The organism is Streptomyces sp. NPDC088785, assembly GCF_044750685.1.
In the GTDB taxonomy this organism is placed as follows: domain Bacteria; phylum Actinomycetota; class Actinomycetes; order Streptomycetales; family Streptomycetaceae; genus Streptomyces.
In genome coordinates this window covers 1-57,325 of the sequence record NZ_JBIVKH010000004.1, presented here as the reverse complement: position 1 = coordinate 57,325, position 57,325 = coordinate 1, and the positions used below count along the sequence as shown (strand labels likewise).

The following is a 57,325-nucleotide window of genomic DNA, read 5'->3' as shown; positions in this document are numbered from 1 at the left end:
GTCGCAGACCGCCTACCAGGGCGGGCTCGGCGCCCCGCTGGCGATGGTGACCCTGGCCAATCCGGTCGCCGCCGCCGTGATCGGGCTCTCGCTGCTGGGCGAGCGGCTCCAGGGCGGTGTCGCGGGGTTCGTCCTCGCCGGGGCGGGGGCCGTGCTCGCGGCGCGCGGGGTGGTGCTCCTGACCCGGGGAGCGGCGCGGGACTCCCTGGTCGTCGCGGGCGGGCAGGTCCCGGCGCCGGTCGACGAGCACGGGCCGGTGGCGTTCGCGCCGTAGTCGCCCCCCCCGGCGGGGCAGGTGGCGCCCGGGGTCCTCACGGGGTCCGGTGGATGCCGTTCAGGGCGTAGGTCAGGACCCGGTCGCGCTGGGCGTCGTCCACGTAGGACGCGCCGGCCACGCCCGACACCATGCGCAGGAGGTCGTCGAAGGTCACCTCGGGGCGCACCGCGCCGGAGCGCTGGGCGCGCAGCAGCAGGGGCTCGCCCGCGTCGAGCATGGCGCGGCGGCAGGAGACGAAGATCTCGGACTCGCCGCTCATCGCCTCGCGGACGGCGCGCTTGGTGACGGTGTACTCCACGAAGCGGTGCAGCCACGTCGTGAGCGCCTGCCAGGGATCGGCCGCCCCGGCGACCTCCTCCGCGAGCCGGCACAGGGCGTCGACCTCGTCCGCGTAGACCGTCTCGAAGAGCACCTGGCGCGTGGGGAAGTTCCGGTACAGCGTGCCGATGCCGACCCCCGCGCGGCGCGCGACGTCCTCCAGCGACGCCTCCCCGCCCTTCTCCGCGAACGCCTCCCGGGCGGCGGCGAGCAGCGCGTCGAAGTTGCGCCGGGCGTCCGCGCGGCGCGGGCGCTGCGCGGCGACCACGCCGCCGACGCGCTCCCTGTCCGTGGTCATGCTGCCTCCACACGAGGTTGAACCGGAGGTACCCCTCCGCTACCATTCATTAAGTCGAGGGGTGCCTCCACTTTAGCAGGGGCGCTCCCTTTTCCCCCGTACCCCCGTGCTCCCCCTTGCTCTTTTCAGCCCGCGCACCGCGCCGGGCCACTCCCTCCTGTTCTGAGAGAAGCCGTCTTGAACCGGAACGCCTCCCCTGCCCGCACCAACCGCCTCACCTTCGCGGTCCTCGCCACCGGCGCCGGCGTGTTCTCGATGATGCAGTCGCTGGTCGCGCCCGCGCTGCCCACGATCCAGCACGCCCTGGACACCTCCCAGGCCACCTCGACCTGGGTGATGACCGCCTACCTGCTGTCCGCGTCCGTCTTCACCCCGATCCTCGGCCGGGTCGGCGACCTCGTCGGCAAGAAGCGGACCATGGTCGCCGCACTCGTCGCCCTCACCGTGGGCTGTCTGCTCGCGGCGCTGGCCCCGAGCATCGGCCTCCTCATCGTCGCCCGGGTCGTCCAGGGCATCGGCGGCGCCCTCTTCCCGCTGTCGTTCGGCATCATCCGCGACGAGTTCCCGGCCGCCCGGGTCAGCCCCAGCATCAGCAACCTGTCCGCGGTGATCGCGGCGGGCGGCGGCGTCGGCATCGTCGCGGCCGGTCCGATCGTCGGCGCACTCGACTACCGGTGGCTGTTCTGGCTGCCCGCGGCGGTGGTGGCCGCCACCGCGCTGATCGCCCTGCGGTACGTGCCGGAGTCGCCCGAGCGCGGCGCGGGCCGCGTGAACTGGGCGGGGGCCGTCCTCCTGTCGGCCTGGCTCGTCGCCCTGCTGCTCCCCCTCAGCCAGGCCACCTCGTGGGGCTGGGGCTCGGCGAAGGTCATAGCCCTGCTGGCCGCCGCCGTCGTGCTGTTCGCGGCGTGGCTGGCCGGCGAGGCGCGGTCGGCGAGCCCGCTCATCGACCTGCGGGTGATGCGGCTGCGCGCGGTGTGGACCACGAACACGGCAGCCCTGCTCTTCGGCGCGGGCATGTACGCCGTGTGGTCGTTCCTGCCGGGCTTCGCGCAGACCCCCTCCTCGGCCGGATACGGCTTCGGGTCGAGCGTGACCGGTGCGGGGCTGCTGATGCTGCCGATGCTCGTGGCGATGTTCCTCGCGGGCGTCGTCAGCGGCCGGCTGGAGCCCGTCGTGGGCGCCAAGGCGCTGCTCGCGGCCGGCGCCGCGCTCGGCGCGGTGTCCTGCGCGATCCTCGCCCTGTGGCACGACCGGCAGGGGCAGATCGCCGTCGCGGCCGGGGTGTTCGGGCTCGGCATCGGACTCGCCTTCGCCTCGATGGCGAACCTGATCGTGCAGAACGTGCCGCCCGCCACCACCGGCGCCGCCACCGGCATGAACGCCAACATCCGCACCATCGGCGGATCCCTCGGCGCCGCCCTGATGACCAGCCTGGTCACCGGGGACCTCCAGCCCTCGGGGCTGCCCCACGAGTCGGGCTACACGCACGGATTCACGCTGCTGGCCTTCCTGTGCCTGGCGGCGGCGCTGGCCGCGCTGCTCGTGCCGGCCGCCCGCCGGGCCGGGCCGACCCGGGTCGCGTCGTCGGCCACCACCCCGGGATCCGCGCCGGAGCCGGAGCCGGAGCGGCAGTCGGCGTCCCGGTGAGCCGCGCGGCGGGGCGGGCCGCCGCGCGGTCCGCCCCGCCCGGTCAGCCGAGGCCGCGCGAGTCCTGCTTGAGGGCGGTGTCCACCGTGAGCGCGGTCGCGACGACGAGGCTGAGCAGCGGGTCGGGCAGCTGGAAGTGGATCTGGAGGACGTAGTTGTCCGCGGTCGTGAACATCGTCTTGGCCAGGCCCTCCCACGTCTTGGTGATGCGGGCGACCTCCTGCCCGGCGTGGTCGACGATGGCGAAGTTCCAGGCCCGCCAGTTCTCCGCCTTGATCGCGCCGACCTGCCGGCCGTCCACGTTCATCGCGAAGCTGATCTTCCCGATGGCGTTCTGCTGGACGATCTCGCCGACCGGCGAACCGTCCGGACGCTCCACGAGGACCCGGGACTTGATGAACTTCGCGGGCCGGGTCAGCACCAGCTGCGGCTGCCCGTACGCGTCGCGGATCTCCAGCTTGTGCGTCATGAACTGGTCGACGGACGACACGAACCGCAGGGCCTTCTTCAGCCCGCTCTGACCGATTTCGGTGACGGAGCCGAGCTGGTTCCCGTGCTGGTCCATGACGCTGTACTCGTTGGTCAGCTCGATCAGCTTCGCCTTCTGGTTCACCACCAGGACCGGCTCGGTGAACAGCGATCCGCCGCCCTGTCCGGCCTGGGCGACCCCGGCCTGCTGCTGCACCTGGCGCTGCACACGGGCGGCGTCCGGATGCTGCGGGGCCGGGGGCTGCTGCGGCGGAACCTGGGCGGCGGGCGCGGGCTGCTCCGCGGGGGCCGCGTGCGTGTGGTCGGTCCACTGGGAACCGTCCCACCACCGCAGCGTCTGAGGCACTCCGTGAGGGTCCGGATACCAACCCGCAGGGGTGTTCGAAGGCGAGGTCACCGGGGCACACTACCGCGCCGACCTGGGAGAGCGACCAGGCCGGCGGGTGTGATGTGCACCCCGGCGCGCGCCCGTCGGCCGGGGGCGCGCGGGGCGCGGGGCTAGGCGGTCGCGAGGCCCGGGTCGCTCACGCCGGCCGTGCCGTTCTCGACGTGCCCGGCCAGCCGGCGCAGGTATCCGGCGTTCCCCTCGACCACGACCGTCAGGTCGTACCAGCGCTTGGTGGTGCGCAGGTCGACGGTCTGCGTGACCGTGGCGCCCGCGCGCACGGTGTACGTCTGGCGTGCGCCGCCGTAGGCGTTGGTGACGGTGAGCCGGGCGTCGCCGGTGCCGGGGTTGCGCAGGGTCAGCTTCAGCCGGCCGGTGCCGTCGTCGTGGCGGGCGGTCACCTCCGGCTCCGCCACCTTGTTGTTGCCCTTGAAGGCGCGCAGGAAGCCGTTCGGGCCGTGCGCCGTGAGGTCGTACCTGCCCGCCGAGTACGCCGAGTTCCAGCTGTCGGAGACCGGCTTGCCCGGGGCGGCCGTGTACGTCCACGGGCCGTCGCCGCGGCTCTGCGAGCGGACCTGGAAGAAGGCGCCCTTGCGGTCGCCGCCGCTGAACGTCAGCTTGTACTTGCCCGTCGCGAGGTCCGCCGCGCCGTCGACGTAGGGCGCGTAGGCGATCGGACGGCTGGGCCGGGAGCCCTTCTCCTGCTTGGGCAGCACGCCCTGCGCGGGCGGCTTGGGCACATAGCTGGAGTGCCGGTCGCGGTCCGGCGGCGCGTAGCCCGCGGTGTCGGGCAGGTCGGCGGGGTCGGTGACCGTGAGGGAGAAGTCGAAGGCCGAGGTCAGGTCGCCGCAGATGGCGCGCCGCCACGGGGAGATGTTGGTCTCCTTGACGCCGAACCGCTTCTCCATGAACTGGAGGATCGAGGTGTGGTCGAACGTCTCCGAGCAGACGTAACCACCCGTGGACCAGGGCGAGACGACGACCATCGGGACGCGGATGCCGAGCCCGTAGGGGCCCGCGGCGCGGCTGCCGCCCGGGTAGTAGTCGAGGGTGGTGTCGACGGTGGACAGGCCCTGGGCGGCGGAGGCCGGCGGGTACGGCGGCACGACGTGGTCGAAGTAGCCGTCGTTCTCGTCGTACGTGACGAACAGCGCCGTCCTGCTCCACACCTCCGGGTTCGAGGTGAGCGCGTCGAGCACCTGGGAGATGTACCAGGCGCCGTAGTTCGCGGGCCAGTTGGGGTGCTCGGAGAAGGCCTCGGGAGCGGCGATCCAGGAGATCTTCGGCAGCTTCCCCGCCTTCACGTCGGCCTTCAGGACGTCGAAGTACCCGTCCCCGGCCTTGGCGTTCGTGCCGGTGCGCGCCTTCTCGTAGAGCGCGTCACCGGGCTTGGCGTTGCGGTAGTTGTTGAAGTACAGCAGCGAGTTGTCGCCGTAGTTGCCGCGGTACGCGTCGTCGATCCAGCCCCAGCCGCCCGCCGCGTCGAGGCCGTCGCCGACGTCCTGGTACACCTTCCAGGACACGCCCGCCTTCTCCAGGCGCTCGGCGTACGTCGTCCAGCCGTACCCCGCCTCCTCGTTGCCCAGCACCGGGCCGCCGCCCGTGCCGTCGTTGCCGACGCAGCCGCTCAGCATGTAGTAGCGGTTGGGGTCGGTGGCCCCGATGAACGAACAGTGGTAGTCGTCGCAGACGGTGAACTTGTCGGCGAGGGCGTAGTGGAACGGGATGTCGTCCCGGGTCAGGTACGCCATGGTGCCGGTCCCCTTGGCCGGGACCCAGTTGTCGTACTTGCCGCTGTTGAAGGCGCTGTGGCCGCCCGCCCAGTCGTGGTCGAGGCCCGCGATGAACTGCATGCCGAGGTCGTCCGCGTCCGGATGGTAGGGCAGGACCTCCTTGCCCGCGCTCACCTGGCTCCACACGGGTTTTCCGCTGGGCAGCGTCACCGGGCGCGGGTCGCCGAACCCGCGCACCCCCTTCATCGAACCGAAGTAGTGGTCGAAGGAGCGGTTCTCCTGCATGAGCACGACGATGTGCTCGATGTCCTGCACGGTGCCGCTGCGCCGGGCGGCCGGGATGGCCGCGGCCCGGTCGATGGAGCCGGACAGGGCGGTGAAGCCCGCGGTGGCTCCCGCGATCTGGAGGAAACGACGCCGATTGAGTTCGGTCATGAGTGGGGGACTCTCCTGTTACGTCATCGGACAGGGCAACGGGAGTTTCCTAGGGGACCAGACGGAAGGGAAGGGATGGTGACGATCATGTGAAGCATGTCGGACGGATGTCCGAAAATCGCCCGCGCGCGCAGGTCAGCGCACCCCGTCCCACAGCACCCGCTCCGCCGCCCGCGGATCCGCCTCGGGGCGGCAGCCGTCCGCGTCGAAGACCATGGTCGTCCGCTCCCCCGCCGGGTCGTACGCGGCCCAGCCGGGATCGCCGGTCGCGGCGAACGCCACCCACACGGCGTGCATGGTGCGGGCCAGCTCCTGCGGCGGCTTCTCCCCCACCATCGCCCGGTAGTCCGGGTCGTCGAGCAGGTCGAAGACGAAGCCGAGTTCCAGGGCGTGGCAGGCGCCGAGTTCCCCGTCGAACCGCGGGGAGCGCCAGGCGAACTCGTAGACGTGGGTGCCGGGGACGGACTCGGCGAGCCGGACGGCCGGGACGCGGTAGAACCAGTCGGTGCCGATCGCTTCGAGCAGCTCGCCGGGACCGGCGCCGGGCCGCTGCCCGCGGTAGGCGCCGTAGTCCACTCCGTACGCCGCCGCGCCGCGCCGCGCCCGCTCCTCGGTGATGCCGTGGAACCGGCCGGTCGGCACCATGAACAGTCGGTTCTCCTCGCGGTTGGAGCCCACGAGCAGATCCACGCCGAGGTCGGGCCCGGGGAGGGCGAGGCCGTCGGCGACCGGTTCGAAGGCCATGGCGTTGAGCGCCGCCTCGCCCCACACCGCCGGGTCGGGCCGGGTGGCCAGGTCCATCCGCAGCGCGGCCTGCTCGGTGAGCAGCCGGGGCAGGGGGACGGCCGCGAACGCCTCGGCGGTGTGGGCGACGCCGAGCCGGTCCGCCAGCCGGGCGCCGATCCGGCGGGCCGACTCCGGGCGGACGAAGTGGTGGCAGGCGCCGCTCTGCAACACGGCGCGCCGCACCAGCCCGCGGGCGCGCGGGTGGGCGAGGAGCTGCCCGATGGCCATGCCGCCGGCGGACTCGCCGAAGACGGTGACGCGGTCGGGGTCGCCGCCGAACGCGGCGATGTTGTCGCGGACCCACTCCAGGGCGGCGAGCTGGTCGAGCAGGCCGCGGTTGTCGGGCGCGTCGGGCAGGTGCAGGAAGCCGTCGGTGCCGAGCCGGTAGTTGACGCCGACGAAGACGACGCCGTCCCGGGCGAAGGTGTCGCCGCGGTAGCCGGTGGAGTTGGCGGACCCGTTGGAGAACGCGCCGCCGTGCAGCCACACCAGGACGGGCAACCGGGCGCCGGGGCCCGGCTGCGGGGTCCAGACGTTGAGGTTCAGGCAGTCCTCGCCCGCCACGGTGGTCTCGGGGATGAGCGCGTCGAAGGGCGGGGTGTACGGGGCCTTGGGCGCGGTCGGGCCGTAGCCGGTCGCGTCCCGTTCGCCGGTCCAGGGTTCGACGGGGGCGGGCGCGCGGAAGCGCCGGGGGCCGAAGGGCGGGGCGGCGTAGGGCACGCCGAGGAAGGCGGCGACGCCCTGGGCGGTGGTGCGGCCGCGCAGGGCGCCCTGGGCGGTGGTGACGACCGGTGTCATGCGGTGCGGGCTCCCTCGGTCGGGCGGGCGGTGCGGCGGCGGGCCGGGCCGGGCCGGGCGCACCGGGTGCCCGGTCGGCGGGCCCCACCGTCTCTCGTACCCCGTCGGACACCCCCGCGTAAAGATCACGGACCGGTCGGGTCCGTCGCGTCGGCGGCCAGCCACTGGGCGACGGCCCTGCCGATGGGCTGTCCGGTCTCGATCTCGATGAAGCCGAACTGGCCCGACTGGTTGCACTCCAGGAACCACCAGATGCCGTCCGCGTCCTCGGCGAAGTCGAAGGCGCCGTAGGCGAGTCGGGCCCGGGAGAGGTAGGCCGTGACGCCCTCGGCGACGCGGGCCGGGACGGGCACCGGACGCCAGGTGACGCCGGAGGCGCTGAAGCGGACGTCCACCACGGCGTCGTCGTCGGTGTCGGGTCCGGCGGCGGCCCGCGCGGCGAACATCCGCTCGCCGACCACGGTGAGCCGGATGTCGGCGGTCTTGCGGATCCGGCGCTGGAGCAGCGTCGGTCCGTGCGCCACGGCCCGGAAGTCCTCGCCGGGGCGGATCCGCGTGGTCGGCACGGCGAGCCCGTCGTCGCCGGGGTGGGCTCCGGAGACCGGCTTCACGACGAGGTCGGGGTGGCGTACGGCGAACTCGCGTGCCACGCGCGGGAAGGTGGTGATGAGGGTGGGGGGCACCGGCAGGCCGCACTCCCGCGCGAGCCAGAGCTGCCAGGGCTTGTGCCGGGCCTGCCGGGCGGCGTCGGGGTGGTTCATCCAGCGGGCGCCGGTGCAGCGCAGCATCCCGTACAGCGCCTGCCCGGACTCCTCGGACAGCCAGGTGGAGGCGGCGGCGGAGCGGGTCGCGGGGGTGCCCGGTCTGCGCACCCAGATGGAGCGCAGACCCCGCATAGCGACGACCCGTCCCCCGACGGACAGATGGCCGTCGAACGCGCCGTGCGCGTATTCCCCGGACACATCGACGGCGCCGGGCAGTTCGGCCGGATCCAGTCGCAGGACGGGGATTCCATTGGCGTTCAATTCGACGACGGCGAGGTCGGCGGTCACGTCCTGTTCACAGGTGAGGATCAGTACGGTCATTTCCGCGCGGCCGCTCAGTCGTCGAAATGCGTTTTGGATCCGGCCGTGGAGGTCGTCGACGCGCACGCTCGCAACACTGCGTAGTCACGCGCAGCCACCGCGCCATCGGGCAGCAGGTTCAATTGCAGTGCGGAGTCGTATGTGTACGACGCGCTGACCTCCACCTCTCTCACAGGGCGAGCATAGTTCAGAGCGAACGGTCGCATGGGCTCTCCTAGTTGGGGGGTGCACCAAGTCAAGCGCATGGTGACTCTCCGACGTCACAGTCCTGGCGAATATCTCGGATTCTCTCTGTAGGACGCGTCACACCTGCGGACGAGTTCATTCCGCCACGCAGAGTGATGACGCTACGTCAGGCAGGAAAAAGGGGCGGCTCTATGGAGCCGCCCCTTCCCAATACCGCCTTTACACGCCTTTACACGTCCTCAAGTGGCCCTCCACACGCGAATGCCCAGGACCTTCCGCATGCTGTCGGGTCCTGTCACCGGGTGAGGTAGCCGAGGCCCGGGTGGGCCGCGGTGTAGCCGTCGACGAGGCGGCGCGCGACGGTGACGGAGTCGACGAGCGGGTGCAGCGCGAAGGCGCGGACGGCGGTGGCGCGCGAGCCGGACTCGGCGGCGTCGAGGACGTCCCGCTCGACGGCCTTGACCGCGGTGACCAGACCGGTGGCGTGCAGCGGCAGCGGGTCCACGGAGACCGGGTGCGCGCCGCCCGCGTCGACCAGGCAGGGCACCTCGATGACGGCGTCGGCGTCGAGCGCCGCGAGGGTGTGGCCGTTGCGGACGTTGAGGATGAGGGTGGTGCGTTCGTCGCGGGCGATGGCGCGCATGAGCGCGAGGGCGACCCGCTCGTAGCCGCCGGACTCCAGGTCCTCGGCCGCGCGCTCGCCCGCGCCCGCCGCCTCCCGGTTCTCCGCCATGTAGGTGGCCTCGCGCTCGGCGCGGGTGCGGTCCCAGGTGGTGAGGGCCGGGGCGGCGGGGTCGGCGAGGTCGGCGTAGAACCGGGCCTGCTGGTCGCGCAGGAACGCGCCGCGCGTCTGCTCGGCCTGCTGGTAGGCGCGGACCGTCTCGCGGTTGAAGTAGTAGTAGTGCAGGTACTCGTTGGGGATCGCGCCGAGCGACTGGAGCCAGTCCGCGCCGAAGAGCCGGCCCTCCTCGAAGGAGCCGAGCAGCGCGGGGTCGGCGAGCAGCCGGGGCAGTTCGTCGCGGCCGTCGACCTTCAGCCCGCGCACCCAGCCGAGGTGGTTGAGGCCGACGTAGTCGATCCAGGCGCGGTCGGGTTCGGCGCCGAGCAGCCGGGCGATGCGGCGGCCGAGGCCGACGGGCGAGTCGCAGATGCCGATGACGCGGTCGCCGAGGTGGCGGGACATGGCCTCGGTGACCAGGCCGGCCGGGTTGGTGAAGTTGATGACCCAGGCGTCGGGGGCGAGGCGCCGGACGCGCCGGGCGATGTCGACGGCGACCGGCACGGTGCGCAGCCCGTAGGCGATGCCGCCGGCGCCGACCGTCTCCTGGCCGAGCACGCCCTCGGCGAGGGCCACCCGCTCGTCGGCGGCGCGGCCGTCGAGGCCGCCGACACGGATCGCGGAGAAGACGAAGTCGGCGCCGGCGAGTGCCTCGTCGAGGTCGGTGGTGGCGGTGACCTCGGGCGCGTCGGCGACGCCCGCGGCCTGGTCGGCGAGGACCCGCACGACCGCGTCCAGGCGGGCCCGGTCGACGTCGTGGAGGGTGACGTGGGTGACGCGGCCCGCGGCGTGGTCGCCGAGCAGGGCGGAGTACACCAGCGGCACGCGGAAGCCGCCGCCGCCGAGGATCGTCAGTCTCGTAGAAGTCATGCCACAACCACCTTTGCGCCTGCCTCCGTCTGCGAGGGTGCCGCGATCACGGTTCGCCGCACGCGGCGCACCCTACTCGTCCGATCGCCTGCGATCGCGCGGGCCAATGGTGCAGGCTACGGGCATGTCGAGACCCTTACAGCACCGACGATCCGTCCGCGCGGCCGCGGTCTGCGCGACGGCCGCCCTCACCTTCTGCGCGGGCGCCGCGAGCGCGGGTGCGGCCGAACCCACGTGGACCGAGACCGGCACGTCGTACGTGAACTCGCTGACCGGCGGCCAGGGCGTGGCGAGCCGCGCCGACGGCACGCTCCTGTACCGGGGGCCGGCCTCGGTGCCGCTCGCGCTGCGCGTCGCGGGCTGGTCGCACGTCGGCGACCCGGACATCGCGCGCGGCTACACCTTCGACGCCTACCAGGGCGGTGACACGGCGACGCGGAAGATGTACGCGGTGACGGCCCCCGACGGAACCCGGACGACCTACGAACACGGGCTGGACCAGGGCGAGTTGCTGAACAACTCGTTCGCGTCCGTGTCGCCCGACGGGCAGTGGCTGGTCTCCGGCGAGTGGGGCACGGAGAGCCGGCTCCAGGTCTTCCCCGCCCCCGTCCTGAACCCCGCCGCGCCCGCGCCCGGCACGGACCTGCCGCAGGCCGGGCAGATCAGTCTCGACCGGCCGGTGGAGAACATCCAGGGCTGCGACTTCGTGACGGACACCCGTCTGCTGTGCGCGTCGGACGACGCCGCCAAGGAGGTCCTCCAGGTCGACCTGGCCCGTCCCCTCGACGGGAGTCCGGTCGCCGGCCGGGTCTCGACGGCCTTCACGATCCCGCGGCGCAGCATCTGCGGTGGCTCGTTCGAGGCCGAGGGTATCGACTACGACAGCGCGCGTGGCACCCTGCGCGTGGAGATCGTGCCGCCGTCGCCGTGCCTGGTGGCGACGGCCGTGGTCTCGTACCGGCTGCGCTAGGGCCCGTCTCCGCGCTCCCGTCGTCGCCCGGAGGGCGGCCGCTCCGGGCGCCTCGGGGCAGGCGGGAGCGTGCGGACGGGAGTGTGCGGACGGGAGTTCGACGACAGGCACGACAGGCCCTCGGTCCCCACGGCCGGGGTGGTCCCCCCACGACACAGGAGGTTCCCCGGATGTCAGGTACGCGAGACGGCGGCACGGGACGCCGGGGATTCCTGGGGGCGGCCGCGGCCGTCGGCGCGCTGGCGCTGTTCCCGTCGCCGGCGCAGAAGGCCACCGCGGGACCGCGGCCGGAGCCGGCCGGGACCGGCGCGCCGCGGGCGGACGCCGGGCAGCCCCTGTTCCTCGGCACGTACACCTCGCAGCAGGGCGGCGGCACCGGCGTCGGCATCGCCTCCTACGACCCGGGGAGCGGCGCGATCACCGGGGTGGGGACGGTCGAGGGGGTGGCCGATCCCTCGTACCTGGCGGTGCGGCCGGACGGCGGGACCCTGTACGCGGTGGACGAGCGGCAGGACGGTGCGGTGACGGCCGTGCGGACGGCCGACCGCGTCGTGCTCGGCACCCGCTCGACCGGCGGGGCGGGCCCCTGCCATCTCTCGGTGCACCCGTCCGGGCGCTGGCTCCTGAGCGCCAACTACGGGTCGGGCAGTGTCGCCGTGCACCCGATCGACGCCTCCGGCGCGCTCGGCGAGCGCACCGCGCTGGTCGCGCACGACGTGCCCGCGCCCGGCCCGGGACAGGACGGGCCGCACGCGCACCAGATCGTCACCGCTCCGGACGGCGGCCACGTCCTCGCCGTCGACCTCGGCAACGACACCGTGTACACCTACCGCCTGGACACCACGGCGGGCACGCTCACGCAGGTCTCGTACGCGGCCCTGCGTCCGGGCGCGGGCCCGCGCCATCTCACCTTCCACCCCGGCGGCCGGTACGCGTACCTCGCCAACGAGGTCGACAACACGGCGGTCGTCTGCGCGTACGACCCGGACAGCGGCCGGCTCACCCCGGGCGAGCCGCAGTCCACCGGTACGGGGACGGGCACCAGTTACCCGGCGCAGTTCCTCGTGACGCGGGAGGGCGGGTACGCGTATCTCGCCAACCGGGGCCACAACAGCCTCACCCGGTACGCGGTCGAGGCGGACGGGGCGCGGCTGCGGCTGCTCGACACCGTGCCGGTCGGCGGCGACTTCCCGCGCCAGATCGCGTTCTCGCCGGACGAGGCGCTGCTTTTCGCGGCGAACCAGAAGTCGGGGTCCGTGAGCGTCTTCCGCGTGGACCACGCCTCGGGCGGCCTCACGCCCGCGGGGACGCCGTTCGAGGCGCCGGTCGCGGTGTGCGCGCTGCCGCTGTAGCCGGGAGCGGCACCGGACGGGCCGGTCGGGCCGGTCGGGCGCCGCTCAGGTGTCGGCGGGGGTGCGGGCGGTGCTCGCGCGCACCGTCAGCTGCGGTGCGAGCAGCACGGCCTCCGGGTCCGCGCCGCGCCCCTCGACGAGTGCGACGGCCCGCTCGACGGCGCGCCGCCCCATCTCCCGCGCGGGCACCGCGACCGAGGTGAGCGGCACCGAGGCCCGCGCGGCCACCTGCTCGTGGCAGACCGCGACGACCGAGACGTCCTCGGGGACGGCGCGGCCGGACTGCCGCAGGAGGGCGAGCAGCGGGTCGGTCGCCGCCTCGTTCTGGACGACGAAGGCGGTGGTGCCGGGGCGTTCGTCGACGATCCGGGACAACGTCGCCGCGACCGCGGCGTACGAGCCCTCGCACGGGCGGTGCAGCAGCCGCAGGCCCAGCTCGGCGGCGCGCCCGCGCAGCCCGGCCAGGGTCCGTTCGGCGAAGCCGGTGCGCCGCTCGTAGACGGCGGCGGCCTCGCCGACGACGGCGATCTCGCGGTGACCGAGGCCGGCGAGGTGCTCGACGCAGGCGGCGCCCGCGGCGGCGAAGTCGAGGTCCACGCAGTGGAGTCCGTCCGGGTCGGACGGCAGGCCGATCAGCACGGCGGGGCGGGTGGCGGCGCGCAGCAGGGGCAGTCGCCCGTCGTCCAGCTCCACGTCCATCAGGATCATCGCGTCGGCGAGCGCGCTGCCCTCGATGCGGCGCACGGCCTCGGGGCCCTCGTCGCCGGTGAGCAGCAGGATGTCGTAGCCGTGGGCCCGGGCGGCGGTGGCGACGGCCGTCGCGATCTCCGTCATCACCGGCAGGTACATGTCGGTGCGCAGCGGCACCATCAGGGCGATGATGTTCGACCTGCTGCTGGCCAGGGCCCTGGCCCCGGCGTTCGGGTGGTAGCCGAGGGTGCGGACGCTGCTCTCGACGCGTTCGCGGGTGGCGGCGGAGATGGGCCGCTTGCCGCTGAGGACGTAGCTCACGGTGCTGGCGGAGACTCCCGCGTGCCGGGCGACCTCTGCCAGCGTGACCATGTCGTTCTCCTGAGCCGGTGGGAAGGGGCGGACCGCGGGGCGGGTCCGGGGTGAGGCGCGTCGACGCCGCCGGTGCCGCCCCGGTCCGCCGACCTTATGGGGCCCGGTGGCCGGCTGTCGAAGAGGGCTCCGGAGCGCTCCGGGCGGCGGGTGGCGCGGCGCGCAGGGGGTCCCTGAACAGGGGGTGGAGCAGCACCGTGCCGGCCGCGACGGGCAGCACGCCCGGTCCGGCGCGGGGTCCGACGATCCGCTCGGGGTCGTCGCACACGTGCGAGTGGCCGACGGCCGCGGTCCTGATCTCCGTCAGGTACGTGTCGTGGAGGAGGCTCGACTGCTCGGTGACGACCACGAGGTCGGGGTTGAGCACGTCGAGGAGGAGGGCGACGGCCCGGCCGACCGCGCGGGCCCGGGCGCGCAGCAGCCGGTCGGCGCGCGGGTCGCCCGCGGCGGCCGCGTCGAGCACCAGCGCTGGCCGGGGCTCCGGGACGATGCCGTGCCGGACCGCCGTGGCCGCGAGCACCGTGTCGGACGCGGTCGCCTCCAGGCAGCCGGTGCGTCCGCAGGCGCAGGGCGCGGTGGAGTCGGGCACCGGCAGGTGGGCCACATCGCCGGCGCCCGCGCGCGGGCCGCGGTGGACGACGCCCGCGATGCCGAGCGCCGCGTCCACGACGTTGCCGACGAACAGGTGGACCAGGCTGCGCCGGGCGGCGGGCCGGCCGAAGAGGATCTCCGACTGGGCGATGGCGCGGGCGTGGTTGTCCAGGCGCACCGGCAGGCCCAGCGCGCGGGACAGCTCCGCCGCGAGCGGCCGGTGGCGCAGGGCGAGGGCGTCGTGCCGGACGACGACGCCCGCGCCGGGCTCGACCCAGCCGCCGAGGACGGCGCCGACGCCGAGCAGCGGCCGTCCGGCGGGGGCCGTGGCGAGGAACTCCCCCAGCGCGGAGGCGACCTGGCCGATCAGCCGGTCGGGTCCGGTGTGCCGGTGCGGGAAGGTGTGCCGGGCCACGACGCGGCCGCGCAGGTCGACCAGGCCGAAGGTGGAGGAGGGCACGCCGATGTGCAGTCCGGCCGCGAGCGGGCCGCCGACCTCGCCGGTGTGCAGGTCGACGGGGATCCGGGGGCGGCCCACCGCCTTGGGGGCGGCCGGTCCGGGCAGGTCGCGCAGGAGGCCGCGGCGGGCCAGGTCGGTGCACTGCCGGGAGACCGCGGCCGGGCTCAGGCCGCTCAGCCGGGCGACCTCGGCGCGGGCGACGGGGCCGTGGTCGAGCACGGTCCGCAGCACTCCGGCGGCATTGGTGTCCCGGCGGCCGTCGCCGGTCATCCGCGCGGGGCGGCGCTCGCTCCCGCCGGGGTCCGTGCGTGGCATCGTCGGTCCCTCCTCGCGTGCGGCACGGCCCGCAGCCTATGCGGCCGGGGCGGCTCCGCGGGGCGCGGGGAACATTGCGGGTCCGTGAAATCGCGGGGCGCCGCCGGGTGGGCGGGGCGGGCCTCAACTGGCCTGTTCAGGGCGGTATTCGGCGCCGCGGCGGTGGGGGGCCGCGGTGCGGGCGGGCCGGTTGACGCCGCTCGGCCCCGGTTGCGACGCTCCGGGACATGACCGCGATGACGTGTCCCTGTAGCTGAGCACCCGGCCCGCCCCCGGGGGTGACCGCACCCCCTGCCGCCGTGCCGGCCGTCGGATCGCGCCGCGGACGTGAGCCCGCGGCGCCCCGCGCCCGAATTGCTTCCGCACCGAGCCGAACCCCCGCCCCGCGCGTTCCGCGCGCCGAAAGGACACCCCGCCATGACCACGACCGCCCCCGAACCCACCTCCACCACCGGCACCGGCACCGGCACCGGCACCGGCACCGGCACCGGCACCGAACTCGCCGTGACCCGGCTGAACGGCCGTCTCGGCGCGGTCGTCGAGGGCGTGCGCCTCTCCGGTGACCTCGCGCCCGCGACGGTCGCGGCGATCCGCGCGACGCTGCTCGCCCACAAGGTCGTCTTCTTCCGCGGCCAGGACCATCTGGACGCGGCGTCGCACGAGGCGTTCGGGAGGCTGCTCGGCACCCCGGTCGCGCATCCCACCGTGCCGTCCGCCGACGGCCGTTACGCGTTCCCGGTCAACTCGGACCACGGCGGCCGCGCCAACCAGTGGCACAGCGACGTCACGTTCGTGCCCGCCTACCCGGCGTTCTCCATCCTCCGCGCGATCACCGTCCCGCCCTACGGCGGCAACACGCTGTGGGCCAACACCGCGACGGCGTACGCGCATTTGCCCGCCCCGCTGAAGGAGCTGGCCGAGCGGCTGCGGGCGGTGCACTCCAACGACTACGACTACGCGGCCCTGCGCCCCGACGTGGTCCCGGAGCAACTGCGGCGGTTCCGCGACGTGTTCGCGAAGATCAAGTTCCTGACGGAGCACCCGGTGGTCCGGGTCCACCCGGAGACCGGTGAGCGCACGCTGCTGCTCGGCAACTTCGTGCAGCGGATCGCCGGGCTCACCGGCCGGGACTCGCGGGACCTCCTCGACCTGTTCCAGCGGCACGTCGAGCGCCCGGAGAACACCGTCCGCTGGGCGTGGCGGGCCGGTGACGTGGCCATCTGGGACAACCGCGCCACGCAGCACTACGGCGTCGACGACTCCGACGACCACGAGCGCGAGCTGGCCCGCGTGACGATCGACGGCGACGTCCCGGTCGGCGTCGACGGCCGCACGTCGACGCTGCTGTCGCCCGAGTCGGTGCCCGAGCCGGCGCACGGCATCGCGTCGGGCGCGTCCACGGCGGCGACGGGGACGCCCACCGCGCTCCCGGAGGCCTCCGGGGTCCCGCCGGTCACCGGCTGAGCGGGGCGCCGGTCAGCCGGTGCCCGCGAGCCAGCGCACGGCCTCCGCGGCGTCGCCGTCCACCACGTCCAGGGCGGCGGCGACCCGCTCGGGCCGGGCGAGCAGCCGGCGTGCGCGGGGGTCGAGCAGGCTGTGCGCGAGGAGCAGCCCGGACAGGGCGTGCGCGTCGCCCGGGGCGCGCCGCAGCCGGGCCGCGTACAGGTCGCGGGCCCGGACCGGGTCGCCTGAGGTGAGCCGGGCGTCGGCGCCGGGGCCCGGGCGCGGGGTCAGGTACCCGGCGGCCCGGGTGTCCTCCCAGTGGGCGGCGGACCCGCCCGGCACGGGTTCGGGGGCGGGTCCGCGCGGGGGCGGTGCGCCGTCGGCGCGGGCGCGGGCGAGCGCGGCGCGTTCGGCGGGGCCGCAGCGCAGGTTCCGCAGCCGCCACTCGACGCGGTGGCTGACGGCCGCGGCGCGGGCCCGGGCGGCCACGGCGGGGTCGACGGGCTCGCGCAGCCAGCGGTCGAGGGTCGCGGCGAGCCCGGCGACCAGGCGGCGGCCCGCCGGGGTGAGGTCGGCGCGGGTGGCGAGGGTGCGCACCACGAGGCGGGTCTGGAGGCGGCGCAGCGCGAAGTGGAAGGCGGCGGCGCTGCCGGGCCCCCCGGTGCGTTCCGCCATGCGGGCCCGCCAGAAGCCGGCGACGCCGGTGAACGCGTAGGCGCCGTGCAGCAGTCCGGGCAGATGGCGGGGGTCGGCCCGCCAGGGCGCGTAGAAGCGTTCGGCGCGGTCGTCGGCGAGGAGCGGGAAGAGGTGGAGGAGCGCGCCGAGTTTGCTGTGCTGGAACTCGTGGACGAGGGTCTCGGCGAGGTCGGTGGCGTCGTCCGGGCGGGAGACCATCATCGAGCCGAAGGCGTCCCCGGTGGACGCGCTCAGCCGGACCCCGGAGCCCTCCTCGGTGAGCCAGGGGACGAGACGGGTGATGTCGCCGGGGCGGAGGGTGCCGACGGCGTCGGGGTCCGGGGTGCGGGCGAGGAGGGCGTGCGCCTCGTCGAGCGTCTTCTCCCAGTGGGCGAACTCCTCGGCGGGCAGCCGGGCGGGGGGCACCGGTTCGTCGAGGTCGCGGTAGGGGTCGAGGTCGTCGAGGACCGCGCCGCTGGGCCGCAGGGTGCGCAGGGGCAGCCAGCCGGGGACGTCGGGCCGGGTGCCGGGGGCGTCGAGCGGGCGCACGCGGACCGCTCCCGCGGTCACCGCCCCGGCCCGCACGGACACCCGTACGGTGTCGAACGCCCGGTCGCGCGGGCCGAGTTGCAGGAGGCCCAGGGTCGGCAGGGTCAGGCCGCCGGCGCGTACGGGCGCGGTCAGGTCGGCGTCCGTACCGGCGAGGAGGCTGGCGGTGGCGGCGAGGCAGGCGAGGTGCGCGGCGTCGGCCCACAGCGGCGGGCCGGACGCGGAACCGTGCAGGCGGCGCAGCATGTGGGCGATCCAGGCGCCGCACTGCGGGCTCATGAGCAGCCCGTCGACGGCGGCCGGGGCGTGCCGGGCGGCCGTCTCCAGCACGCTCCACACGGGCGCGGTCCCGCCCGCGGGGCCGAGGGCGGGACGGGGCAGCGCGTCGAGTCCGTCGAGGAGTTCGCGCAGCAGGAGCAGCCGGCGGGTGCGCTCGCCCCTGCGCAGGAACGCGACGGCCCGCTCGGAGCCGCCGCCCGCGGCCAGTTCGTCGAAGAGGTGCCCCGGCATGCGCAGGGCCGGGGTGTGCGGGGTGTCCGACGCCGGCGCCGACGCGGTCACCCGCTACTCGGCCCGGCCGGGATTGCTGCCGCCCGAGATGGCGCCGGGGCGGGGGCGGCGGGTCTCGTCGAGGAGTCTGCGGCTGGGTCCGAGGCCGTGGATCCGGCGCAGCTCCGCCAGGCCGACCTCGGCGAGGTCCGCGAGGTCCGACTCCACGTGGTCCGCCGGACGGTCGGCGCGCACCGGCTCGCTCAAGGTGTTCTCCCCCTTCACCCACGACGGCACGCGATGCCGCCTTGGTCCTGTGTCCATCATGACGAAGCCTGCCCGGTCCCGGAACCCGTAGGCCCGCCGGATGATCGGGAAGCGTCTGTTGGCCGATTCCCGTCGGGTGCGCCCACCTCATCCGGACGCCAACGCGGTGATCGCGGCGGCGAGTTCGGCGGCCCGGTCGGGGTCGTCGTCGAGGGAGGTCACCGCCTCGTACAGGGTCCACAGGGCATCGGCGGCGCGGCCGTGGGCGCTCACGATGGCGACGAGGTCGGGGCGGGGGGCGGGGTTGCGGCGCATCCGGGCGGTGAGCCGCGGGTCGAGCAGCAGCACCAGGCTCTGGCGCTCGTCGGAGCTGTGCGTGAACGGGTAGGCGAGGAGGGCCTCGGCGACGCGCGTGAGGGCGGTGAGGGCGCCGGGCCCCTGCCGCCGTCCGGCCGGCGGGCCCAGCGTCCGCTCGTGACCGGGCCGTCTGACGATCAGGGTGGGCAGCTGGGCGGAGCGGCCGGACGCCCAGATCTCCCGCTCCACGCGCTCCCGCACGGCCGTGAACAGCCGCTCGGGGTCGGGATCGACGGTGGCCGCCGACCGGTCGAGTTCGTCCTGGACGAGGCGGGAGAAGACGCCGCCGCGCAGCACCGGGTCGTTGGCGGCGCGCTCGCCCCGGGAGGCGGCCAGCAGCAGGACCTGTTCGTGGCCGGTGGTGCGGGCGCCCGCTCCCAGCCGCTCGGTGTCCAGGGAGCGCGGGAAGCCGTGCCGTTCGTCGAAGGTCTGGCAGGCGTCGACGACCCAGGTCTGCCGCGCGAACCCGGCGACGGCGTCGCTGGCCAGCAGCCGGCAGGCGGACTCCAGGTCGAGGTTGCGGCGCCCCTGTCCGGTGGCGTCGGCGTAGTAGAGGCGGATCCGCTCGTCCTGGTCGAGGACGCCGTGGCCGCCCCACCACACCCACAGGACGTCGCCGTCCAGGGCGGGGAGTTCGTCGGTGAGGGTGCGGTGCAGGGTGCTCTGGTCGGCGGGCCGGTACGGGAGCGCGGGCCGGTGGCCCCCGGTGGGGGCGAGGTGCAGCAGGATGTTCGCCTCGGGCACGCCGCGCCCGCGCAGCCAGGCGTGGAAGCGGACGGCGTCGTCGGCGGGTCCCGGCAGCCGCCAGCCCTCCCCGGCCGCGTACTCCTCGATGCCGACGACGAGCGCGGTGACCCGGCGCGGGTCGGTCCGTGCGGGGGTCACGGCAGGCGGGCCGCGATGGCCCGGTAGACGGCGGGGTCGTCCCAGTAGGCGCTGTGCGCGGCGGGGAAGGGCTGGCGGCTGTCGGTGGCCACGTCGGTGACCCGGCCGGGGAAGAGCCCGGCGCCGACGTAGCCCAGCAGGTCGCGGCGGTCGTACAGGTTCAGCCAGTCGGGCACGTGCGGGGGCAGCGGCTGCGGGTGGGTGAGGGAGGGCAGGGCGCCCGTCTCGTACAGGAACGGTCCCTGCGAGCCGACGGTGACGAGGAGCGCGACGGACGGCTGGGGGTCGAGGACCAGGGTGTCGAGGGCGATGATGCCGCCGAGGCTGTGTCCGAGGAGGACCACCGGCGGTTCCTGGCGGGCCGTCAGGTCGCGCAGGCCGCGGCGGACGTCCGCCCCGCGCGCGAGATAGCGCAGGATGTCGCCCGCGGCGGGATGGACGGCCTCGGTGAGGGCGCGGCGGCGGCGCACGGCGGTCCGTGAACCGGCGCTCAGCAGGGGCCTCTTGAGGGTGCGCAGCAGCAGTCCGCGTTCCGTGCCCCCGGGGGTGGCACCCAGTGCTCCGGCGAGCCGCGCGACGGCCGCGTCCCGGACGTCGCCGGTGCACAGTACGGGTGCGTCGGAGTCGAGGGCGGCGCCGATGGCGGCGGCGGCGAGCGCGCGGGCGAGCAGCCGGGCCAGTGCGTCCGGGTCGAGGGCGGCGGCCGCGGGCGCCAGCAGCGGGGAGCGGGCGAGTGCGGCGGCGTGCGCCGGCAGGTCCGGGCCCAGCTCGGGCGCGAGGTCGCCGACGCGGCGCAGCAGCCGGGCCGCGCGCTCGTCGGGGAACTCCGCGCCGGGCGCCGTCACGGTGGTGCCCGCGCCGGCCGCGGCGAGCGCGAGTTCGGCCTGGGGATCCTCGTACAGCAGGGCCCAGACGTCCGTCCCGTATGTCCCGTCCGTCTCGTCCGCCCCGGCGGGGCCGCGGCTCGTGCCGCCGGGGCCGTCCGGGATGCTGGCGCCCCGGGCGGCGAGGACGGCGCCGTGCTCCTCGCCCCAGTAGTAGGGGACGACGCGGGCGTGCGGCGCCGTCGCGGCCAGCCCCGCGGCCGCCCGGGCGTGCAGCGCGCCGAAGCGGGGTTCTCTGACCCCCGTACCGTGGATGAAGACGACCGTGGTCATACGTCCAGCCCCCGTGCCGGTCCGATGTACTGATCCCTGCGTCGCTCAGGGTCATCCTAGGGGCAGACATGGAGAGTTGGGACAGATGTGCGATACGGGAACAGGCCCGCGCCGCACATCTGCCGGGGGCTTCGCTCAGCGCGCGGTCACAGCGGCATCGGGGCGATGTCGCATTCGACGCGCTGGTGCAGCTGGACCGCCGCGCGCCAGGGGTGGTCCGCGCCCAGGGCCCGGGTGAGGCCCTCGACCGCCTGCGCGTTCAGCCGGTCGGCCGCGGCGGACTCGCCGAGGCCGCGCAGGTCGAGCGCCAGGTGCGCGGTGCCGACCAGCGCCACCGGGTGATCGGGGCCGAGGACGTCGTCGAGCAAGGGCAGCAGGGCCTCGTCCTCCGCGCGGGCCGCCGCGAAGTCCAGGCGCGCGTAGTGGTCGTTGGCCCGGCTCAGGCGGGCGGTGAGGGTGTTCGGGTGGCGCTCGCCCAGGGTGGCGGTGAACTGCTCGACGGCCTCGGCGTCGCAGCGCTCCGCGGCGTCGACGTCACCGCTCGCGCGGAGCGTCGCGGCCAGGTTGACCAGTGCGCTCAGCGTCGCGGAGTGGCGGTCGCCCAGGGCGTTGCGGTAGCGGAGCACGACCTTCTCGCCGAGCTCGCGCGAGCGCGGCACGTCGCCGGTGATACGGCGGTCCACCACCGCGTTCATCGCCGCGGCCAGGGTGTCCGTGTACTCGGTGCCGTAGCGCTCGGTGAACCGGACGAACGTGTCCTCGATCAGCTCGCGCGCCTCGGCGGTGGCGCCGACCCGGCGGCGGCAGACGGCCAGTTCCCGTGCGGCCATGATCGTGGAGGCGTTGTCCACGCCGAAGTTGCTGAGGTACGCCTCGTAGGTGGACTCCATCAGGAGGTGCGCGGAGCGGTAGTCGCCGGTCTCACGGATGTCGACGGCGAGGCCGCCCAGCGAGTTGAGGGTGAAGCCGTTCGAGGGGCCGTAGAGCACGTCGAACTGGCGGGCGGTCTCCTCGTCGAGGGAGCGGGCCTCGGCGAACGCGCCGTACCAGCGCAGCGACACCCCGAGGCTGTGCGCGGCCTGGAGGGTGACCGGGTCGTCGGGGCCGAAGAGGCGGCGCGCCATGGTGAGCGCCTCGTCGTCGAGCGTCCGGGCCGCGTCGAAGTCGCCCTGGTAGCGCAGGGCGAAGGACATCTGCGACATCGAGTGGACGAGTTCCTCGTCGGGCACCTGGCCGCTCCTGGACTGCTCCAGGGCCTTCTCGTTGAGCCGCAGCGCCTCGTCCCGGCTGCCGAACTTGCCGAGCATGAACGCCAGGATCTTGGTCATCCGGATGACCATGATGTCGTCGTCGCCGGACTGCGACTGCCAGATCGTCCAGGCCTGGCGGGCCATGTTCATCGCGGTGTCGTGCGCGCCCCAGTAGTAGAGGAAGAACACGACGTCGTAGACGAGGTCGCGCACCCACGGGTCGGAGCTGCGCACCGCGCCCGACGCCTGCACGTGCGGCAGCAGCGCCTGATAGGCGGGCCACAGCTCCGGCGAGGCGCCCTCGCCGGGCTTGGCGGTGGCGAGGAGCTGGTGGACGGCGTGCCGCAGCTGGGCCTCGGCGGTCTTGTCCAGGCCGGTCGCCAGCACGCTCTGCATCAGACGGTGCATCTGGAGGGTGCCGCGTTTGTGGTCGAGGCGGATCAGCGAGAACTTGCTGAGTTCGCGGGTGGCCCGCGCCAGCAGCACCGGGTCGCGCAGCACCGGGTCGAGTTCGGGGCTGACCTCGACGTTCCGCCCGCCGCGCAGCAGGCTGAGCGGGATCGGCTCCGGCGCCATCAGCGCGCAGGCCTCCAGGAGCTGACGGGCGGCCGGGTGCTCCTGCGCCAGCCGGTCGAGCGAGAGGTTCCAGGCCGCGGCGACCGGCACCGGGTAGTCCGGGTTGGGGTCGAGGTCGAGGATCTCGACGCGGCGCTGGGAGAGCAGTTCGAGGTGTTCGGCGACGGGCATGCCGGTCGCCGCGTGCCAGGCTCCGGCCTGCTCGATGGCGAGCGGCAGATCGCCGAGGGCGTCGGCGAGCAGGTCGGCGTCCGCGGTCGCGAGGTCGGGGGCGCGCCGCTGGAGCAGGGCGATGGACTCCTCGCGGTCGAAGACGTCGACGCTGAGCGGGGTGGCGACGCGCTCCCAGTCGCGGTTCCGCGACGTGACGATGATCTTGCCGGGGCCGCCGCTCGGGAAGTAGGCGCGGACCGCGTCGATGTCCTCGGCGTTGTCGAACACCAGGAGCCAGTTGTCGTACGGCTTTCCGGAGCGCAGCGCCTCCTGCACGGCGGGCACCGCGGTGTTGGCCTGCGGCCCGGTGTCCAGGCCGAGGAAGGAGGCCAGTTCGGCGAGGGAGGCGAGGATCAGCGACTCGCGCTCGGACGGCACCCACCAGATCACGTTGTATTCGGCGCTGTGCCGGTACACGTACTCGATGGCGATCTGGGACTTGCCGACCCCGCCCATGCCGTGCAGGGCGTGCGGCAGGACCGCGGCGGTCTCCTTCTGCCGCAACTGCTCGTCGACGGCCTCCAGCAGGATCTCGCGCCCGGTGAAATTGGGGTTCTTGGGCGGCACGTTCCCCATGATCTTCGGCTGACCGCTGCGGACGAAGCGGTGTTCGGGAGCCTTGAGGTCCATGGATGCGTCAGCCTTCCCAGCTTCGTTGTGTTCGGTTGTGTCGGGTCCAGCCGCTGATACCACGTCGACTCCTGGTTCGCTGTTGCTCTCAGCAACCAGCTCTTCCCCACCGGGCGTGCCGATATCTCTCCGTGCCACCGCACCACCCCCGTTGGGGACGGGTGCGCCGCCGGTGAGCCCGGCGACGATCCGTGCGGCGCGCCGCGCGTGCGGCCCGGACAGGGCGCGCAGCACGGCCAGTTCGACCCGCAGCCAGGGCCGGCCCGCGCTGCCGGTGTCGGGCAGCGGGGTGTCCTCGGGGTTGCGCACGGCGGCGCGCAGCGGGGCCGCGGCGCCGCGCCCCCGGCGCAGTTCGGCCAGGACGTCGACGATGCGGGCCAGCTGGGTGCGGGTGCCGGTGGCGAGCAGCGCCTCGCGCACCCCGTCGGCGAACTCGGGGCCGCCGCCGTGGGCGTCCCCGTGCTCCCAGTCGATGAGGCCGCCCATCATGACCTCGGCGACGTGGTCGGGGCCCGCCTCGGGGACGGCGCGTTCGCGCAGCTCCTCGATGAGGTCGAAGTCCAGGGGGATCACGGCGAGCAGCAGGGCCAGGTGGCGGGCCAGCGGGCTGGCGAGCCCGGCGAACCGGGCGACGGCGGCGGCCGCCGCGCGGGGACCGTCGATCCGTGGGGTGCGCAGGCCGGGCGCGGGGGCTCCCTTGGCGAGGGCGCCCGCGGGCAGCATCGGCAGGGCGCGGTGCACGCCCGGCTCGCCGGTGACCAGTTCGGCCCAGGCGGTGAAGGAGGCGGGGTGGGTGCTGAGGACGGGCACCGGGACCGTGCCGTCGTCGGGTTCGGGCAGCGGGCGCAGCGGGTCGGCGAGGTCGTGCGGCGGGCGGCACCCCAGGGCCGTGTTGGCCGCGCCGAACCCGGCGGCGCCGAACTGCGCGCGGAACGGGTACAGGGAGGAGCGGTGGCGCAGGTAGGGCGGTAAGAGGTGGACCAGCGCGGTGGGGCCGCCGCGGGCCAGCGCGGTGAGCAGGCCGTCGGCGGACGGGGCGGCCCAGCCCGCGCCGAGCCCGTCGGTGACGACGAGGAACAGCCGTCTGCCGCTGCCGTCGAGGAGTTCCCGCGGGTCGCCCGCCCGGCCGTCGGCGGCGCGCACGACGGCGGGCCCCTCCTCGGGGACCTGGATCCGTACGGTGCGTACGTCGCGGAAGGCGCCGCTGCGGGCCGCCTCGTCGGCGATCCGGCGGACGGTGCCGCGCCAGGCCCGCATGGTGAGCGTGTCGTCGACCAGCAGCACCACGTCCAGGGCGCGCTGGTGGGCGGGCAGCAGGTACGGGATCCACAGCCCGTCGCTGAGGCCGTGCTGGGCGGTGGCGTCCTCGTCCAGCGGTCCCGGCTCGTTCGTGGGCACGCGGCGGCCCAGGGCGCGCAGCACCCGCGCCAGGCGCAGCGGGCGGGCCGGCGGCGCGGCGGGGGCGGGCGGCAGCCGGAAGACGGGGGCGCCGCCGCGCTCCCCCGCGCCGAGGTCGGGGCCGGCGTCGGGGAAGGCGTACGGGATCTGCGCGCCGCTACCCGCCGCGCCCGGGTCGGCAGGCAGCGCGGGACCGGGGACGCCGGGGGCGCCGCCGGGGTGCGCGGGGGGCTCGGCCGGGTCATCCGGACGATCGTCTTCCGGCCGCTCCCCGGGCGACGGCGCGCGCCGTCCTGAAGCGAGCCACGCGGCCGCGAGCCAGGAGGCCTCGGCGAGGTCGCGCCAGTCCGGTCCGTCCTCCGACGAGTCGGTCGGCGCGCCGCTCCCGCCGCCGCTCGGGTCGGGGGCGCGCTCCCTGGGCAAGCCGGTCATCAGCGGCCTTTCGCGAGGTCGCGCAGCAGCATCTCGACGAGCTTACGCCCGTCGGCATCGGCCTGAAAACCACCCGTCGTGACCAGCAGGACCGCGTTGAGGAGTTGGTCCACGGAATGGGTTCCGCCGTCCTGCACCCGCCGTTCGAAGTCGTCCACGAGTTCCCCGACGACGTCCTCGCTGCCGCGCAGGTGGCTCGCCACGATCGACAGCAGCCGCTCGCGCGAGGGCAGCCGCAGCTCCAGCGGGAGGCAGCGGCGGCGGAACGCGAGCGGGAACTCGCGCTCGCCGTTGCTGGTGATCACCACGACGGGGAAGGCGCGGCACTCGACCAGGCCGCGCTCCACGGTGGTGCGGGCGCCGGGGTCGTCGGTGAAGACGCTGATCTCGTCCTCGGAGCTGCGCTTGAGCTCCGGGATGTCGTAGGAGCCGTCCTCCAGGACGTGCAGCAGGTCGTTGGGCAGGTCGATGTCGCTCTTGTCCAGCTCGTCGATGAGCAGGACGCGCGGCTGCTCGTACGGGAGCAGGGCGGTGCCGAGCGGGCCGAGGGTGACGAAGTCGCCCATCCGCGGGGCCTGTCCACCGGCGCCGGGGTCGGCCCCGGCGCGCCAGGCGGCGATGGCCTGGGCGCGGCCGATGGCGTCGTAGGCGTACAGCCCCTCCTTGAGCGCGGTGCGCGAGACGACGCCCCATTGCAGGACCCGGCCCAGGCCCAGTTCGCGGGCGATGAGGTAGGCGAGCGAGGACTTGCCGACGCCGGGCGGGCCGGTGACCAGCAGGGGGCGGCGCAGCAGCAGCGCCGCGTTCACCACGTCGATGTCCTCCTGGCGCAGGTGGACCAGGTCCTGGTCGTCGCCGAGCCGTCGGCGGGTGGCCCGCGTGTCGTCGCAGTCGGGCAGGGGCTGGGCCGGGCCGCCCGCGAACGTCCGCCAGGGCGGCGCCTCGGGCAGGGCGGGACCGGCGCCCACCGGCGCACTGCCCACACCGTGGAACACGCGCCACGCGGTGCCGTGCTGCTCGGTCATGCCGGCATCTCCTCACAGTCGACGAGGCGGTTCGGGTCGTCCCACAGGAACGCGATATTTCTGCCCACCAGGAGCCGTCCCACTTCCTCCGTCTCCGCCTGGACCCGCAACTGGTGCACTTTGAAGGGGAGTTGACCGGGGCTGTGGCCGAGCAGGAGCTGGAGGAGTTCGACGGACTGAGGGGTGTCGGGGCGCCGGTCCCAGACGACGAGGCCCACTCCCTCGGCGAGGGCCGCCGCCAGGGCCTCCAGGCCGTGCCCGCGCTCGGCGGGGTGCTGGAGGATGACGCCGGTCACCCGGGGGTTCCTGGCGAGCTTCTCCTGCCACTGGGCGAGCGGGTCCGTCGTCCTGCTCCAGCGGTACGTCTCCGCCGCCGGGGCCTCCTGGAGGGTGCGCCAGCGTTCGCGCCACAGGCTGAGCTGACGGGCGTCGCGGACGCGCATCCGGTCGAGGCTGCGCAGGTGGATGTAGAAGCGCAGATGGAGCGGGAGCGGCTCGAAGGCGTCCGCGGCGATCTTCAGGCGTGCCACGTCGTGGTTGAGCAGGGCGTGCGGCAGGACGAACTCGACGTGGACGGGGCTGTCCTCGGCCGCTCCGGCCCACTGCGCCTCACCGTGCCGCACCGCGCGCAGCACCGCCGCCGCCAGCCCGTCGAGGGTGGTCTCCTGGGGCTCGAAGGCGCGCGGTTGCCAGAACCCGGCCGCGGCGTTCACCCAGTGGCGTACGTGGATGCGGTCGGTGCCGTCGTGCGCCGGGTCGACCATGACGACGAGGGCGCGCGGCACCGTGCGGTCGGGCACCGCGCCGAGCGCGATCCGGGCGCGCCGCTCGCGCAGCACGGCGGTGAGCCCGGCGGGCCCGGCCCACTCGTCGGACCACGCCTGGAGGGCGGCGGCCTGGACGGAGCCGAGGGCGGCGACGACCTCGACGAGGACCAGGGCGGGCGGCAGGCCGTCGGGCTGCGCGTTCTGCTCGGCCAGGTGGGCGAAGAGGCCCACGGGCCCCTCCCCGTCGGGCAGCGCGATCCGCAGCTCGCGGGCGAGGACGCTGTGCAGCAGCGGCCGGGGCACGGGCCCCTGCGTCAGCAGCTCCCGGGCCCTGCGCTGCGTCTCGGCGTCGAACACGCCGGGCAGCTCCGGGAGGCCGCGGCTCTCCACGCCGTACACCGCGCGGCGCACCACGCGGTCGAGGTTCTCGGCCACCTCCCGCCCCTCCAGGGCGCCGACGCCCTCGATGAGCGCCCGGTATCCGTCCCGGCCGTGGTGCTGGAGCACCTGGCCGACGAACATCACCATCTCGGCGCGCACCGCCGTCCCCTGCTCGATCCACCGGATGCCGAGGTCGTCGCAGACCAGGGTGAGGTAGAGGGAACGCTGCCGGGCCTCGCGCACACAGGGCAGGGCGCACAGCTCATCGACGAGGACCGAGACCAAGCGCAAGGGCACGCCGCCCGGTTCCTGTGGCGTGCTCGTGTTCACCGACCAACCCCCGTAAGCCGGTCCCGCACTGGGAACTGACCGGTGAAGCTACCACGCCGGCCCGGAGGCAGACAGGGGCGATCACAGGTTCGGCCGAGATGAGCGGGTCGCGGGGGACGGCCGGCGCGGACGTGGTGGTTGTCCGGGGCACGCACCGGCGGCGAGCGGCCGGTCCGGCGGCGCCGTCGCCCGGTTCCCGGCCGATCAGCGGCCCGGCGCCTACCGTCGGGGAATGAACCGACGCACCTCATGGGCCCTGCTGCTCCTCGCCGGGGCCTCCGGCGCCGTCGACGCGCTGGCCTTCACGGCACTGGGGAGCGTGTTCGCCGGGGTGATGACCGGAAACCTGGTGCTGCTCGGGATCTCCGCGGGGCGCGGCGACGGCTCGGAGGTGACCGGCCCCCTGGTGGCACTCGGCGGCTATGTCGTCGGCGCCGCCTGCACCGCGGCGGCCTGCCGGGGAGCGCGCCGCCGGGCGGCGGGACCGCTGTGGCCGCCGGCCGTCGTCGCCGCGCTCGCCGCACAGTGCGCGCTGCTCACCGCGGTGGCCGTCGCGGCGGCGGTCCTCGGCGGGCGGCCCGGCGAGGCGGGTCGGATCGCACTGCTCGTCGCCGCCGCGGTGGCGATGGGCGGGCAGTCCGCGGCCATGGTCGCCGCCGGGGGCGCCCCCACCACCTATTTCACGGGCACGCTCACCACGCTGGTGACCGGCGCGGTCGACGGCACCGCGCGCGGCACGTCGGACCTGTGGACGGCCGCACGCCTGTCGGCGGTGGTCGGCGGGGCCGCCTGCGCCGTCGCCGTGCACGCGGCGGCGCCGTCCTGGGGGTTCGTGCCGCCGGCCCTGCTCACCGCCTGCGCGGTGGCGTGCCAGAAACCCGCACAGCGACTGCGCAGAGCAATCACGCGGCCCGCCGGAAATTGAACGCAGAGGGCATCCGGCGAAACCCATTGATGCACGGCTGTCCTCTTTGGCGAATTCCCGTCCCGGCCGCGCGCAATCCACTCCGTGAAGAATGCGGAGACGCTGCCACCGGTCCGTGAACGGGCCTGCACCCCTTGGTAATCGGCCCGGCACATCGCCGCGGTCCGGCGTGGGCACCGGTGCGGTCAGGGGTCTGGTCTCCGGCCTCTGAGCCGATCCACCGACAGCCGCGCCGCCCCCTTGACGGGCCGCGTGCCCGTGGGCCCCGGGACCTCGAAGTGCCGGGGCCCACGGGCACGTCCGGGCGACGACGCAGCACGCCCGGGCCCTCAGCGACGCAAGGGAAGTCCCGTGCAGTTCCGCCAACAGGCCTGTGCGAAGGCGACGGCACCGGTCAATGCGGAAACACCAAGGGGGGCACGCGCGAGGGCGTAGGAAAGCCTCGAGGCGGCACAGGCAAGGGGAACTGTTACTACACTTGCAAGAAGAACAACGCAGGAACAACTAACAGTACGAACACCACCGGTTCCTCTGGAAGTTCTACGTCCGGCGGAGGTGGCGGAGGCTGCTCCACCTACGGCTACAGGGCCCAGCAGGCATGCACCTACGCCGTTGCTGAACAAGCAGCCATCAATGCACCAGCGTCGACCGGCACCACCGAACTTCCCGGCTGGCGCGAGACCATGGGCCTCGTCGACATTGGCTGTGAAGACGGCGACAGCCTGTGTGACATCCGTCAGGCCTTGCTCGACACGGCGCTGAGCACGGGAATGCTCGGAGGAAGCTTCGGCGGAATCTCGCCGTACCGGAGACTTGGCAGAGGTTTGGGCGGAGGCGGCTGCGACAGCTTCTCCCTGACCACCAAGGTGAAACTTGCAAAACAAGGCCCTTCGGAAGTGGGCGTCAGGGCAGAACCCCTAGCTAGGAAACCGCACGGAACGGAATGGGACTCACGTGTCGTCAGACTGGAAAGTAGAGATCGTGGAGTGCGGTGACCTCGTGCAAGACGATGACGAGGTCACCCCGCCTGGCGAGGCTGAGCGCCGCTGGAATCGGTACGTCGAGCTGGCCGATTCAGCGACTGGAAGCGAAGGGCCCTCTGGTGTCGTTGCGATCGTTTCTTCCCTGAAGGCTGAAGAGGATTACGGGGCCTACCAGGCGGCGCATGCTGCTTTGGGTCGCTTCCCTCATTCGGACCTCGGTCAGGGAGTGGCTGAGGCGTCCAGGGGGCTTATTTCCATCCCCCAGGATCAGAGTGGTAACGTGCTGCTAATCCTGACCCGTTCTGGTCCGGCAGCAGTGCATGCCTTCAATGAAGCCATTCAGGCAGTCGATCCTGACGTTCGGCGCTCGGTTCGTGAACTTGTAGAGTTCCATGAATCCGAGGAGTGGCTCTCAGAAGGTGGCGCCCAGAACGTTCTTCTGATTCCACAGACTTAATCTGGAGTCGTGAATTCAAAAGCCCCACCAGCGATGGCGCCGGTGGGGCTTTTGGGTGCCTTGACGGCAACGGTGACGGCAACGTCAGCGGACGATGGCTGCGACGGGCGCGCCGTCGGGGTCGTCGCGGCCGGGGCTGAGGGCGTCGCCGAGCGTGTTGATGGCTTCGCGTTGGAGGCGGAGTCGTACGTGGGCGTAGACGCCGGCGGTGACGCCGATGTGGGCGTGGCCGAGGAGTTCCTTGATGACGACGAGGTCGATGCCCTGCTCCAGGAGCAGGGTGGCGGTGGAGTGTCGGAGGTCGTGGAAGCGGATCGTCCGGAGCTCGGCCTTGTGGAGGAGGCGGCGGAAGCGGCGGGTGAGGTTGGTGGGGTCGAGCGGTCTACCGGTGGGCGTGGTGAAGTCCAGGCCCCTGTCCGTCCAACCCGTTCTGGCGCCCTCACGTGCTTCCTGCTGTCGTCCCTGGTGGGTCTTGAGGGAGTTAATGCATTCCGTGGGGAGGACGATGCGACGTTCGGAGGCGCGAGTCTTGGTGTGCAGAATGGTCAGGCCGCCGGTGTGGGTGCGTTGGAGGGAGCGGTGGATGCTGGCGGTGCCACTGTCGAGGTCGAGGTCTTCCCAGTGCAGGCCGAGGAGTTCGCCTTTGCGGAGGCCGGTGCGCAGGGCGAGTTCGTAGAGCGCGTGGAGCCGGTCGCTGCTGGCTGCGTGGAGGAACTGCCGGGCCTCGCTGGCGGTGAAGGGCTTGAAGCGCCGAGGACGCTGACCGGCGCGCTCGTCTCGGCGGTGGCCGTCCTGCCGATGTTCGAGCAGATCAGGCCGGTCCTCGACGCGGAGCCTGAGGTGCCAGGGACGGCGGGCCGGCCGGCGAGCCGGCCGGGGCGCTGGAGGTGCGCGGCCTGTCCTTCCGGCACACCGACGAAGGGCCGCTGGTCCTGGACGACGTGTCGCTGGCGGTGCGGCCGGGCGAGTTCGTGGCGGTGATCGGCGAGAGCGGCTGCGGCACGTCGACGCTGCTGCGCCTGCTGATCGGCTTCGACACGCCCACGCACGGCACGGTCCTGTACGACGGTCAGGACTTGGCCACGCTGGACCGGGCGGCGGTGCGGAGTCGTGCTCCAGAACGCGCAGCCGCTGACCGGCTCGGACCTCGACTGCATCAGCGGCGCGGAGGCGTTCACCCAGGAGGGGGCGTGGGAGGCGGCGGAGATGGCGGGCCTCGCCGAGGACATCCGGTGGATGCCGATGGGGCTGCACGCCCTGATCTCGGGCGGTGGCGCGGTCTCCGGCGGGCAGCGCCGGCGGCTGGTGATCGCGCAGGCGCTGATCCGGCGCCCGCGCCCGCTCTTCCTCGACGAGGCGACGAGCGCGCTGGACAACGCCACGCAGCGGGCGGTGATCGACAGCACCCGGAAGCTGAACGCGACCCGTGTCGTCATCGCGCACCGCCTGTCGACGGTGCTGGACGCGGACCCGGGTGGTCGTGATGTCCGGGGGCCGCGTCGTCCAGCAGGGCCCGCCGCGGGAACTGCTGCGGGACGCGGACGGACGGCTGCACGAGCTGGTGCGGCGGCAACTGGCGTGAGGGGGCGGGTGCGCGGTGGCGGGGTGCGCGGGTGTCTGCCCGTACGGACGCCGTCCGCGTGCCCGGGATCTGGCACCGGGCGCACCATGGGGAAGGTGGGTGCGACGACCGGTTCGTCCCCGGCGGCGCGGCCGGCCGATGAGTCGGGGGCGGCTGCGGGGTCACTCCTTCCGTACGCGTTCTTCCGAGAAGGGTGACTGACGATGACCGACACCAGTGGGCTGGCCGGCGTACTCGCACCGCATGTCACGAAGGGTCCGGTGCCGGGCGCCGTGGGCCTGGTGGCGCGGGGGGACGAGGTCGAGGTGGCGGTGGTCGGCCACGCCGACGCCGAGGGCACGGTGCCGCTCGCCCGGGACTCGATCTTCCGGATCGCCTCCATCACCAAGCCGGTCGTGGCGGCCGCCGTCATGACACTGATCGAGGACGGGCGGCTCGCGCCGGACTCGCCGGTCGCCCACTGGCTGCCGGAGCTGGCCGCGCCGAACGTGGTCCGCGATCCCGCGGGCCCGGTCGAGGACGTCGTCCCGGCGCATCGCCAGATCACCGTCGAGGACCTGCTGACGTTCCGCGCGGGCTGGGGCTTCTCCTCGGACTTCTCGCTGCCCGCGACGCAGCTCCTCCTCCCGCTCATGGACCCCCACCAGCCGCAGCGGATGCCCGAACCGGACACCTGGCTGGCGGCGCTCGCCCGGGTGCCGCTGCTGCACCAGCCCGGCACGGCCTGGCTCTACAACACGTGCTCGGACATCCAGGGCGTGCTGATCGCCCGGGTCACCGGCACCTCGCTGCCCGACTTCCTGGCCGAGCGGATCTTCGCTCCCCTCGGTATGAAGGACACCGGCTTCGAGGTGCCGGCCGCCGCCCGCGCCCGCTTCACCAGCCAGTACGTGCCGACGCCGGACGGCGGTCGCGAGCGGGTCGACACACCGGACGGCCAGTGGACGGGCCTGCCCGCGTTCCCCTCCGGCGCGGGCGGCCTCGTCTCCACCGCCGACGACTGGTGGGCGTTCGCCCGGATGCTGCTCGCGGGCGGCGGTCCCGTACTCTCGCCCGGGTCGGTGCGGCTGATGACGACGAACCACCTGACGGACGGGCAGCGCCGGGCGAGCGAGCTGTTCACCGAGGGCCAGGGCTGGGGGTACGGCGGCTCGGTGGACGTGGAGCCGCGCGAGTCGTGGCAGGTGCCGGGGCGCTACGGCTGGGTGGGCGGCAGCGGCACCGCCGCGCATCTGACGCCGTCGACCGGCACGGTGTCGGTGCTGCTGACGCAGCTGGCCATGAGCGGACCGACCCCGCCGCCGATCATGCGCGACTTCTGGGCGTACGCCCGATAGGGCTCCGCCCCGCCCGGGTGCGGGCGGGGCGGGCCGGGCCGGTCGGTCCCGGTGCGGTTGGTCCCGCTGCGGTCGGTCCCGGTGCGGTCGGTCCCGGTGCGGTCAGTCCACCCGCTCCGACTCGTGCCAGCCCGCGTGCAGGGCCTGGTACTCCTCGGCGGTGGCCTTCGGCACGTATGTCCCGGGGCCGTACATCGCGCGGGCGAGCCGGGCCCGGACCCGCTGGCGCACGGTGAACGCGCGCGCCACCCCGTTCCCGTCGACGGGCGGGCCCAACTCGTAGGCGGCGGGCTGCTCGTGGGCGTTCAGGGTGTACAGCTCGGCGCGGGACAGCGGCTCGTGGACCTCGATGTACTCGCCGTGCGGCAGCCGCTTGACGATGCCGGACTCGCGGCCGTGCAGCGCCTTCTCGCGGTCGCGGATCTGCAACCCGTTGCAGATCCGCCGGGTGATGACGAACGCGAGGACGGGCGCGACGAAGAAGCCGATCCGCACGCTCCAGGTGATGGCGTTGATGGACAGATGCAGGTGGGTGGCGACGATGTCGTTGCCGCCGCCGATCAGCAGGACGCCGTACAGCACCAGCCAGGCGACGCCGAGGCCGGTCCTGACCGGGTGGTTGCGCGGGCGCTGGCTGATGTGGTGCTCGCGCCGGTCGCCGGTGACCCAGGCCTCCAGGAACGGATACACGGCGATCAGCACCATGATCAGCGGGAACAGCGAGAACGGGATGAACACGCCGAGGGCGAGGGTGTGGCCCCAGGCGTTGATCTCCCATCCCGGCATCACCCGGATCAGCCCCTCGGAGAAGCCCAGGTACCAGTCGGGCTGGGCGCCGGTGGTGACGAGGTCCGTGCGGTACGGCCCGAAGGCCCACACAGGGTTGATGGTCGCGACCGCGCCCATCAGGGCGATGACCCCGAAGACGAGGAAGAAGAAGCCGCCCGCCTTCGCCATGTAGACCGGCATCAGCGGGGCGCCGACCACGTTGCGCTCGGTGCGGCCGGGGCCCGCGAACTGGGTGTGCTTGTGGTAGAAGACCAGGATCAGGTGGGCCGTGACCAGGCCGAGCATGATGCCGGGCAGCAGCAGGATGTGGACGGGGTAGAGCCGGGCGATGAGGTCGTCGCCGGGGAAGTCGCCGCCGAACAGGAAGTACGCCAGGTACGTTCCCACGACCGGCACCGACAGGATCGCGCCGTGCGCGAACTTCAGGCCGGTCCCGGAGAGCAGGTCGTCGGGGAGCGAGTAGCCGGTCAGGCCGGTGAGGATGGCGAGCATCAGCAGCGTCCAGCCGAACAGCCAGTTGACCTCGCGCGGCTTGCGGAACGCGCCGGTGAAGAACACCCGCATCATGTGGGCGAGCATGCCGGCGACGAAGACGAGCGCGGCCCAGTGGTGGATCTGCCGGATCAGCAGGCCGCCGCGCACCTCCATGCTGATGTGCAGCGTCGAGTCGTACGCCCTGGAGACGAGGATGCCCTTGAGTGGTTCGTAGCTGCCGTTGTAGACGACCTCGGCGGCGGTGGGCTGGAAGAACAACGTCAGGTACGTGCCGGTGAGTATGAGGATGATGAAGCTGTAAAGGCAGATCTCGCCGAACATGTAGGACCAGTGGTCGGGAAAGACCTTCCGCATCTGGGACTTGGCCAGCTGGTAGACGCCGAGTCGGCCGTCCGCCCAGTCCGCGAGGCGTTCGCCGCTCTTCGGCGGTTCCCGTCGCGCGCTGCTCTCGCTCATGCGACCCCCCTCAAGACCGTTGAGGCACAGTCAGAGTAGAGCCGGGCACGGTGCCTTCGACAGAGGCCCGCGCGGTGTCGGCCGGTACCGGCCGACACGGGTGGGGCGCAGGGGGCGGATGGTGCCCAAGTCGCCTTGTGCGGGGCCCGGTTCGGGCCTCAGGACCGCTCGCCCATCCGCTCCATGGCGGCCTCCACGGTCTGGGTGTGCGCCCAGGCGGCCCTGGTGGCCGCGTCCGGGTCGCGGCGGGCGATCGCGTCCGCCAGGTCCTCGTGGGCGCAGGCGCCGGGGACCTCGGGGGTCCAGCTCGGGTGCAGCGAGGCGATGCTGTCGCGGACGGCCTCGGCGAGGGACTCGTACAGCTCGGCCATCAGCGGGTTGTCGCCGGCGGCGACGACGGCGCGGTGGAACTCCAGGTCGCTGTCGACGTAGGCGACCGCGTCGCCCCTCTCGTGGGCGCGGCGGCGGGCGAGGAGGGCGGTCAGGATGCGGGCCAGGTCGCCCTCGCCCCGGTGGACGGCGGCGGCCGGTGCCGCTTCCCGTTCGAGGGCCAGGCGCACCTGGAGGACGTGCTTCAGCTCGGCCCGGCGCAGCCGCCGCTGGAGCGCGGCGTTGAGGTCGCTGGCCGCGCGCACGTACGTACCGTCGCCGCGCCGGGCCTCCAGCAGCCCGGTGTGGCACAGCGCGCGCACCGCCTCGCGCACGGTGTTGCGCCCCACGCCGAGCGCCTCGACGAGCTGCCCCTCGGCCGGGATGCGGTCGCCCACGGCCCACTCGCCGCTCTCGATGGCGCGCTCGATGCGGCCGATGGTCCGCTGGACCAGGGTCGGCTGTGCTGCTTCGGACAAGGTGGCGGCCTCTCTCGCGCTGTTCCTGGACGCAGGTTCTCACCTCACGCACCTTCGTCAAATATCCCATATCTCGGCACAGAACATGGCGGGTTTGCGTGCTTCCTGACCCCTTTGCGGCTTCTTCGGTGCCAAACATGGGATGTTACGTTGGTGCGCATGCCGCAGACTGTCGATCCCTCACGCACCACCGCGTCCCCGCCGACGGCCACCGGGAGCCCGGCGCCGCCCGTCGCCGGGCTGCTCGCCGCGGGCATCCTGCTGATCGCGATGAATCTGCGGCCCGGCGTCGTGTCGGTCTCCCCCGAGCTGGACGCGATACGGGACGCCACCGGACTGAGCGGGTCCGCCGCGGGCCTGCTCACCACCGTGCCGATCCTGTGCTTCGGGCTGCTCGCGCCGTTCGCCGCGAAGCTGTCGCGCCGGATCGGCATGACGCGGGCGCTCGGCGCGATGATGCTGCTGCTCACTGCGGGCATCGCCCTGCGTCTCGCACCGGGGCTGCCCGCGCTGTTCGCCGGTACGGTCCTGATCGGCGCGGCGATCTCCCTGTCCAACGTGCTGGTGCCGAGCATCATCAAGCGCCACTTCCACCGGCACACCGGCCTGATGATGGGCCTCTACTCGGTGGCCCTGTTCTGCGGCGCCGCGCTCGCCGCCGGGGTCACGGTGCCGCTGGGCGACGCGCTCGGGCTCGGCTGGCGCGGCGCGATCGGCGTCTGGGCCGTGCTCTCGGCCCTCGCCCTGCTGCTGTGGGTGCCGCAGCTGCGCCGTCCCGACGACCCGCCCGCGACACCGGCCACCGGGGCCACCGCCCGTACGCCGCTGCGGCGTTCCCCACTGGCCTGGCAGGTCACGCTCACCATGGGGCTCCAGTCGCTCCAGTACTACGCGTGCGCGGCCTGGATCCCCGCGATGCTCACCAGTGAGGGCATGTCCAGCACGGAAGCGGGCTGGATGCTGTCCGTGATGAGCCTCGTCGGCATCGCCGGGTCGCTCGTCTTCACCGCGCTCGTGGGCCGCCTGCGCAACCAGGTCCCGTTCGCCCTCGTCGGCACGCTCCTCTTCCTCGGCTCGCTCATCGGCCTGATCGTGGCGCCGGTCGGTGGCGCGTACGCCTGGATGCTGATGCAGGGCTTCGGCTCGGGCCTGCTCATCAGCACGGCGCTCGCGGTGATCGTGCTGCGCTCCCCCGACGCGGGGCGCGCCGCCGAGATGTCGGGCATGGCGCAGGGCGTCGGCTATCTGCTCGCCGCCGCGGGGCCGTTCCTGCTGGGCGCGCTGCACGACTGGACGGGCGGCTGGACGGTGCCGCTGGCCCTGCTCGCGGTGCTGTGCGTGCCGATGGGCATCGCGGGCGTGGGCGCGGGCCGGGTCCGCCAGCTCGACGCCTGACGCCCGCGGCCCCGCCGCGAGGGGGGCTTCGCCACGGCGATCACCGGCCGGGGGATAGGATTTGCGGCCAGTGTTCCGCAGGGGCCGTGCACGAGCGGGTGTGGCCGGTGAGGCTCGATTTCGGGGGTGCGCCGATGGAGTGCGACGTGAGGACCGGTCCGCGCGACCTGTCCGTTTCCTTCGGCGCGGGCCGAGTGGTTCCGGACCGGGCGGGGCCGAGGCGAGTGGCTGCGGGCTTCGCGGCTCCGGCCGTCGCGGGCCCGCGCCTCACGGGCCCGGTGCGGCGGTGAGGCCCGTGGACGGGCCCGCGTCCGGCAGTGTTCCGGCGGCGGCCGGCGCCAAGGCCCCGCTCCCGGTCCGCCACCCGGACCCCACGCGCCCGAACCCGGGCCGCCGCCGCCCCGCCCAGGCCGCCCGCCCGAAGCCCGCCGAGGCTCCGGCGCCCCTGACGGCCCCGCCCGCCGAGGCCCCGGCGCCCCTGACGGCCCCGCCCGCCGCGGTGCCGTTCGACCCCTTCGACGGGGCGTCGGCGTCCCCCGCTCCGAGCAGCCCGTTCGACGCGCCCGCGGCGCCCCCGTCGCCCGACGCCGCGTCAGCACCGGCGCCGACCACCCCGGATGACGAGGTGACCGCACCCGCGGCCCCGCCGGAGCCGCAGCGGACCCCCTCCGACGCCACGACAGCGTCCCGGCAGCCGGTCCCGGATGCCGCGCCGGTGGTACCGCCGGGCCGTACGACCCCCGCGGAACCGGCGGGCGCCACCCTCGCCCTCGGCCAGGCCCTAGCGCCGCCGGACGCCGACGTCCCGGCACCTCCGGCGCCCCCGGCCCAGGAACCGGCCCAGGAACCGGCGGACGCCGTCCCCGTGACGGATCCCGGACCGTCGCCGCGCACGGCGGCCCTGGTGCGGCCCCGTACGGCCGTTCCGGCGGTGCCCTTCCCGGCGCCGGAGTCCGTCCCCACCGTCGATCCGCGGCTGGCACAGGCCGTGGGGCGGCCCCTGCACGGGGACTCCGTCGCGCGCCGGACCGGACAGTCGATTCGGCGGCTCGCCGCGCCCAAGGCACAGCCGGCCGCCGCGGAGGCGCGGCTGGCACGGGAGTTGCAGGTGCCGGTCGCGTCGGGACGCATCGTCGCCGTGACCTCGATCCGCGGCGGGGTCGGCAAGACGACGACGGCCGCCCTGGTCGCGCGGGCGCTGCAACGCGCGCGGCAGGACCCCGTGCTCGCCCTGGAGGCGGACGCCGCGCTCGGCACGCTGGCCGTGCGGCTCGGCGCGCCGACCGTGCGCTGGTCCATCAGCGAACTGGCGCAGATCCTGACCCCGTCGATGCACCTGCTCGACATCACCGGGTACCTGGTGCCGCTGCCGGACGGCGGCTGGCTGCTGCCCGCGAGCCAGGGCCGGGTCGGACCCGCCCTCGACATCCCCACCTACCGCACCGTCACGCTGGGCCTGCGCCCCCACTTCGCGGTGACCGTGGCGGACTGCGAGACGCTGCCCGGCGAGGTGGCGCGGACCGCGATGGACACCGCGCACGCCCGCGTCGTCGTCGCGCCGATGACGGTCGAGGGCGTCGGCGGCACCCGCGTGGTGCTCGACTGGCTGTCCGGGCTGCCGCACTCCGCGCTGTCCTCGACGGTGGTGGCCCTCACCTCCGGCACCCCCGACCAGAACCTCGACCTCGGCACCGCCGTGGGCCACCTGCGGGAGACCGGCGTCGGAGTGGTCCACCTGCCCTACGACCGCCACCTCGCGGCAGGCGGCCCGATCCGCGAGGAACTGCTGTCGGCGGCGACCCACCGGGCCGCCGCGCAGCTCGCCGCCGAGGCCCTCCAGCGGGCGGTGCGGGCGCGCTGACCGGCCGCCCTCAGCGGTCGCCGGGGCCGCGACGCGGGCTCAACAGCCCTGCGCCGTCGGCTCGATGGTCACCTTCGTCCGCGGGCCGGCGAGGCGCACCTCGCTGTACTGGGTGTGCGGGACGCGGAACCAGACGTCGTCCCCGCCCGTCGTGACCCGGGCGCCGGACACGTCGTCGAGCCGCACGCACCACCGCTCGCGGCGCACGACGCGGGTGTACTTCTCGGTGCCGCGGCGCACCCTGCGGCAGTCGCGGTCGGTATCGGTGGTGTACCAGGTCCTCGTGCGGCCCCTGCTGCGCTTGGTGTGCCTGACGCGGTGGGTGGCGGTGTCGCACGTGCGGACGTAGTGCGGCCGGGTGGAGGTGGACGTCCTGGCAGTGAGGTGGCGTTCGGCGTCGCGGACACCGGTGACCTCGGTGCTCCTCGCCGTGCGGGGCGCGTCCCGGCCGCCGGTGGCGCCGCCCGTCCCGGCACGGCCGGACGCCGGGGCCGCCCCGGCCGGGGCCGCCTTGCCGGTGCCGCCCCCGCCGCAGGCCGTGAGCGCGACGACGAGCGCCAGGGTGAGTCCGGCCAGTACGGGGCGCCGCTGCACGGGCGTGGCTCCTCTTGCGATGCGGGGCGGGTGAGGTCCGCGGAAGCGTATCCGATCATGGGCGGCGGGCCCGCGCCCCGGCGTACGGGCCCGGTCTCACCGCCCGCCCGACGGCCCGAACTCAGCCATCGCCGCCGTCACCACGGCCTCCAGGCGGTCGTGGTGCGCGCCGCGCCAGTACACCCGCGCGCACCGCTCGCACTGGGCGAAGACGTCGTAGGCGGCGCGGGTCCCGCCCCGGAGGCGGTCGGCGACGTCCTCCTTGCGGGCCTCGGAGAGGGTGCCGTTGCAGGCGGCGCAGCGGGTCCAGGGACGCAGCTCGGGGGCGAACCGGCCCAGGATGTCCCGGAGTTGTTCGTCGGGGCGGTCACTGTAGACATAGCCGCCCGCCCACAGTTCGCGGCGGCGCAGCAGTCCGCGGTCGCGGCTGAGCAGGACCCGGCGTTCGGCGGCGGAGCGGGCGGCGAGCGCCGGGTCGCCGATGTCCGTGGCCTCGTACGCGGTGTCGACGCCCAGGAGCCGCAGCCTGCGGGCGAGGGTGCCGAGGTGCACGTCGAGGAGGAAGCGCAGCGGGGCGCCGGGCACCTGCTGCGGCCGGGTCACCGCCCGCACGCCGACCCGCTCCCCCGCCGCCGGGATGTGCGCGGGGCCGGTCTCGGCGCCGTCCACGAACAGCGCGCCGACCTCGGTGAGCGGCACCCCGAGCGACTCCACGACGTGCCCGAGCGTGGAGACGCCGTCGACGGCGAGCGGGGCCGGCCCGTCGCCCCGGAAGGCGCGGGGCACGAACAGGCCCAGTTCGGCGGCGACATGGACGAGGATCTCCGGTCCGTTCATCGGCACAGAATGCCACGCGCGTGCGCGCGCGGGTCCCCCGGTCCCGGGCCGGATCGCCACACGGAGCACACGGAGGCCGCGCACCGGGACGTATGGAGGAGGCCCGGAACCGCGGCGGCGGCCCGATGCGGGGCCGTGGCGCCGCTCCCCCGCCCCACCGGCGCCGTCGGGCGGCGGCGCCGCCGGTGAGAGGATGCGGGGCCGAGGGAGAGGAGCCGGGGGGATGGGGCGCGGGGAGCGGGAGACGGTCGCGGGCGGTGCGCGGCTGCACGAGGCGGCACGGTCGCTGCTGGACGACCACGAGCGGGCGGTGCGGGCCGCGCGGGAGGCGCTGGCGCCGCTCCTCGACGACGAGGTGGCCCAGACGCTCGACGCGATGCCCGTGTCCCGCCTCCAGGAGGCGACCGAGGGGCGGCTGCGCCTCGACCCGGTCGAAGCGAGCGGCCTGCGCACGGTGCGGCAGGTGCTCGACGCAGAGCCGGGACGGCTCCAGCAGATCCCCGGCGTCGGACGGGTGACGTCGGTCCATCTCCTGGGCGCGGCACGGCGCCTCGCGGACGCGGTGCGCGAGAGCGTCGCCGTGCACATCGACGTGGACCGGCCCGAACCGCGCACGACGGCGCTCGTCGCCGCGCTGCACGTCCTGGTGGCGGCGGGCCCTGAGGGGCGGCGCGCGGTGACCGAGGCCGGCGCCCTGGCCCGGCGGCTCGGCCCGCTCCTGGAGACCGCCCGGCCCGTCGCCGGGCGGCTGCGGATGCTGGTCGCGGGGCGCGACGGACGGACCCGGGCCCTGGCGGCCGTCGCCGAGGTGCGCGGGATCGCCGAGGACGCGGCGCGGGCGGGCACCGGCGAGCTGCTGGCGCAGGCGTCCGTGGACCTGCTGCGCGGGCCCGCGTCCGAGGCCGCCGCCTGGGTCGACTTCGAGCTGCGCGCCGCCGAGTACTACGGGGTGCTCGGGGAGATCGACGGACAGGCCCCGGACACGGCCGCCGCCGAGGGGTACCTGCCCGCCGGGATCGCCGGCGAGGTGCGCGCCCAGCAGCTCACCGACACCGGGCTGCGGGTGTCGCTGCGCGGCTACCAGACGTTCGGCGCGCGGTTCGTGCTGGCCCGGCGCCGGGTGGTCCTCGGCGACGAGATGGGCCTGGGCAAGACCGTGCAGGCGCTCGCCGTGCTCACCCACCTCGCCGCCGAGGGGCAGAGCCACTTCCTGGTCGTCTGCCCGGCCGGGGTCCTCGTCAACTGGACGCGGGAGATCGAGAGCCGCAGCCGGCTGCGCGCCGTGCCGCTGCACGGGCCGGGGCGGCACGACGCGTTCGCCGACTGGAAGGGCCGCGGCGGTGTCGCCGTCACCACCTTCGACGCGCTGCGCGGCTTCCCCGCGCCCGGCGGCGGCGAGCTGGGCATGCTCGTCGTCGACGAGGCGCACGCCGTGAAGAACCCGCGCACGCTGCGCGCGCAGGCGGTCGCCGGGTGGGCGGAGCGCTGCGAGCGGGTCCTGCTGATGACCGGCACCCCGATGGAGAACCGGGTCACCGAGTTCCGCAGCCTGGTCCGGATGCTGGACCCGGACCTCGCGGACCGGCTCGACACGGAGACCGGGCTCGCCGGTTCGGTGGCGTTCCGCACCGCGGTCGCCCCCGTCTATCTGCGCCGCAACCAGGACGACGTGCTCACCGAACTGCCCAGCCTCCAGCACACCGACGAGTGGGAGGAGCCGAGCGAGCCGGACGAGCGGGCCTACCGCGCGGCGGTGGCCGCGGGGAACTTCATGGCGATGCGCCGCGCCGCCTACGCCCACCCCGAGGAGTCCGCCAAGCTGCGGCGGCTGCGCGACCTGGTGCGGGAGGCGGGTGAGAACGGCGCCAAGGTGGTGGTGTTCTCCTACTTCCGCGACGTCCTGGACGCGGTGCACGGCGCCCTCGACGCGTCGCCCCGTACCGGAGGACCGGTGTTCGGCCCGCTGACCGGCGGGGTGCCGCCCGCGCGGCGGCAGGCGCTCGTCGACGCGTTCTCGGCGGCGCCGGGACCCGCCGTGCTGGTGGCGCAGATCCAGGCGGCGGGCATCGGGCTCAACATCCAGGCCGCGTCCGTCGTGATCCTGTGCGAGCCGCAGATCAAGCCGACCCTGGAACACCAGGCCGTGGCGCGGGCGCACCGGATCGGACAGGTCAGGTCGGTCCGCGTGCACCGGCTGCTCGCGCCGGGCGGGGTCGACGAGCGGATGGTGCGGATCCTCACCACGAAGGACCGGCTGTTCGACGCGTACGCGCGGCGCAGCGCCACGGCGGAGGCGAGCCCGGACGCGTTCGACGTGTCGGACGCGGAGCTGGCCCGCCGCATCGTGGCGGAGGAGCGGGCCCGGCTCGGCGTGGACGACGCGCTCCGCTGACGCGCCGGGCCGCGCTCCGGCGCGCGCGTCCCGGTGTCCAGCTCCCTGTCCCGCGCCCCGATCCCCGAACGAGCCCGCCTGCGACGCCTCGTACGAGTGATAACTGCCCGTGATGATGAACCGGGGCGCCGCGGGTCCGCATCATCACCCCTGTCCGCATCCGCACCACCTGTCCGCACGACAGCGCCGATAAGGGGAAGACCATGGCATCCGACCGGGGACACGGGATCACGCACCGTGACGACCCGCGGGGCGCGCAGCTGAGCGGGCTGTTGACACGCCGCAGACAGAGCCTCGGGCTGACGGTGGAGCAGGCGGCGCGCGCCACGGGCCTCGCGGAGCACCGGTACAGCGCGCTGGAGAGCGGCGCGGGCCGCGGCTTCGACCTCTGCGGGCTCAAGCGGGTGGCGGGCGGTCTCGGCCTGAGCGGACAGGCCCGGGAGACCTTCCTGCTGCTCGCGGCGGAGCCGGACGTCACCCCGTACGACCTCGTGGAGCGGCGCGGGCCCACCATCGAGGAGCTGGCCCACATCGACCTGATGGAGCCCAACCCGGCGCTGATCGCGGACCACGCGTGGAACCTGCTGGCGGCGAACGGGGCGGTGGCGCGGCTCCTGGCCGACCCGGCGCGGGCGGCGGACGGGGAGTGCAATCTCGTGCTGTGGCTGCTCACCGAGGACGCCCGGCGGCGGTTCGCCGACATCGACGAGGTCCGCGCGGACGCCGTCGCCCGGGTGCGCGCGGCGCTCGCCCAGATCCCGGCGGACGTCCCGCTCCAGACGCTCGCCGGGCGGATCGCCGCCGATCCGCTCGGCGCCCGGCTGTGGCGCTCGCGGGCGCCCCGGCTGCCGGCCGAGGCGTCGGCGCGCAGGCTGCGGCATCCGCGGTACGGCGAGGCGTCGGTCCTGGTGACGACGTCCCGGCTGCCCGGCGGGCTGCATCTGGTCGTCCATCACGCGGCGCATCTGATCCAGGCTCCGGCGCCCCGCTGAGCGCGCGCGGTGACGTCCGGCGGGGCGGTCAGCCGACGTACGTGTCGCACCGCATCCGGCGTGCGTGCCCGACCTCGCGCACCGGGCCCGTGAGGGTGAGCGGCACGGTGTGGCGCACGTGTTCGGCGGAGGCGGCGACGCGCAGTTCGAGGGCGCCGGGCTCGACCGTGCGGCGCCCGTCGGCGCCGGTGTACGCGGCGAGGTCGGCCGGGAACGTGAACCGCACCTCGGCGCTCGCTCCGGCGTCGAGCGGCACCCGCGCGTAGCCGACGAGCCGGACCTCGGGGCGGGCGACGGTGCCGACGGGGTCGTGCAGGTAGAGCTGGACCACGTCGGTGCCGGGCCGGTCGCCGGTGTTGCGGACCGTGAGGCGGAGCGTCGTCTCGCCGTCGGTGGCGAACGTACGGGTGTCGCAGCGCGGCGCGTCCCAGCCGAACGTGGTGTACGACAGGCCGTGGCCGAAGGGGTGGAGCGGCGTCGGGTCGACGGTGCTGGGCACGCCGTGGCGGCCGAGCGGCGGTGCGAGGTAGGGGGCGGGCTGGCCGCCGGGGTGGCGCGGTACGCCGACGGGGAGCCGCCCGGACGGTTCGACGCGGCCGGTGAGGACTCCGGCGACGGCGGCGCCGCCCTCCTGGCCGGGGAAGAACGCCTGGACGACGGCGGCGGCCCGGTCGGCCCAGCGGCCGAGCGCGTAGGGCCGCCCGCTCAGGACGACGATGACCGTGGGCGTCCCGGAGGCGAGCGCCGCGTCCAGTATCTCCCCCTGCCCGTAAGGGAGTTCGAGGTCGGTCGCGTCGCATCCCTCTCCCGACGAACCCCGCCCGAACAGGCCGGACCGATCGCCGACCACGGCGAGGCAGAGGTCCGCGTCCGCCGGGTCGGTGACGAGGTCGGCGGCGGGCAGCTCGGCGCTCAGCGCCTCGGCGAGGGTCGGCACGTCTACGCCCGGCGGGAGGTCGGGGTGGTGAACGCCGACGTGCCGGGGGAACGTGTAGCAGCCGAGCATCGCCGCCTGTTCGCCGGCGAGCGGGCCGACGACGGCGAGGCGCGGGGCGGCGGGCAGCGGCAGCACCCCGGAGTCGTTGGCGAGGAGCACCACCGACTCCTCGGCGAGACGGCGGGCGAGGTCCCGCAGGTGCGGCGGGTTCAGGTCGACGGGAGCGGCGCCGGTGACGGGTTCCCAGTCCGGGTCGAGCAGTCCGAGTTCGCCCTTCTGGGTCAGGACGCGCAGCGCGGCCCGGTCGAGGAGCGCGTCCGGGGGCGGGTCGGTGACGTCGACGCAGCGCGCGGCGGGGAGTTCCACGTCCACGCCCGCGCCGAGGGCGAGCCGGGCGGCGTCCGCAGGGGACCCCGCGACGCGGTGGGCGGACTCCAGGAACGACAGGCCGAAGTAGTCGGAGACGACCGTCCCGGTGAACTGCCAGGCGTCCCGCAGGATGTCGGTGAGCAGTTCGCCGCTGGCGTGGCACGGGACGCCGTCGATGTCGTTGTAGGCGGGCATCACGGACCGGGCGCCGCCGTCGCGGACCGCCATCTCGAACGGGGGCAGCAGCACGTCGGCGAGTTCGCGGGGCCCGACCGGCGCGGGCGCGTGGTTGCGGGCGGCGCGCGAGGCCGAGTACGCGGCGAAGTGCTTCAGGGTGGCGACGATCCCGGCGTCCTCCAGGCCGCGGACGTAGGCGGTGCCGATGGTGGCGACGAGGTACGGGTCCTCGCCGATGGACTCCTCGGTGCGCCCCCAGCGTGGGTCGCGGACGACGTCGAGGACGGGGGCGAGCCCCTGGTGGACGCCGACCGCGCGCATCGACGTGCCGATCGCCCGCGCCATCCGGCCGACCAGGTCCGGGTCGAAGGTGGCGCCCCAGGCCAGCGGGGCCGGGAAGACGGTGGCCCGCCAGGCGGTGAATCCGGTGAGGCATTCCTCGTGCGCGAGGGCGGGCAGGGCGAAGCGGTTGCCGGCGCGGATGGTGCGCTGGAGCGCGGCGAGGCGGGCGGCGCCCTCGGCGGGTTCGACGGGCACGGTGCCGAAGGGGCGGGTCAGGTGCCCGAGCCCGTACGGCAGCAGCGCGTCGAGGGTGGCGCTGCGGTCGGCGTAGGTGTGCTGGCCCGGCGCCACCTCGGCGGCGGAGCCGTCGGGTTCGGCGCCGAGCCACACGCTGGAGAGCTGGGCGGCCTTCTCCTCGGGTGTCATCCGGGCGAGCAGGTCCGCCGCCCGGACGTGGGCGGGCAGGGCGGTGTCCTGCCAGGGCTCGGCCATGGAACTCCTCGGGGACGGGAACGGCCGCTCCGGGTGCCGTTCGGACGCGAGTACGCGGGTCCGGGCCGCTCGCGGGGCCGCCGCACCGGCCACGCACGATGCCGCCGGTACCGCCGCCGTCGAGGGCTCCGGACGCCCGCGCGGAACCGTAGGACCCGCGCGGAACCGTAGGACACGTCACCGGCGCCCGCCGGTCAAGCCCCACTCCCCTCTCCCGCCACTCGCGCCGCCCGGCGCCCCGCCCCCGGAATGTCCGGCTTCCGGTTAGCGTTGGCCGATATCGGACGATGCAGCGGTGGAAGGCGGCGCACAGTGCACGGCGAGTACAAGATCCCCGGCGGCAAGCTGGTCGTGGTCGATGTGGAGGTGGCCGACGGTGCGCTGAGCGACGTACGGGTCGCGGGCGACTTCTTCCTGGAGCCCGACGAGGCGCTGCCCGCCATCGACGCCGCGCTGACCGGCGCCCCGGCCGACGCGGACACGGCGGCGCTGGCCGCGCGGATCGACGCGGCGCTGCCCGCGGGCACGGTCATGCTCGGCCTGACCACCGAGGGCGTCGCCACCGCCGTGCGCCGCGCGCTCGCCCACGCCACGGACTGGCGCGACTTCGACTGGCAGCTGATCCACGACGCCCCGCAGTCCCCGGTGCTGCACATGGCCCTGGACGAGGTGATGGTGGAGCAGGTCGCGCTGGGCCGGCGCCCGCCGACGCTGCGGGTGTGGGAGTGGGACCGCCCGGCGGTGATCATCGGCAGTTTCCAGTCGCTGCGCAACGAGGTGGACCAGGAGGGCGTGGCGCGGCACGGGGTGTCGGTCGTGCGCCGGGTGTCGGGCGGCGGCGCGATGTTCGCCGAGCCGACGTCCACGATCACGTACTCGCTGGCCGTGCCGGAGTCGCTGGTGTCCGGGCTGTCCTTCCAGGACTCGTACGCCTACCTGGACGACTGGGTGCTCGACGCGCTGTCCGACATGGGCATCAAGGCCTGGTACCAGCCGCTGAACGACATCGCGACGGACGTCGGCAAGGTGGCGGGCGCCGCGCAGAAGCGGGTCGCCGCCGGGCAGGGCGCGGTGCTGCACCACGTGACGATGTCGTACGACATCGACGCGGACAAGATGGTCGACGTGCTGCGCATCGGCCGGGAGAAGCTCTCCGACAAGGGGACGAAGAGCGCGAAGAAGCGGGTCGACCCCCTGCGGCGGCAGACGGGTCTGCCGCGCGAGGAGGTCATCAGCCGCATGATCGACTCGTTCCGCGAGCGGTACGGGCTCACCGACGGCGAGGTGAGCGCGCAGGAGCGGGCGCGCGCCGAGGAGCTGGTGCGCACCAAGTTCGGCACCCCGGAGTGGACGGCCCGCGTGCCGTAGACCGGGGTCCGCGGGGCGGTCCGCCGGTGCGGACGGACGCTACTGGCAGGCCACCTGCTCCTTCGTGCCCGGCCAGCGCTCGACGGTGCCGTCGGCGTCGCGCACGTACGCCCGTGACCTGTCCGGCGCGAGCCACAGTTCCCGGCCGGCGTCGCGGTAGCCGGTGTCGACGGCGTCGGAGGGCAGCGGCACGTCCTCGGCGTAGGTCGACGACAGGCCGTCGAGGTCGGCCAGCACTCCCCGGGCGTCGCGGAGGTACTGCCGTCCGCGGCGCCGCCCGTCGTCGCCGCGGTCCAGGGTCACGAACTCCACGTCCTGCCAGTCGCAGTGCTCGGCGCCCCGCCAGCTGACGACCTTCGCGGTGGACACGGCCCTGCCGTGCGCGTCCTCCCAGACGCGGACGGGCAGCCGGGCCCGGTCGCGGGCCCGGAACTCCGACGGGTCGCAGCTCGCGTACGTCTCCGCGAACCAGCCGCGCCGGTCCTCGGCGACGACCACGGCCGCCCGGGTGCGGCCCGCGACGTCGTACGAGTAGAGGACGCGGTGCCCCCGCCCGGCCTCCGCGCGGTAGCCGCGGACGGGCATCTCCTCGGATCCGTCCCCCGCGTACCGGGCCAGCGCCCCGGCCGCCGAGTCGGCTCCGTCGTCCCCCGCGCCCTCGTCGGCGGCCGCCCCCGCCTCGTACGGCCGGGCCGCGCACTCCAGCGCGAGCAGTGCGGCCCCGCCGCCCCGCAGCCGACCGTCCTCGCCCCGAGCGGGCGCCTTCGCCCTCAGGGGGCCGGTGTACGGCGTCGCGGGCGCCGCCGATCCCTCGGCGATCAGCCCGTCGGGGATGTCGCTCCCGCAGGCCGTGAGCGCCAGCAGCCCGACCACGACGGGCACCGACCGGTGCAGCGCGTTGCGCGTCATTCTCGTACCACCCTCCCCGCACGGCGCCCGGTGCGCCGTGCGGCCCTGGGACGCCGGAGGGTGCGGAAACGTTCAGCGCGTCACGGGCGGACCTGGATCACCGCGTGGGTCCCGGCGGTGCGCCAGGAGCCGTCGGGGGCCGACGCGTCGAGCGCCCGCCCGGTGGGGGCGTCGAGGCCCACGACGACCTGCGACTTCAGGGTGCGCAGCGCGGCGACCGGACCGGGGAAGTACGCGGTGCGCTCGGCGAACGGCTCCGTCGCGGGCCAGAGCCGGTCGCCCACCAGGCGGCGGTAGTTGAGGTCGCCCTTGAGGAGGGTGACCGTGGCGGTGGCGAAGTCGGCGCGGAGGTCGTCGGGCATGTCCGCGTACGGCAGCGGGGCGCAGGAGAAGGGGTGGGCGCGCACCGCCAGGACGCCGTCGGCCATCGCCGACCAGAGCCGGGTGCCCGCCGCGTGCGCGGCGCTGCCGGCGTCGGCGCCGGTCAGGTGCCGCAGCGCGTCGACGACGTCGGCGGTCGTGGCGTCGGAGACGTAGTACGGGTACGGCTTGACGTGCAGCACGACGCGGACGGCCCGGCCGTGGCTCAGCAGGTGGTCGGCGAGGAGGAGGTCGGGGACGAGTTCGCGGCCCGCGTTGTCGGCGACCAGGTACACGGTGTTCGGCGCGCCCTCGGGCAGCAGGCGCCACAGGGCGTCGGATTCGTCCACCAGCACGGGTGGGCGGGGTGCGTCGGCCGCGCCGCCGTCGGCGTCGCCGGCTCCCATCCGGAAGCCGAGGTCGGCGCGGTTGCCCCACAGGGAGCCGTGCAGCAGGGCCGCCGCCTGTGCGTCGAGGGGCCGGTCGGCGAGGTCGTCGAGGGCGGCGCGTTCCGCGTCGGCCTCGGCGGTGTGCAGGTCGGCCAGTTTGAAGGGGCGGAACGGGTCGACGCCCTGCCAGGGGCCCGGGCCGAAGTAGCCGACGGCGTCGAGGAATCGGCGGTAGAAGTAGCTCTCGGCCCACAGGAACGGCGCGGCGAGCCAGGACCGGCCGACCTGCTCCGCCAGCCCCCAGGCGTCCCAGTGGGCGCGCCCGGGCGCGTCGGCGGGGAGGGGCCCGATCACCCCGTCGGTGCTGTCCCGCAGCAGCGCGGTGAGGGCGCGGCGCTGCTCGGGCGCGTACGGGAAGGCGTCGAGCACCCGGCGCACCAGCGCCGGGTGCCGGTCGACGAACACGCCGTGCGGGAACGAGCCGGGCTCGTCGCTGACGATGACGGGAGCGTCGGGAGCGGGGTCGGACAGCATGCGGCCTCGTCGTACGTCGTTCTGCTGCGGTCGGTGGGACCGCCGATGCTACGTGCCCTCGACCAGGGTGCGGAGGCGATCGAGGTCGGCGGCGACCGTGTCCGCGTCCCGCTCGAAGTCGGCGTCGCTCGTCCCCGGCCGGCGGCGCAGGGTGAAGACGACCTCGCTCCCGTCGCCGTCGGCGATCACCCGGACCGGGTTGTGGACGGTCTCGCCGGACGGCAGCGTGACGTCGTGGTCGAGGACCCCCAGGTCGTTGCGCGGCACGAAACGCACCTCGACCCGGCCCAGCGGGGAGGAGTCGGCGATCCACCGGCCGTCGATCTCCTCGATGGTGCCGCCCAGGCCGTGGGCCCAGGACGGCAGGTTCAGCGGGTCCGCCGCGTACGCGTAGACCTGGTCGGCGGTGCGGCGGATACGCACGTCGATGTGGCGTGATCCGGTGTCGGAGCTATTCATGGGGCGATGCTAAGGGACCGCGGACGCCGCCCTCTTGAACGAATCGGACCGGGCCCGCGCCGGGCGCCCCTGGTGCGTCGAGTACCGTCCTGGGAAGGGAACGCGCAGGTGAGTGAGTTGCGTTGGACAGCCCGGGGGGGCCATGAACAGAGAAGACGACCGCGACACCCCATCGGCGGAGCACGGGGTGGAGGGGCAGCCGGACTGCTGGACGCGCGCCGCCGAACTGGCGGCGCGCCACCGCGAGGTGCTGCCGCGGCGCGGCGAGCGGGTCGCCGTCGTCGGCTCCGGCGCGTCGTACGCGATGGCCCAGGCGTACGCGGCGCTGCGCGAGGCGGAGGGGCACGGCGAGACGGACGCGTTCAGCGCGTCGGCGTTCCTGTACGGCCGCGAGTACGACCGCATCGTGGCCCTCACCCGCACCGGCACCGCGCCCGTCATGCAGCGGCTGCTGGGCAAGGTGCACGACAGCGTGCCCAGCGTCGCCATCACGGCGTCGCCCGACGCGCCGGGCATCGCCGACCACACGCTGCGCCTGGACTTCGCCGACGAGCCGGCGGCGGCGATCGCCACCCTCTTCCCCACGACGGTGCTCGCGCTGCTGCGCGCGCACCTGGGCGAGAACCTGGACGACGCGACCGACGACGCCTACGAGGCGATCGAGGAGTCACTGCCCCAAGTGCTGCTGGGGGCGAGCCAGTTCACGTTCCTCGGATCGGGATGGACCTACGGCATCGCGGAGGCGGCGGCGCAGCTGATGCGGGACAACGCGGGCACCTGGGCCCAGGCCTACCAGGAGCCGGAGTACCGTCCGCGTCCCGTGGAGCCGGGGCGGCAGGGCGAGGTCACGTGGGTGTTCGGCGACGTGCCCGAGCGCCTCGCCCAGGCGGTGCGGGAGGCCGGCGGCACGCTGGTGTCGTCCGCCCGCGACCCGCTGGCCGAGCTGGTACGGGTGCAACGCCTCGCGGTCGCCGGACCGGCTCGGCCGGTGACCTGAGCGGTTCCGGTGCCGGTGCCGGTGCCGGTGCCGGTGCCGCGGGTCCTCTCGGCAAGAACCCCGATTCTCACCAATCCCAAGCGAACCCACAGTTTTCATTCCGCATGCCACAGAAGTCCCAGAAGTAGAATCCGTTAGCACTGTCGGGCAGAAAGTGCTCCGGTTGCGGCGGAAATTTGTGCTCGTTGCTGCGTATGCCGCGGAACTGTCGAATCCTCTTGGGCAGGCATGACCGAGAGAACTGCACCCGGATGGAGAATCGGCTGCAATCACGCGTCGCCGTCCACTTCAACAGGGGCATCGTCCTGACGTCACTGTCCACACTCACCTTGTAGGAAAAAGTCAGCGAGCCCTCGTCACCCCTAATTCCTTTGCTGTAGTCCAAGACTGGCAAGATCAGGGAGCCCTGACCCTGTTCGATTTTCGCAATCTCACACCCCATTCCCGCCTCGACAGTCAGAACACCTGAACGCTGGTCGGCGTAGTAGTCCTGATAGAAGGAGTAATAGATTGCACCATCCTGAAGTGGTGTCACCGTCACCACGGCAAAGAAATCGTCGATGACCCCGAGCTCGTTGAACTGGTAGAAGTGCTCTACGCGGTCCGTCCGGTAGGACTTGGCAATCTCATCAGCAGAAGAGTCAAGGGTTATCCGCCTGGAGGCACCGGACTCAACCGGAGCTTTGCCGCGCAGACTCCGCTTGCGGGCCTCACTCTCTTCTTTCACCTCTGAGAACACAGCGTGGAGCTTTCTCGGGTCGCCGCCCATCTCGACGTAGATGCCGATCAACTCAGCCGACGGCACGACGCGGCCGTTCTCGACATTAGAAATATGACCGGAGCTGTAGCCGACGACTTCGCGCGTGGTCCTGCCGGCCTTCTGTCGCGCCGCTCGCATCAACCCACCGAGACGTGCACGTGCTTCGCCCTGAGGTTCCGCGCTTTCGGTGCTCACCCACACCCCCGTGCTTGCTTGCCCCTGCTCGGCTTGCTTGCTCGATTTTTCCTCTGGGCAAGCGTGCGGCGCCCTTGAAACCTTGAGGCCGTCCGCCGAGGCCGACTGTGTGCATCCCCCACGTCAGGCGAGATCACCATCAACAGTCGGCTGCGGTCGGGGCATTCAAGCCTAGCGGCATCACCACGACAGGAGTCCCCCATGGGCGAACTGCTCGAACGCGACGGTGTGGTCAAGACCAACAACCGCGCCGGCGACTATGCAGCAGAAATCCGGCGACGCAACCCACTACGCCGCGAGATGACACCCAGGATCGAATCGCCGCACACCGGCCTGCTCACGAACGTATCGGCATACCCCTGCCGCTGGCGTGCGGCGCGTGGCTCGCAGAGGCAGCTAGCCGCGCACCCCAAGCGGACGGCCAAGAAGGTCGACGAATGGGGGCAGGCAGCGTCGGGCGATTCCTCGTGAAGCGCCACCACCAGCCGTCCCCAGGCACCCACTGGCGGCGCTGTCACCTGGTCATGAAGTCATGGCGACGCCTCCGGCAGGCGGGGCCACCGCACCAGCTCACACCTCGCGCCGTGCGCCGGCACCTCCTGGAGGAGCTGTGCGTGCTCGACCTCGAAGCCACCAGGGAAGGAGGCGGATCGCCTGGCTGAAGGTGGCGGCGAGTGCCCGCAGCACTCCTGCCCGCATACGCGGAACCCCGGCCTCAATCGAGACCGGGGTTCACATGACCCTGCTGTGGTGTCCGAGGGGGGACTTGAACCCCCACGCCCGATAAAGGGCACTAGCACCTCAAGCTAGCGCGTCTGCCATTCCGCCACCCGGACGGGGTGTGCGCCGCCTTGCGCGGGGTGTTCCCGCGGCGACACGGAGAACCATACCAAGACTTCGGGGCGCCTCTCACCTGCATAAACGTGCCTCACGGGCAGCGCTTCGCAGCAGGTGTCGGCGACAACGACGAAGTGCCGACCGGAATCTCTTCCGATCGGCACTTCCGGCCACTTTCGTGACGCTGTGTGTCCGAGGGGGGACTTGAACCCCCACGCCCGATAAAGGGCACTAGCACCTCAAGCTAGCGCGTCTGCCATTCCGCCACCCGGACGGGGTGTGCGCCGCCTCGTGCGGGGTGTTCCCGCGGCGACACGCACCACAATACCAAGGTTTCGGGGCGTCTTTCACCTGCGTATCCGGAGGCAGGACGGAGGGCTGCGTCGCAGGTCAGGGCACTGCCGGGGCGGTACCGCGGAGGGAGGCCCCGCGGCACATCCCGGCCGCCGAGCGCGGCCGGGCCCCTCCCGCCGCCCGGCACTACTTCTTGCGCAGCGCCGCCAGGTTGTCGTAGCTGATCTTCGCGAACCTCAGGGACTGCCCCAGATCGGTGGCGCTGGGCGCGGTGTCCTGTTCGATCATGGGGTTGTGGTAGTTCTTCTGGCCGACCCGGCTGAAGAACGTCCGGTAGTCGATGACGCCCTCGCCGAAGGGCGTCATGTCGTAGCCCTGGCCGTTGGTGTCGTTGCGTGTGCCGTCCTTGGCGTGGAAGAGCGGGTAGCGCTTGTCGTGGGCGCGGACCAGACCGGCCGGGTCGAAGACCTTCTCGCGCTGGGTTCCGTCGTGGGCCGTGTAGGTGTGGAACTTGTACTGGGCGACGTGCGCCCAGAAGATGTCCATCTCCAGCCATACGGTCCGGGGGTCGCTGACCTTCAGGAAGTACTCCAGCTTGCGGATTCCGGAGCTGCGGGTGGGACGCCCCTGGTCGTCCAGGGGGCCGCCGTCGAGGAGGAAGCCGTACGCGGCGTCGTGGTTGTGGGTGTAGAGCTTGATCCCGGCGCGGCGCGCGAGGGCGCCCAGGGCGTTCCACTTGTCGGCGGCGACGTCCCAGTCGGCCTTGTACGAGCTGTTGGTGGGGTCGCCACCGGTGCCCATGTGGTCCATGCCGAGGATGTTGGCTATCTCGAGGTGCTTCTTGAACGTGTCGATGTCCGCCGGGGTGAGCGGCCACGACGAGGGGATGAAGCCGTGGTTGCCCTGGGCGCGCAGCCCGTACTCGTCGAGCCAGGAACGCAGCAGCCTGGCGCCGGCGACCGTTTCGAGGTTGGCTCCGCCCGGGGCGTTGGCGTGCTGGCCGTAGCCCGCGAACTCGACCTGGCGGTAGCCGTAGCGGGCCAGCTCCTTGAACACCTCGCGGAAGCCGGAGGGCAGGTCGCTGGAGAGCGGGTCGCGGCCGGTGGCGTCGCGCACGGTGTAGAGGATGATGCCGCGCTTGTCGTGCGGCACGAGTTCGTGGCCGTGTCCGTGGTCGTGGCCGTGGCCGTGTCCCCCGCGCTGGGCGAAGGCGGGCGCGGCGCCGAGGACGGGCGCGGCGATCGCTCCCGCGCCGACGGCCGTACAGGTGCTGAGGAAGCGGCGGCGGTTGATGCCGAGACGCTGTCTGAGGGCCTCGTCGGCGGACGGGGTCACGGGGGCGTCCTGGAAGTCGGTCACGGGTGCCTCTTTCCGGTTCTCGTGTTCTCGTGCGGATGCGGATGCGGATATGCGGGTGCGGCTGCGGATATCGGGGTGCGGGGGCGGGTGCGGGTGTTGAGGACGGATGAGTGCGGTGCGGACGTCACTGGCGTGTTGCCGGTGACGTGTGCTTCACTCTCTGTAACTGCTCCTCCGTGGAGGGCCTTGGGGAGGCGTCTGCCTCAGCTCAGGCCTGCCAGCTCAAGGAGCAGCGCTTTCACGGCGGTCGCGGGGACGCGGCCGGGGAACGCATGGGGGGTGGAGCTGATGAGGACTGGTCCGTCGTCACTGTCGGTGTCCGAGGGGAGCCGGCCGTGGCTGCCGCGGATAGGAGACGGGTCGAGCGGGACGACGGCCATGCGGTAGCGCATGCCGAGCTTCTTGCGGGCGAGCGCGGTCGCGGCCTTCACTTTGACGTAGGGGTCGTGGGGGTCCATGAACAGTTCGACCGGGTCGTAGCCGGGTTTGCGGTGGATCTCGACGAGCTGCGCGAAGTCGGGCGCGCGGGCGTCGTCGAGCCAGTAGTAGTACGTGAACCAGGCGTCCGGTTCCGCGACGGCGACGAGTTCACCGGAGCGCGGGTGGTCGAGGTGGTGGGCCTTCTTGCCCTCGTCGTCGAGGAGCTGGTCGATGCCGGGGAGGTCGGCGAGGGCCTCGCGGGTGGCGGCGAGGTCCTCCGGGCGGCGCACGTAGATGTGGGCGATCTGGTGGTCGGCGACGGCGAAGGCACGTGAGGCCATCGGGTCGAGGTACTCCATGCCGTCCTGGGTGTGCACCTCCAGCAGGCCGGCGCGGCGCAGTACCCGATTGATGTCGACGGCCCGCTCGACCCGGGTGATGCCGTACTCGGAGAGGGCGACGACGGTGCGGCCCTCGGCCTTGGCGTCGTCGAGCAGCGGGGCGAGCGCGGCGTCGAGTTCGGCGGCGGCCCGGTACGAGCGGGGGTCGTCGGGGCCGAAGCGTTGCAGGTCGTAGTCGAGATGAGGGAGGTAGCACAGGGTCAGGTCCGGGTGGCGGGTGGCCATGACGTGCCGGGTGGCGTCGATGATCCACTGGCTGGAGACGAGGTCGGCGCCGGGGCCCCAGAAGTGGAAGAGGGGGAACGTGCCGAATTTCTCGGTGAGTTCGTCGTGCAGGTCCGGGGGCCGGGTGTAGCAGTCGGGTTCCTTGCGGCCGTCGGCGTAGTAGACGGGTCGGGGGGTGATGGTGATGTCGGTGTCGGCGCCCATGGCGTACCACCAGCAGATGTTGGCGACGGTGTAGCCGGGGTGGGCGCGGCGGGCGGCGTCCCAGAGTTTGTCGCCGGCGACGAGACCATTGTGCTGGCGCCAGAGGAGGACGTCGCCGAGTTCGCGGAAGTACCAGCCGTTGCCGACGATGCCGTGCTCGCTGGGCATGGTGCCGGTCAGGAAGGTGGACTGGGCGGCGCAGGTCACCGCGGGGAGCACGGTGCCGAGGGCGGCCCGGGTGCCGGACTGGCCGAGCGATTTGAGGTGGGGCATGTGGTCGAGCAGTCGCGGGGTGAGGCCGACGACGTCCAGGACGAGGAGGGGGGTCGGCTGTGAGGGTGCGTCGGTCATGGCAGTTCCTTCAGGCCGAGGTCCGTCAACAGGTCGCGGGCGAGGGTGAGTTCGGCGGCGATGCCGTCGGCCAGTTGGGGGCGGGCCCGTGGGCGCAGCTCCTGCGGGAGCGCCTGCCAGGTGTACGTCTCGACCTCCAGGTGGCGGGTGAGCGGGTGCGGGCCGCCGACCAGGCGGGTCAGCGTGTCCTTGAGGACATCGAGGGTGGAGGTGAGCGGGGCGGCGGGAGCCGCGTGCAGCGGGACGTGGAAGTGGGCGCGCCAGGCGCTGTCGTGCGGCAGGGCGGCGCCGTCGAGGGCGGGGCCGAGGTCGTCGGTGCCGCGCAGTCCGCGGCCGGTGCGGGTGCGGGTCTGGTGCAGGAAGCGGGGCTCGTCGAAGGCGGCGAGCGCCGCGCGGACCGCGGGTTCGTGGGGGTGTTCGGCGTGCAGGGCGGCGGAGAGCTGGGTCTTGACGATGGGGAGACGTGCGGCGGCGAGGCCGTCGAGCGCGGTCTCCGGGTCTTCGAAGGAGGTGGCGAGGTGGCAGGTGTCGAGGCACAGGCCGATACGGTCGGGGCGGTCGACGGCGGTGAGCGGGGCGATGGCGTCGGCGGTGGTCTCGACGACGCAGCCCGGTTCGGGTTCCAGTCCGACGCGGATGGAGCGGCCGGTGAGTTCTTCGAGGGCGTCGAGCCGTTCGGCGAGGGTGACGAGTGCGGCACGGGCGGTGTCGGCGCGCTGGTCGTCGTAGGCGGTGTGCCAGGCCAGCGGGAGGGTGGAGATGGTGCCCTCGGTGACGTCGGCGGGCAGCAGTTGGGCGAGCAGCCGCGCCAGGTCGCTGGTGTGGACGAGGCGTTCGGGGTCGGCCCAGTCGGGCCGGTAGACGCGGTACTTGACCTCTTGGGCGCCGAAGCCTTCGTAGGGGAAGCCGTTGAGGGTGACGACCTCGAGGCCGCGGCGGTCGAGTTCGGTGCGCAGCCCGCGCAGGGCGGCCGGGTCGGTGATCAGGGAGCGGGCCGCGTCCTTGGCCAGCCAGAGGCCGATGCCGAGGCGGTCGCGGCCCAGGCGGCGGCGGACGGGCTCGCAGTGCTCGCGCAGCTGCGCCAGCACCCCGTCGAGGGTCTCGGCGGGGTGCACGTTCGTGCAGTAGGCGAGGTGGACGGTGGAGCCGTCGCGGTGGCGGAAGCGCACAACTCACGCTCCCCCGCGCAGAATCGAGTTGCCTTCATGAGTGGGCGACGCCGGTTCGACGAGATCCAGGCGCAGGCGGCCGCTGAGGGAGTAGAAGGCGACCGGGTTGCGCCACAGCACCAGGTCGACGTCGTCGTCATTGAAACCGGCCGCCAGCATCGCCTCGCCGACCCGCCGGGTCTTGAGCGGATCGCTCCTGCCCCAGTCCGCGGCCGAGTTGACCAGCACCTTCTGC

43 protein-coding genes, 2 tRNA genes and 3 pseudogenes (1 of these 48 cut by a window edge) are annotated in these 57,325 nt (G+C 73.9%); 16 read left to right on the top strand and 32 right to left on the bottom strand.

Annotated features, from left to right (window positions below):
• On the top strand, window positions 1–274 hold the end of the coding sequence (locus tag ACIP5K_RS14265; RefSeq protein ID WP_401409137.1) for a hypothetical protein. The gene continues 617 nt to the left of window position 1, outside the view; only the last 274 of its 891 coding nucleotides appear in the window; its start codon lies beyond the left edge, outside the window; the stop codon is at window positions 272–274.
• A 37-nt stretch (window positions 275–311) separates the two neighbouring features.
• Here ACIP5K_RS14265 and ACIP5K_RS14260 read toward each other — a convergent pair whose 3' ends face one another.
• Entirely contained in the window at window positions 312–893 is a 582-nt protein-coding gene (locus tag ACIP5K_RS14260) for a TetR/AcrR family transcriptional regulator (protein ID WP_401409134.1), read from the bottom strand.
• Window positions 894–1,070: 177 nt separating this feature from the next.
• Between ACIP5K_RS14260 and ACIP5K_RS14255 the strand changes: the two genes are divergently transcribed.
• Window positions 1,071–2,540: an MFS transporter gene (locus ACIP5K_RS14255; protein ID WP_401409132.1), complete on the top strand. Its 1,470-nt coding sequence runs from the start codon at window positions 1,071–1,073 to the stop codon at window positions 2,538–2,540.
• A 43-nt stretch (window positions 2,541–2,583) separates the two neighbouring features.
• On the opposite strand, the gene ACIP5K_RS14250 is transcribed toward ACIP5K_RS14255, so the two are convergent.
• The 6 genes from ACIP5K_RS14250 to ACIP5K_RS14225 form a co-directional block, all read right to left on the bottom strand.
• Entirely contained in the window at window positions 2,584–3,426 is an 843-nt protein-coding gene (locus tag ACIP5K_RS14250; RefSeq protein ID WP_401409129.1) for a phospholipid scramblase-related protein, read from the bottom strand.
• Window positions 3,427–3,527: 101 nt separating this feature from the next.
• Entirely contained in the window at window positions 3,528–5,582 is a 2,055-nt protein-coding gene (locus ACIP5K_RS14245; protein WP_401409127.1) for a phosphocholine-specific phospholipase C, read from the bottom strand.
• A gap of 135 nt (window positions 5,583–5,717) precedes the next feature.
• A complete protein-coding gene (locus ACIP5K_RS14240; protein WP_401409124.1) occupies window positions 5,718–7,166 on the bottom strand; it encodes a carboxylesterase/lipase family protein in 1,449 nt (482 codons plus the stop codon).
• A 125-nt stretch (window positions 7,167–7,291) separates the two neighbouring features.
• Window positions 7,292–8,251: an ATP-grasp ribosomal peptide maturase gene (gene tgmB, locus ACIP5K_RS14235; RefSeq protein ID WP_401409122.1), complete on the bottom strand. Its 960-nt coding sequence runs from the start codon at window positions 8,249–8,251 to the stop codon at window positions 7,292–7,294.
• Window positions 8,252–8,265: 14 nt separating this feature from the next.
• Window positions 8,266–8,457 (bottom strand): putative ATP-grasp-modified RiPP, encoded by a 192-nt coding sequence (tgmA, locus tag ACIP5K_RS14230; protein WP_401409120.1) that lies wholly within the window; start codon window positions 8,455–8,457, stop codon window positions 8,266–8,268.
• 275 nt (window positions 8,458–8,732) lie between these two features.
• Entirely contained in the window at window positions 8,733–10,085 is a 1,353-nt protein-coding gene (locus ACIP5K_RS14225; RefSeq protein WP_401409117.1) for a 6-phospho-beta-glucosidase, read from the bottom strand.
• 124 nt (window positions 10,086–10,209) lie between these two features.
• On the opposite strand from ACIP5K_RS14225, the gene ACIP5K_RS14220 reads away from it, so the two are divergent.
• Both ACIP5K_RS14220 and ACIP5K_RS14215 read left to right on the top strand, forming a co-directional pair.
• On the top strand, window positions 10,210–11,055 hold the full coding sequence (locus tag ACIP5K_RS14220) for a hypothetical protein (protein WP_401409115.1): 846 nt from the start codon (window positions 10,210–10,212) through the stop codon (window positions 11,053–11,055).
• Between the two features lie 170 nt (window positions 11,056–11,225).
• Window positions 11,226–12,407 (top strand): lactonase family protein, encoded by a 1,182-nt coding sequence (locus tag ACIP5K_RS14215; protein WP_401409113.1) that lies wholly within the window; start codon window positions 11,226–11,228, stop codon window positions 12,405–12,407.
• A 45-nt stretch (window positions 12,408–12,452) separates the two neighbouring features.
• On the opposite strand, the gene ACIP5K_RS14210 is transcribed toward ACIP5K_RS14215, so the two are convergent.
• Both ACIP5K_RS14210 and ACIP5K_RS14205 read right to left on the bottom strand, forming a co-directional pair.
• The gene (locus ACIP5K_RS14210; protein ID WP_401409110.1) at window positions 12,453–13,469 is read right to left on the bottom strand and encodes a LacI family DNA-binding transcriptional regulator; all 1,017 of its coding nucleotides are present in this window, start codon (window positions 13,467–13,469) and stop codon (window positions 12,453–12,455) included.
• A 94-nt stretch (window positions 13,470–13,563) separates the two neighbouring features.
• On the bottom strand, window positions 13,564–14,835 hold the full coding sequence (locus ACIP5K_RS14205) for an ROK family protein (RefSeq protein ID WP_401409107.1): 1,272 nt from the start codon (window positions 14,833–14,835) through the stop codon (window positions 13,564–13,566).
• A gap of 417 nt (window positions 14,836–15,252) precedes the next feature.
• Between ACIP5K_RS14205 and ACIP5K_RS14200 the strand changes: the two genes are divergently transcribed.
• Window positions 15,253–16,299 carry a TauD/TfdA dioxygenase family protein gene (locus ACIP5K_RS14200; RefSeq protein ID WP_401409105.1) on the top strand — a complete coding sequence of 349 codons (1,047 nt, stop codon included), beginning with the start codon at window positions 15,253–15,255 and terminating at the stop codon, window positions 16,297–16,299.
• Between the two features lie 12 nt (window positions 16,300–16,311).
• On the opposite strand, the gene ACIP5K_RS14195 is transcribed toward ACIP5K_RS14200, so the two are convergent.
• The 7 genes from ACIP5K_RS14195 to ACIP5K_RS14165 form a co-directional block, all read right to left on the bottom strand.
• On the bottom strand, window positions 16,312–18,063 hold the full coding sequence (locus ACIP5K_RS14195; RefSeq protein WP_401409102.1) for an aKG-HExxH-type peptide beta-hydroxylase: 1,752 nt from the start codon (window positions 18,061–18,063) through the stop codon (window positions 16,312–16,314).
• Window positions 18,064–18,066: 3 nt separating this feature from the next.
• Window positions 18,067–18,258: a hypothetical protein gene (locus ACIP5K_RS14190; RefSeq protein ID WP_401409099.1), complete on the bottom strand. Its 192-nt coding sequence runs from the start codon at window positions 18,256–18,258 to the stop codon at window positions 18,067–18,069.
• Window positions 18,259–18,405: 147 nt separating this feature from the next.
• A complete protein-coding gene (locus tag ACIP5K_RS14185; protein ID WP_401409096.1) occupies window positions 18,406–19,500 on the bottom strand; it encodes a caspase family protein in 1,095 nt (364 codons plus the stop codon).
• Window positions 19,497–20,657: a hypothetical protein gene (locus ACIP5K_RS14180; protein WP_401409094.1), complete on the bottom strand. Its 1,161-nt coding sequence runs from the start codon at window positions 20,655–20,657 to the stop codon at window positions 19,497–19,499. The genes ACIP5K_RS14185 and ACIP5K_RS14180 overlap by 4 nt, the downstream gene beginning before the upstream one ends.
• Before the next feature lie 146 nt (window positions 20,658–20,803).
• Window positions 20,804–25,156, bottom strand: coding sequence for an FxSxx-COOH system tetratricopeptide repeat protein (gene fxsT / locus ACIP5K_RS14175; protein WP_401409091.1), 4,353 nt, complete (start codon window positions 25,154–25,156; stop codon window positions 20,804–20,806).
• The gene (locus ACIP5K_RS14170) at window positions 25,156–26,181 is read right to left on the bottom strand and encodes an AAA family ATPase (protein WP_401409089.1); all 1,026 of its coding nucleotides are present in this window, start codon (window positions 26,179–26,181) and stop codon (window positions 25,156–25,158) included. The genes fxsT and ACIP5K_RS14170 overlap by 1 nt, the downstream gene beginning before the upstream one ends.
• The gene (locus ACIP5K_RS14165; protein ID WP_401409086.1) at window positions 26,178–27,626 is read right to left on the bottom strand and encodes a hypothetical protein; all 1,449 of its coding nucleotides are present in this window, start codon (window positions 27,624–27,626) and stop codon (window positions 26,178–26,180) included. Before ACIP5K_RS14165 ends, ACIP5K_RS14170 begins: the two co-directional genes overlap by 4 nt.
• 265 nt (window positions 27,627–27,891) lie before the next feature.
• Between ACIP5K_RS14165 and ACIP5K_RS14160 the strand changes: the two genes are divergently transcribed.
• Window positions 27,892–28,584: a DUF1275 family protein gene (locus tag ACIP5K_RS14160; protein WP_401409083.1), complete on the top strand. Its 693-nt coding sequence runs from the start codon at window positions 27,892–27,894 to the stop codon at window positions 28,582–28,584.
• A gap of 954 nt (window positions 28,585–29,538) precedes the next feature.
• The gene (locus ACIP5K_RS14155) at window positions 29,539–30,024 is read left to right on the top strand and encodes a hypothetical protein (protein WP_401409081.1); all 486 of its coding nucleotides are present in this window, start codon (window positions 29,539–29,541) and stop codon (window positions 30,022–30,024) included.
• An 84-nt stretch (window positions 30,025–30,108) separates the two neighbouring features.
• Here ACIP5K_RS14155 and ACIP5K_RS14150 read toward each other — a convergent pair.
• A pseudogene (locus tag ACIP5K_RS14150) lies at window positions 30,109–30,792 on the bottom strand (site-specific integrase); the annotation flags it as partial.
• On the opposite strand from ACIP5K_RS14150, the pseudogene ACIP5K_RS14145 reads away from it, so the two are divergent.
• Window positions 30,784–31,606, top strand: a pseudogene (locus ACIP5K_RS14145) (ATP-binding cassette domain-containing protein); the annotation flags it as partial. The pseudogenes ACIP5K_RS14150 and ACIP5K_RS14145 sit on opposite strands and share 9 nt — an antisense overlap.
• Window positions 31,607–31,809: 203 nt before the next feature.
• Window positions 31,810–32,943, top strand: coding sequence for a serine hydrolase domain-containing protein (locus tag ACIP5K_RS14140; RefSeq protein ID WP_401409078.1), 1,134 nt, complete (start codon window positions 31,810–31,812; stop codon window positions 32,941–32,943).
• Window positions 32,944–33,045: 102 nt separating this feature from the next.
• Here the strand turns inward: ACIP5K_RS14140 and ACIP5K_RS14135 are convergent, their stop codons facing one another.
• Both ACIP5K_RS14135 and ACIP5K_RS14130 read right to left on the bottom strand, forming a co-directional pair.
• On the bottom strand, window positions 33,046–34,683 hold the full coding sequence (locus ACIP5K_RS14135) for a cytochrome bc complex cytochrome b subunit (RefSeq protein WP_401409075.1): 1,638 nt from the start codon (window positions 34,681–34,683) through the stop codon (window positions 33,046–33,048).
• Window positions 34,684–34,841: 158 nt separating this feature from the next.
• On the bottom strand, window positions 34,842–35,531 hold the full coding sequence (locus ACIP5K_RS14130; RefSeq protein WP_401409072.1) for a FadR/GntR family transcriptional regulator: 690 nt from the start codon (window positions 35,529–35,531) through the stop codon (window positions 34,842–34,844).
• A 159-nt stretch (window positions 35,532–35,690) separates the two neighbouring features.
• Between ACIP5K_RS14130 and ACIP5K_RS14125 the strand changes: the two genes are divergently transcribed.
• Window positions 35,691–36,926 carry a CynX/NimT family MFS transporter gene (locus ACIP5K_RS14125; protein WP_401409069.1) on the top strand — a complete coding sequence of 412 codons (1,236 nt, stop codon included), beginning with the start codon at window positions 35,691–35,693 and terminating at the stop codon, window positions 36,924–36,926.
• 295 nt (window positions 36,927–37,221) lie between these two features.
• Window positions 37,222–38,787: a hypothetical protein gene (locus ACIP5K_RS14120; protein ID WP_401409067.1), complete on the top strand. Its 1,566-nt coding sequence runs from the start codon at window positions 37,222–37,224 to the stop codon at window positions 38,785–38,787.
• A 39-nt stretch (window positions 38,788–38,826) separates the two neighbouring features.
• Here the strand turns inward: ACIP5K_RS14120 and ACIP5K_RS14115 are convergent, their stop codons facing one another.
• Both ACIP5K_RS14115 and ACIP5K_RS14110 read right to left on the bottom strand, forming a co-directional pair.
• On the bottom strand, window positions 38,827–39,381 hold the full coding sequence (locus ACIP5K_RS14115; protein WP_401409064.1) for a hypothetical protein: 555 nt from the start codon (window positions 39,379–39,381) through the stop codon (window positions 38,827–38,829).
• Window positions 39,382–39,477: 96 nt separating this feature from the next.
• Window positions 39,478–40,218, bottom strand: a complete 741-nt coding sequence (locus tag ACIP5K_RS14110) for a Mut7-C RNAse domain-containing protein (protein ID WP_401409062.1) — start codon at window positions 40,216–40,218, stop codon at window positions 39,478–39,480.
• Between the two features lie 223 nt (window positions 40,219–40,441).
• On the opposite strand from ACIP5K_RS14110, the gene ACIP5K_RS14105 reads away from it, so the two are divergent.
• Both ACIP5K_RS14105 and ACIP5K_RS14100 read left to right on the top strand, forming a co-directional pair.
• Window positions 40,442–42,610, top strand: a complete 2,169-nt coding sequence (locus ACIP5K_RS14105; protein ID WP_401409057.1) for a DEAD/DEAH box helicase — start codon at window positions 40,442–40,444, stop codon at window positions 42,608–42,610.
• 203 nt (window positions 42,611–42,813) lie between these two features.
• A complete protein-coding gene (locus ACIP5K_RS14100; protein WP_401409055.1) occupies window positions 42,814–43,602 on the top strand; it encodes a hypothetical protein in 789 nt (262 codons plus the stop codon).
• A 28-nt stretch (window positions 43,603–43,630) separates the two neighbouring features.
• Here the strand turns inward: ACIP5K_RS14100 and ACIP5K_RS14095 are convergent, their stop codons facing one another.
• A complete protein-coding gene (locus ACIP5K_RS14095) occupies window positions 43,631–45,859 on the bottom strand; it encodes a glycoside hydrolase family 3 N-terminal domain-containing protein (protein ID WP_401409053.1) in 2,229 nt (742 codons plus the stop codon).
• Window positions 45,860–46,171: 312 nt separating this feature from the next.
• Between ACIP5K_RS14095 and ACIP5K_RS14090 the strand changes: the two genes are divergently transcribed.
• Window positions 46,172–47,227, top strand: coding sequence for a biotin/lipoate A/B protein ligase family protein (locus tag ACIP5K_RS14090; protein WP_401409051.1), 1,056 nt, complete (start codon window positions 46,172–46,174; stop codon window positions 47,225–47,227).
• Between the two features lie 39 nt (window positions 47,228–47,266).
• Here the strand turns inward: ACIP5K_RS14090 and ACIP5K_RS14085 are convergent, their stop codons facing one another.
• The 3 genes from ACIP5K_RS14085 to ACIP5K_RS14075 all read right to left on the bottom strand — a co-directional run bounded on the left by ACIP5K_RS14085 (window position 47,267) and on the right by ACIP5K_RS14075 (window position 49,878).
• The gene (locus ACIP5K_RS14085) at window positions 47,267–48,136 is read right to left on the bottom strand and encodes a hypothetical protein (protein WP_401409049.1); all 870 of its coding nucleotides are present in this window, start codon (window positions 48,134–48,136) and stop codon (window positions 47,267–47,269) included.
• Window positions 48,137–48,216: 80 nt separating this feature from the next.
• Window positions 48,217–49,419, bottom strand: coding sequence for a damage-control phosphatase ARMT1 family protein (locus ACIP5K_RS14080; protein ID WP_401409046.1), 1,203 nt, complete (start codon window positions 49,417–49,419; stop codon window positions 48,217–48,219).
• Between the two features lie 48 nt (window positions 49,420–49,467).
• The gene (locus ACIP5K_RS14075; protein WP_401409043.1) at window positions 49,468–49,878 is read right to left on the bottom strand and encodes an SRPBCC family protein; all 411 of its coding nucleotides are present in this window, start codon (window positions 49,876–49,878) and stop codon (window positions 49,468–49,470) included.
• Window positions 49,879–50,020: 142 nt separating this feature from the next.
• On the opposite strand from ACIP5K_RS14075, the gene ACIP5K_RS14070 reads away from it, so the two are divergent.
• On the top strand, window positions 50,021–50,875 hold the full coding sequence (locus ACIP5K_RS14070) for an SIS domain-containing protein (protein WP_401409041.1): 855 nt from the start codon (window positions 50,021–50,023) through the stop codon (window positions 50,873–50,875).
• Between the two features lie 67 nt (window positions 50,876–50,942).
• On the opposite strand, the gene ACIP5K_RS14065 is transcribed toward ACIP5K_RS14070, so the two are convergent.
• Complete coding sequence (locus ACIP5K_RS14065; RefSeq protein ID WP_401409038.1) at window positions 50,943–51,830, bottom strand: helix-turn-helix domain-containing protein; 888 nt, start codon at window positions 51,828–51,830, stop codon at window positions 50,943–50,945.
• A gap of 201 nt (window positions 51,831–52,031) precedes the next feature.
• Between ACIP5K_RS14065 and ACIP5K_RS14060 the strand changes: the two genes are divergently transcribed.
• Entirely contained in the window at window positions 52,032–52,301 is a 270-nt protein-coding gene (locus ACIP5K_RS14060; protein ID WP_401409036.1) for a hypothetical protein, read from the top strand.
• Window positions 52,302–52,578: 277 nt separating this feature from the next.
• On the opposite strand, the gene ACIP5K_RS14055 is transcribed toward ACIP5K_RS14060, so the two are convergent.
• From ACIP5K_RS14055 to ACIP5K_RS14030, 6 genes and pseudogenes are all read right to left on the bottom strand, one after another.
• Window positions 52,579–52,666, bottom strand: a tRNA-Leu gene (locus tag ACIP5K_RS14055).
• Between the two features lie 190 nt (window positions 52,667–52,856).
• Window positions 52,857–52,941: transfer RNA gene (locus ACIP5K_RS14050), tRNA-Leu, on the bottom strand.
• 206 nt (window positions 52,942–53,147) lie between these two features.
• A complete protein-coding gene (locus ACIP5K_RS14045; protein ID WP_401409034.1) occupies window positions 53,148–54,320 on the bottom strand; it encodes a sugar phosphate isomerase/epimerase family protein in 1,173 nt (390 codons plus the stop codon).
• 203 nt (window positions 54,321–54,523) lie between these two features.
• Window positions 54,524–55,921 carry a nucleotide pyrophosphatase/phosphodiesterase family protein gene (locus tag ACIP5K_RS14040; protein ID WP_401409031.1) on the bottom strand — a complete coding sequence of 466 codons (1,398 nt, stop codon included), beginning with the start codon at window positions 55,919–55,921 and terminating at the stop codon, window positions 54,524–54,526.
• Window positions 55,918–57,090: a metabolite traffic protein EboE gene (gene eboE / locus ACIP5K_RS14035; RefSeq protein ID WP_401409028.1), complete on the bottom strand. Its 1,173-nt coding sequence runs from the start codon at window positions 57,088–57,090 to the stop codon at window positions 55,918–55,920. The genes ACIP5K_RS14040 and eboE overlap by 4 nt, the downstream gene beginning before the upstream one ends.
• 3 nt (window positions 57,091–57,093) lie before the next feature.
• Window positions 57,094–57,325: pseudogene (locus ACIP5K_RS14030) on the bottom strand (hydrolase TatD); the annotation flags it as partial.

Bases quoted from the DNA above. Each gene is read 5' to 3' on its own strand.
- ACIP5K_RS14260 (WP_401409134.1), bottom strand. From the start codon at position 893: ATGACCACGGACAGGGAGCGCGTCGGCGGCGTGGTCGCCGCGCAGCGC.
- ACIP5K_RS14245 (WP_401409127.1), bottom strand. From the start codon at position 5,582: ATGACCGAACTCAATCGGCGTCGTTTCCTCCAGATCGCGGGAGCCACC.
- ACIP5K_RS14240 (WP_401409124.1), bottom strand. From the start codon at position 7,166: ATGACACCGGTCGTCACCACCGCCCAGGGCGCCCTGCGCGGCCGCACC.
- tgmB (WP_401409122.1), bottom strand. From the start codon at position 8,251: ATGACCGTACTGATCCTCACCTGTGAACAGGACGTGACCGCCGACCTC.
- tgmA (WP_401409120.1), bottom strand. From the start codon at position 8,457: ATGCGACCGTTCGCTCTGAACTATGCTCGCCCTGTGAGAGAGGTGGAG.
- ACIP5K_RS14225 (WP_401409117.1), bottom strand. From the start codon at position 10,085: ATGACTTCTACGAGACTGACGATCCTCGGCGGCGGCGGCTTCCGCGTG.
- ACIP5K_RS14220 (WP_401409115.1), top strand. From the start codon at position 10,210: ATGTCGAGACCCTTACAGCACCGACGATCCGTCCGCGCGGCCGCGGTC.
- ACIP5K_RS14215 (WP_401409113.1), top strand. From the start codon at position 11,226: ATGTCAGGTACGCGAGACGGCGGCACGGGACGCCGGGGATTCCTGGGG.
- ACIP5K_RS14210 (WP_401409110.1), bottom strand. From the start codon at position 13,469: ATGGTCACGCTGGCAGAGGTCGCCCGGCACGCGGGAGTCTCCGCCAGC.
- ACIP5K_RS14205 (WP_401409107.1), bottom strand. From the start codon at position 14,835: ATGCCACGCACGGACCCCGGCGGGAGCGAGCGCCGCCCCGCGCGGATG.
- ACIP5K_RS14200 (WP_401409105.1), top strand. From the start codon at position 15,253: ATGACCACGACCGCCCCCGAACCCACCTCCACCACCGGCACCGGCACC.
- ACIP5K_RS14180 (WP_401409094.1), bottom strand. From the start codon at position 20,657: ATGACCACGGTCGTCTTCATCCACGGTACGGGGGTCAGAGAACCCCGC.
- fxsT (WP_401409091.1), bottom strand. From the start codon at position 25,156: ATGACCGGCTTGCCCAGGGAGCGCGCCCCCGACCCGAGCGGCGGCGGG.
- ACIP5K_RS14170 (WP_401409089.1), bottom strand. From the start codon at position 26,181: ATGACCGAGCAGCACGGCACCGCGTGGCGCGTGTTCCACGGTGTGGGC.
- ACIP5K_RS14160 (WP_401409083.1), top strand. From the start codon at position 27,892: ATGAACCGACGCACCTCATGGGCCCTGCTGCTCCTCGCCGGGGCCTCC.
- ACIP5K_RS14140 (WP_401409078.1), top strand. From the start codon at position 31,810: ATGACCGACACCAGTGGGCTGGCCGGCGTACTCGCACCGCATGTCACG.
- ACIP5K_RS14135 (WP_401409075.1), bottom strand. From the start codon at position 34,683: ATGAGCGAGAGCAGCGCGCGACGGGAACCGCCGAAGAGCGGCGAACGC.
- ACIP5K_RS14125 (WP_401409069.1), top strand. From the start codon at position 35,691: ATGCCGCAGACTGTCGATCCCTCACGCACCACCGCGTCCCCGCCGACG.
- ACIP5K_RS14110 (WP_401409062.1), bottom strand. From the start codon at position 40,218: ATGAACGGACCGGAGATCCTCGTCCATGTCGCCGCCGAACTGGGCCTG.
- ACIP5K_RS14105 (WP_401409057.1), top strand. From the start codon at position 40,442: ATGGGGCGCGGGGAGCGGGAGACGGTCGCGGGCGGTGCGCGGCTGCAC.
- ACIP5K_RS14100 (WP_401409055.1), top strand. From the start codon at position 42,814: ATGGCATCCGACCGGGGACACGGGATCACGCACCGTGACGACCCGCGG.
- ACIP5K_RS14095 (WP_401409053.1), bottom strand. From the start codon at position 45,859: ATGGCCGAGCCCTGGCAGGACACCGCCCTGCCCGCCCACGTCCGGGCG.
- ACIP5K_RS14085 (WP_401409049.1), bottom strand. From the start codon at position 48,136: ATGACGCGCAACGCGCTGCACCGGTCGGTGCCCGTCGTGGTCGGGCTG.
- ACIP5K_RS14080 (WP_401409046.1), bottom strand. From the start codon at position 49,419: ATGCTGTCCGACCCCGCTCCCGACGCTCCCGTCATCGTCAGCGACGAG.
- ACIP5K_RS14075 (WP_401409043.1), bottom strand. From the start codon at position 49,878: ATGAATAGCTCCGACACCGGATCACGCCACATCGACGTGCGTATCCGC.
- ACIP5K_RS14070 (WP_401409041.1), top strand. From the start codon at position 50,021: ATGAACAGAGAAGACGACCGCGACACCCCATCGGCGGAGCACGGGGTG.
- ACIP5K_RS14060 (WP_401409036.1), top strand. From the start codon at position 52,032: ATGGGCGAACTGCTCGAACGCGACGGTGTGGTCAAGACCAACAACCGC.
- ACIP5K_RS14040 (WP_401409031.1), bottom strand. From the start codon at position 55,921: ATGACCGACGCACCCTCACAGCCGACCCCCCTCCTCGTCCTGGACGTC.